The following is a 57,671-nucleotide window of genomic DNA, read 5'->3' as shown; positions in this document are numbered from 1 at the left end:
TAAAATTACTTACTGCAACGGCAATAACTGTTTCATTGTTGACCGCCGCGAGTGCAACGGCACAACAGCTTATGGAAACAGGCGGCCAGCAAATGCCTGATGAATGGATCGATAAGGACACGCATCATAAAGTAGTTAAACTCACGCGGACGGAAGGTTCCAACAGCAGTTTCTATTTTCACAACAATCCCTTTATTGGAAATAGAATGGTGTACTACAATAGTGGCCGCAATGGTCGCCAGGCATATACGGTTGATCTAAAAACATTGCAAACAGAAAAGATTACCAGCCAGGGCGGCAAGATCAATGGAGAAATAGCGGGTGCAAAGACCGGCAACATTTATTATCAAACCGGAGATAGTGTATATGCGACCAACACCATTACAAAACAAACGAAATTGCTCTTTGTTTTTCCGGCCGATTTCAAAGCAAGCATCACTACCCTGAACGCAGATGAAACATTGCTGGGTGGCGCATGGGCGACCGACGAAGAAAAAGAGATTAGTAAAAAATATCCGGAGAAGCACGATTACTTCAACCGCATCTATGAATCCAAATTGAAAAGAACTTTGTTTGTGATCGACATTAAGAAGGGAGAATTGAAAAAGGTTTTTTCAGATACGGCTTGGTTGAACCACGTGCAATTCTCTTCGAAGGACCCGTCATTGCTGATGTTTTGCCATGAAGGCCCATGGCACAAAGTGGACAGGATATGGACGATAGATGTAAACACAAAAGAAGTAAAGCTAATGCACAAACGTACCATGAACATGGAAATTGCCGGCCATGAATGGTTTCAACCAGACGGGAAAATCATTTGGTACGATCTGCAAATGCCTCGTAGTGAAAACTTTTTTGTAGGTGGTACAAATGTAAAAACAGGCGAAGAGCAAAAGTATAGACTTACCCGTGATGAATGGAGCATTCACTTTACCATTTCACATGACCAGCAATTGTTTGCGGGAGATGGAGGCAATGAAAGCCAGGTGGCCAAAGCAAAAGATGGGATGTGGATTTATTTGTTTACACCTGAGGGCGATCATTTCAAATCCACCCGTTTGGTTAACATGAAAAACCACAATTACAAACTGGAACCCAACGTGCATTTTTCACCGGACAATAAATGGATTATTTTCCGTGCAAATTTTGAAGGCAAACAAAATGTGTACGCTGTAGAAATTGCGGAGACAAAGTAGTTTTGGGAATTCAGACCCATAAAAACCATAACAACAACCAGACAGCCAAAACGATGAACAATATATTCAAGTCCCTTTGTGTAGCGGGAATGCTTTGTGCAACAGGCGTTGCAGATGCGCAGGTAAAGTGGCCGGCTATTACGCAAACCAATAAACCATGGACGAGATGGTGGTGGGAAGGTAGTGCGGTAAACAAGAGCGACCTTACAACTGTAATGCAGCAATACGCAAAAGCAGGCTTGGGTGGACTTGAAATAGTGCCCATCTATGGAGTGAAAGGAACGGAGAAGCAATGGTTGAATTTCCTGAGTCCCGAATGGATGCAGATGCTGGATCATACACTGGGCGAAGGGAAAAAGTTAAACCTTGGAATAGATATGGCGAATGGCACCGGCTGGCCATTTGGAGGTCCGTGGATCCATGAAGATAATGCAGCGAAAACAATCAATTATAAAACCTATACACTTACAGAAGGACAAACACTTCATGAGAAGATATTCTTTCAACAAGAACCATTGCTGCGTTTTGCCGGACAGGATAAAGTGAAAATGGAAGATGTGAAAAATCCGGTGTACAGCAACACAAACCTGCAGGCACTTGCACTGGACCAAATAAAATTCCCCGGCAGTTTTCCTGCAACGCTGGTAATGGCTTACAGCAACGACGGACAACAAATCAATCTTACCGATAAACTAAACACAGCAGGCGATTTGAATTGGACTGCACCAAAAGGTTCATGGACCATTTATGCATTGTTTCAATCGCTACATGGCAAAATGGTAGAACGTGCCGCACCAGGTGGTGAAGGATACGCGATGGATCACTTTTCGCTTAAGGCCATCGATCATTATCTTGGTAAATTTGATGAGTCATTTAAAGGACACGATCTGTCATCGTTGCGTGCCTTCTTCAACGACTCCTATGAAGTAGATGACGCAACCGGGCAGGCAAGCTGGACACCTGATTTTCTCAGCGAGTTTCAAAAGAGAAGAGGGTATGATTTGAGAAATTATCTGCCCGCATTATTCGGCAAAGACAAAGAAGAGCTAAACAGCAGGGTCATCTATGATTACAGGCTAACGGTCAATGACCTGATCTATGAGAATTACACCAAAGCATGGCACACGTGGAGTGCACAGAAAGGCAAGCTGGTGCGCAACCAGGCACATGGTTCGCCTGCAAACATATTGGACCTCTATAGTGCAATCGACATTCCAGAAACAGAAGGAACAGAATTGTTGCGATTCAAAGTTGCGTCCTCAGCGGGCAACGTAACAGGAAAACCCCTGATCTCTTCAGAGTCGGCCACATGGCTCGATGAACATTTCGTATCAACATTAGGCGATGTAAAACAAGCGATAGACAATTATTTTGTCGGCGGCATAAACCATGTGTTTTATCACGGACTAAACTATTCTCCCGCAAAGGCTCCATTTCCGGGATGGTTGTTTTATGCCTCTGTGCATTTTCAACCCGCTAATCCCTTCTGGAATGATTTTTCGACGCTCAACAATTACATTGCGCACTGCCAGTCATTTTTACAAAACAGTACGCCTGATAATGACGTGCTGTTGTATTATCCGTTCACAGACATTATATCAAAAACAGGAGGTGCACTGTTAAAACATTTTGATGCAATAGACAAAGAATTCAAAGGCACAGGGTTTAAAGAGAATGCAGAAACCATGATTGACCATGGGTATGCGTTTGATTATATTTCCGACAAGCAATTACTGAACCTAAGGAATGAAGGAAATGAATTGCTGACAGGCAAGTCGAAATACAAAACGATCATTCTGCCAAACGCTAAATTGATTCCGTTAGAAACATGGCAGCAATTAATGAAACTTGCTTCACAAGGCGCTACGATACTTGTGTACAAAGGTCTTCCGGAAGATGTGCCTGGTATGGAAAAACTAGCAGAACGACAAGCGGATTACAAACAGTCCATTGCTTCACTGCATTTTATCAACGATGGCAATGTGCAAAAAGCAAGCATAGGAAATGGTCAATTTATAATAGGCAATGATGTATTGCAACTACTCGACTATGCTCGTATTCGCAAGGAAACATTGGCAAACGACAGTCTTTCTTATATCAGGAAAAAGAATGAGACAGGCAGTCTATATTTCATTGCCAACAAAGCAACAAAAGCTTATGAGGGTTGGATAAACCTGGCAACAAATGCAAGCAACGCTGTTCTTTACAACGCCATGACCGAAAAAGCAGGAATAGCAAGAACAAGGCAAAATTCCGATGGGACGCTCAGTGCGTACGTACAAATGCAAAAAGGTGAAAGCCTGTTGCTGCAAACAGCATCGCAGACATTAACTGGCAATCAATATGAATATTTTAAAGCAGCGGGAGATGCTGTAGTGATCAATGGTTCGTGGAAATTGCATTTTGTAGAAGGCGGTCCGGTATTGCCAAAGGATGTGATAATACAACAATTACAATCGTGGACAAACCTTCCCGGAGAAGAGGTGAAGAAGTTTTCCGGCACTGCATCATACACTACTAATTTCGCAAAACCAAAAGGAACAGCAAAGAAATGGTCGCTTGATTTGGGTGCTGTGCGCGACAACGCCGAAGTATTTTTGAATGGTAAAAAAATCGCGACGCTGATTGGTCCTGTATTTAGTGTTGTGATCGACGCAAATGCACTGCAGCAAAAAAATACACTGCAAATAAAAGTAGCCAACACGATGGCGAACAGGATTATTGATATGGAGAAGAATCACGAGAATTATAAGGTGTTTTACAATATCAATTTTCCTGCGAGAAAGGCGACCAATAAAGGCGCTGACGGATTGTTTACAGCAGAAAACTGGAGTCCGCTTCCATCAGGATTGTTGAGCAATGTAACATTAATACCGATGGCGGTTCTTAGGTAGAGACAAGGCACCGCCTTGTCTTGATTTTATTTCATACGGCCCAACGCAGACAACGCAATGCCTTGTCTCTACAAACACAACGCGATTTCATGAAACATTTAGTATACGGCATTTTATTTCTGGTGACGCAAGCTACAGTTGCGCAGCAAAGCTGGCACAATAAGGTGCGTACCGTTCATTACCAACCTCAGGGGAATGATTTTGTAACCGAGAATGGTACTTACAGATTTAACCGTGCGTTGTACGGAACCAATACCGCGTTTCGCGTAGAAGCAGGTGATCTTCCAGAATTTGCCATGTACATGCCCGGCATGGGGGGTAACCTCAAGTTGGGATTGATAAAAGGTGATAGCAGCATGTGGCTGATAGCGGCAAAAAATATTAAAGCCATCTACAGACCCGGATCTATGTTGTACGAAGTGAAAGATGATTTGCTGAGTGATGCAGTGCTGTATATTACGGTATTGCCACTGGCAGATAAAGAAGGGATGGTCGTGAAAGTCAACAGCAGCAAAGCGTTGAAAGATTGCAAACTTGTTGGCGTATATGGAGGTGCTACCGGCAAAAAGTTTTCACGCGATGGTGACATCGGTGCCGATCCTGAATCGTCATTTTATTTACAACCCGCATATTGCAAAGACAATTCATTTAATATCCAAAAAAATGCCTTCAGCTTATTGTATGGTTCCGGGAAAGTGTTGACAGAAGAAGAGCGTTATGAAGTGCAACACCTTTCCAATACAAAAAAGGAAAGCGACAATAAAAAGAATCCGGTAAAAAGTATCGCTGGTATTTTTCCTGAGGAAATGACATTGATCAAAGGTGATGCGTTGCAGCAGCAATCCCCGTTACAATTGATAAAAAAAGAATCGGCAGAAGCTCCGTTGATCTATGGTACAATGAATATTTCCAATAATGCTGCTTACTTCTTGTTGCAAAACAATGATGCAGGCGCGTTACCTGTTTACAATACGTTGCCAAAAGTATTTGCGGATGCGGAAGTAAAAAGAAAATCAATTGCAGATCGTATTGTGGTCAATACGCCTGATCCTTATATCAATGCTGTAGGCGGAGCATTAAGTATTGCAGCAGATGGTATTTGGGAGAATCCTTCCTATATGCACGGAGCCGTTGCATGGCGCATGAGATTGAATGCATGGCGCGGGCCGTATGCCGCCGATCCGCTTGGTTGGCACGACAGGGCAAGAACGCATTTTAGCAGTTATGCTTTATCGCAGGTTACTGAACCGTTGCAGGCGCAGGTTGTTGCAGACACCGCACTGAACATTGCAAGGCAATTGGAAAAAATGGGGACGTCCATGTTCAGCAGTGGCTATATCAGTCGCAATCCCGGTGGCGATAAACGGCCACATCACTACGACATGAATTTGGTCTTCATTGATGAGCTCCTGAATCATTTCAACTACACCGGTGACACCAATTATGTAAGAGAAATGTGGCCATTGCTTGAGCGTCACCTCGCATGGGAAAAGAGAAATTTTGATGCAGATGGAGATGGGCTGTATGACGCATACGCATGCATATGGGCAAGCGATGCCCTGCAATATAGCGGTGGCGGCGTTACGCATTCTTCCGCGTATAACTACAGGGCAAACAAAACTGCAGCAATGCTTTCGGGAATGATAGGAAAAGATGCAACGCCCTACAAGAACGAAGCAGACAAAATATGGAAGGCAATGCAAGCGCATCTTTGGCTGAATGACAAAGGTTGGTTCGCTGAATACAAAGACAAAATGGGGCAGCAGTTGGTGCATCCATCCGCGGGCCTTTGGACAGTATATCACGCAATAGACGAAGGCGTTCCTGATGCTTTTCAGTCGTATCAATTGTTGCGTTATGTTGACAATGAAATACCGCACATTCCCGTTGTTGCCAAAGGTATGGAAACTAGCTGTGAGCTACTGGCAACCACAAACTGGCAACCATACGACTGGTCGCTAAACAACGTAGTGCTGGCGGAAAACCTGCATACATCGCTTGCATACTGGCAAGGCGGGAGAAATGAAGCTGCATTTCGTTTATGGAAAAGCGCCTTGATTGAAAGCATGTATCTTGGCATATCGCCTGCAAATTTTCAGCAGTTGTCTTTCTATGATGCCATGCGCGGCGAACTGTACAGGGATTTTGCCGATCCAATAGGCATGGCGGCACGATCCTTAATCGAGGGCTTGTTTGGTATTACACCAGATGCACTGAACGGTCAAACCATTATCAGGCCCGGCTTTCCGAAGGTATGGAACAATGCTTCTATCAAAACACCTGACATTAATATCAGTTTTGCAAGAAGGGGAGATGTAGTTTCTTATTCAATTCAACATACAAAGGCGACAAGCATTCTATTGCAGTTGCAGAGTTTAAAAGATGATGTTGCTTATGTAAAAGTAAATGGCAAAAAAGCTGCATGGAAAGTAGTTGGCGACGCAGTGGGCAATGCTTTCATTGAAATTGCAGGGGGCAGGAACGACAAACATAGTATTGAAATAAAATGGAAGGGGAGTGAATTGTATCAAACATCTGGCAACACATCCGGGCAACAAGGGGAGTCATTTGCAGTAAATTTTAGGACGGCAAACGCAATTGCCATCCATGATCCTCAGCAAGTTTTGAAAGATGCCAAAATAAATGGAAACACATTGAATGCTGTTGTTAGGACCTCCAGCGGAAATAAAACTTTCTTTGTGCAATTGAAGCAAGGCATTATGCAATGGTGGGAACCAATTGATCTTACAATCAACGAACCCATTGTTCTGCTTGATTCAACAGCTGAGTATAAAAAAGAAATTTCGTTTGCAATACAAAATTTTACAAACGATCAGGTTGTGTCGGTAACAGTAAATAATGTGTTTTCCACACAAATTAATTTGCAAAGATTAGCAACGTCATCGGTGATAACCGTACCGGAAAAGTGTTTGGTATATGGCTCGAACAAAGTAAGAATAGCAGCAGGAAAATTTGTTATTGAAAAGAATATTCAGAACTGGAACGTGAGCCAGGATGCCAGCAAACGCTACGAAAAACTTGATCTGTCCGCTGTGTTCAATGATAAGGTGACGAACATTTTCAAAAACAAATACGAATCGCCACGCCCAAATACAACAACTTTGCAATTACCCTACCAGGGCATTGGCAACTGGTGTTATCCGATGATAAACCCAATTATTAATGACGCCGGATTACGCGGCAAGGCGGGTAGTCAGAATGAAATTACCATTGCTAACAATATTCCTTTGTCAACTCCGTCTTCGCCGGCGCTTAACAATATCGCGTTTACTTCACAGTGGGATAACTATCCCAAGAGCATAAAAGTTCCATTGAGTGGCAAGGCTTCGCAGGTTTATCTGCTTATGGCCGGTTCCACCAATCCAATGCAAACGAGATTGACGAATGGGAGCGTAGTCATTCGATATACAGATGGTTCTGCAGACTCCCTGCGTCTCGAAAATCCAACGAACTGGTTGCCGATAGAACAAGACTTTTACATTGATGGTCATGCGTTTTATGCAAGCCGGGTAAGGCCCGTTCGTGTCCACCTTGCAACAGGGTTGGTGACGAATGATTACGATAATTATAAAGGCATCAAAGGTTTCAGCAACATGGCCATTGAAGGCGGAGCCGCTACAGTGCTGGATTTACCGCTGAATGCTTCAAAGGAGTTGGCTTCACTTACGGTAACGGCTATTGCAAATGATGTAGTGATTGGATTGATGAGTGCAACGCTTGTGCGTTAATTTATGGCGGAGCATCAAAGCCAGAATGCATGTCGCTGAAATAATAACGAGGCTTCGACAAGCTCAGCCTGACACTTCATTTACGCTGTCAGGCTGAGCTTGCCGAAGCCTCGTCGCACAGAAGCAGGGTTGCACTGCTTTTCAACCGTCATCGGTAATAAGACAAATTGATACACCGAATTGCCGACTTTCTTTCAATAACATTGATGTCTACCCGCTATCGTTAATTTGTCGATCTTAAAAATAATCAGGTAGAATTCATATAAAATCAATGTAATTGCCGTTTTTGTAAGACAAATACCAAAATCTCAGGATGGGTCAGGATAGTTAAAGGAAATATCCGGTTAATTTTATAATTGAAAGGAATGCTGTAAGCCTTCGTTTCTCTCTATCACCCAAAACGACACTGCCATGTACGTTACCACTATTACAAATTCAAAAGTGCGTATGCCACATTCCCGGCAACGTAAGAAAATCCACATTTTTATTGCTCATAAAAGTCATCAGGACAGTTGATAATTGCTCGATGCGCCCCGGCGTGTAAGTAATTTGTTTCCTGACTTTATAGTTGTTTGCTATCCGCTGTTGCAGGTGGTATAGTCACTTCCTTGTCTTTGCTATTCACAACCACATTAAAGGTCATATGAATAAAACGCTACAAAGAGTTTGCATTTTTGTTGCCGCTACATTGCTGTTTGCCAATTGCCGCAAAAAAGAATGGGATGCCTATTATGGGCGTCCGGATAATTTACAACCGCCTATCTACCAGCAGTTGGAGAGCTTTGGCAGGTTTAAGAGCTTGCTGGCTTTGATCGATAAGTCAGGTTATAAACAAACACTTGGTGCAGCTGGTTACTGGACATTCTTCGCACCCAATGACGATGCATTTCAAAAGTTCTTTAAAGAAAAAGGCATTGCTGGTGTAGATGTGCTCGATTCTGTAACGGCTCGTGCAATGGTGCAATATTTACTAGTGTACAATGCATTTAAAAAGGACAGGCTGGATGATTACCAGGCAACAGCCAACAACGCAGGATGGACGCCGTCAGCGGCTTTCAGAAGACGTACCGCTTATTACACAGGCTTCTACAACGACATTGGTCTGAACAACAAATCCATTGTTGCAACAGCCAACAACAGAAATAGCAAAGGCGCTTTGGATGGTAATTATATCAGCGAGGATTTCAACAATAAGTACCTCACTTATTTCACTGATGATTACTTCAAGGCAAATAATCTTACTGCCGAAGACTACAGATATTTTTATCCTGAATCAGAATACAAAGGTTTTAATGTCGCTCAGGCAGCGGTTCTTACGCAAGACATCGTTGCAGAAAATGGCATCATACATGAAGTGGATAAAGTGATCACTCCATTGCAAAGCATCGATGAATACATCGCTGCAAAGCCCGAGTACAGCAGCTTCCGTGCCATACTGAATCGTTTGTATGTAAACAATATGGTGCAGTTTATTTACAATGCAGACGCGACACACCGTTACCAGGTACTGTCAGGTAAAGGAGATTCAGTGTTTGTAAAAGTCTACTCCAATCTTTTGTCCTACGCACCTAACAATGAAAATTTTACAAAAGAAGAAGACAACGACGGACAAAAAGATTGCTGGACAATGTTCATTCCCAAAAACGAAGCAGTTGATAAATATGTGAAAACGGTTTTGTGCGAATACTATCCATCATTGGATCAGATGCCTGTGGATATCATTGCAGACTTCCTGAATGCGCATTTGTTTGCTACTGCTGTTTGGCCAACAAAGTTCGCCGTAACACGTAACAAATTCAGCGAGCCCCCGCGCTTCGATCCATACACAGATATTTTTGACAGAAAAGTACTGAGCAACGGTATCCTGTATGGTACCAATAAAGTAGAAGAGCCAGATGTATTTAGTACCGTATTCAGCAAGGCATACCTGAATCCGAAATACACGATGATGACGCGTTTGCTGAATTTCACCGGCCTTAAATTATTAGTGGCAAAATCCAATGTGCCTGTAAACATGCTGATGATTCCGGATAATGTTTGGGCAGCTGCAGGTTATAGTTACAATGTTTCCAAGAGCCAGTTTGAATACACGCCTGCCGGCGGAAGTGCTACTACCAATGGCGTTGATGATAAATTGACACGTATCACAAAGACCTGCGTATTCTTCGATCCATTCAGAGAAATGATGGAAGATCTTTCGGGTGCAGACATTGTGAGATCGGGTGATGCGGGTACAGAAGGAGATTATATAAAATACAACAATAACAAAATTGTGACTGCTGGCTTGCAGGATGCCGGTTTAATGGCAAATGTGGATAGTGTGAAAACGGCGGTAAATGGTAAAGTATATTTCATCAACCAAATTCCAATCTATACCGATAAGCCTGTTGGCTATCATATTAAAAACCTTGGTACAAGTACTACTTCCGATTACAATTATTTTTGGCAATACCTCAGCAACAGCGTTGCGGTTTATAACAGCACAACTTCAGATATTAATGGATTGACAGGCTTTTCAACAGTGTTCATCCCAACCAATGCAGCAATAACACAAGCCGTGAATGATGGATTATTGCCAGGCACAGGTACGGCTCCTAATAAAGCTCCCAACTTTAACCCCACCGATGAACCAGGTAAGAACCTGGTGAGAAAATTCTTGCAGTATCATTTCCTTTTTGGTCACACAGTTGTGCCGGATGGCATTTCATCAGGTGTGTTTGATTCGTTTTACCAAAACGCATTGGGTAATAATCTTAAGATGACTGTTGTAAATAGCCCGGATGCATTATCGGTGATTGATAACTACAATCGTGCCGCCAACGTGATTGTATCAAAAAGCAACAACCTTTCCAGCCGCTGCGTGATACACCTCATTGATAACTACTTAAAGTATAACGACAACTAATCCCCATAATTATTTGTATGAAAATTCTTTTAACCAAAAAACTGTACTGCTTGGCCTTGCTGCTATTGGTAACGGTGGGATTGTATGCTCAGAACGCAACAACATCTGTTACAGTAACGGGAAAGGTGGTAGATAAAAAGGGTCGCCCGATTCACGGTGTGTCCGTTACGGAAGTAGATGCTGACAAGCGTATCATACGTGGTGTGAGCACGGATGTGGAAGGGAACTTCGCGATACATATTTCCAATACAAAAAATAAGATCAGCTTTTCCATCATCGGTTATAAAACTGTTGAAGAACTGTCAATCAATGGAAGAAAGGTCTTTAATATCTCAATGGAATCAAGTTCCAAAGAAATTGAAGAAGTTGTGGTAGTGGGGCAGAAGAGAATAGACAATGGTATGTTGCCCATTGCGGAAAAAAACCTAACGATAGCTGCATCCAAGATCAATGCAAAAGAGATGGAAGAGATGCAGGCTTCATCTATTGATCAGGCATTGCAGGGCCGTATGCCAGGTGTGGACATCTCTGCGAACTCAGGTGATCCGGGCGCGGGCATGCAGATACGCATCAGGGGTACATCATCTATCAACGCCTCGAACGATCCATTGATAGTGGTAGATGGAATGCCCTATGAAACACAGGTTCCGTCTGACTTTAACTTCGGTACGGCAGATGACCAGGGCTACGCATCCTTGTTAAACATTGCACCTTCAGACATTAAAGACATCACCATTTTGAAGGATGCCGCTGCTACTGCAGTATGGGGCTCACGTGCAGCAAACGGCGTTTTGGTGATCACTACAAAAAGAGGTGCTAAAGGCAAACCTTCTTTAACCTACACATTTAAAGGATCACTTTCTGCAAAAGCAAAACCGCTTCCAATGTTGACTGGTGATCAGTATTCTACCCTGATTCCGGAAGAGTACATGAACAGAAACGGTATTCCTTTGAATACACAAACAGTGAATGAATTTAAGTTTGATCCAAACGATCCTTACTGGTATTATAACTACAGCAACAATACAGATTGGATCGGCGCGATATCACGTAACGGAACTATTCAGGATCACAACATTTCTCTGACAGGAGGTGGCGACAAAGCGCGGTATTATGCGTCATTGGGTTACTTCGATCAGAAAGGTGTTACACTTGGTACAGATCTTAACAGGATCAGTACAAGGATCAACCTTGACTACAACGTTTCTGAAAGAATAAAGATCAGAACTGACCTTTCTTATGCGCATACTGAAAACAACAAGAACTACTCGGATGTGTTGCGCAACATCAGTTATATCAAAATGCCTAACCAAAGCATTTATGAATATGATGAATACGGAAACCTGACTCCAAACTATTTTTCACCGGCTGCAAATATTCAAGGACAATATCCGGGAACGTACAACATTTTGGCAATGGCAAGCAAAGCCACCAACAATGTGATCACGGAAAGAGTTATTCCTAAATTCAACATCCAGTATAATTTGGTGCCTAACATCTGGATGCTTACTGCAGATGTGCAATTCGATATAAGCAACACAAAAAATAAAAGTTTCCTTCCACAGGTTGCAACGGGAAGACCATGGACAGAGGCGGTTGTAAACAGAGCATATGATGGCGATAACGATGCCTTCGGTGTGCAAACGAAAACAAGTTTGGTGTATACACCACAGTTTAAAAGCCCAAGACATTCGCTGGTAGGGTTGTTCAATGTCATGACCTCTGATAACAAGGTTGTGGTGTACCAGGCACAAACAAGCAACACTGCATCTTCTGATTTGCAAGATCCATCAGTGCCTTCTCGCGCGACAAGCACAGGTTCTAACTTGTCGTCCTCAACAAAACAGTCAAGGAGTGTGGGCGCTTTGCTCAATGCTCAATACGGCTACCTTGATCGCTATATCATCAACGTAGGTGTTCGCGGTGACGGTAATTCAAGGCTTTCTGCCAATAGTCGCTATGGTTTGTTTCCTTCTATTTCAGGAAGATGGCGCGTGTCAGGCGAATCGTTTATGCAGCGTTTCAGAAACAAACTGGATGATTTAAGTTTCCGCTTAAGCTACGGTCGCAGCGGTAACGCACCTAAGAATGATTACTCATTCTATAACACCTATAACAACTTTGCATGGAACTATCTTAACCAGGCGGGTGTATATTCCTCTAACATGCAGCTGAATCAATTAAGATGGGAAACTGTAGTTGGACAAAACGCCGGGATTAACCTTGTCATGTTTAAAAACAGGGTGAATATCGATGTTGAGTTTTACAGAAACCGCACAAAAGATTTGTTGTTCTATGGTTTGCAGATCGCGTCCATCAATGGTTTCAACAATGTGGACATGAACGTGGGCACGATGGATAACCAGGGCTGGGAGTTGGGTGTAATCACCACTCCTTTAAAAACAAAAAACTGGACAGTAGATGTAAATTTCAATATAGCACGTAACGAAAACGTTATCCGTGAAATATCAGAATTCTATCCGTTGGAAAAAGGAAACATTACACAAAACGGACAGTACAAAACATACATGCAGGTGAACAATCCGTTTGGTTCTTTCTACGGATTTAAATACGAAGGCGTTTATAAAGATTTGGATGCAACGGTTGCAAGAAATGAAAAAGGCGAACAGATCGTTTCTCCAAAGGGCGAGAATGTATATATGCGCTTCAACTATCCTACAACAGACTATACCTTTCAGCCTGGTGATGCGAAATATAAAGACGTGAATCACGATGGTAACATTGACTACCGTGATATCGTGTACCTCGGCAATAGTAATCCAATGTTTACAGGTGGTTTCGGATTTAACATCGGGTATAAAAACACCCTTAGACTTTCTACATTCTTCAACTTCCGTTACAAATATGATATCATCAACGGTACGGAAATGGCGAGCACAAATATGTACTACTACGACAACCAAAGTACAGCAGTGTTGAGAAGATGGAGACAACCAGGTGATGTAACAGATATTCCGCGTGCATTGTACCAGACAGGCTACAACTGGTTGGGTTCTGACAGGTACGTGCAGGATGGTTCTTTCCTTCGTTTCAGAACCGCAACATTGCGTTACACTTTTACCAAGAAAATAACTGACAAGTTGAAGATTAAAAACCTGAGTACTTACCTGACAGCGGAAAACATGTTTACATGGACAACTTATAGAGGACAGGACCCTGAAGTGAACATGCGTGGTGCGGATCCGTTCCGTGTGGCAACTGATAAGGCGATGACGCCGCCGGTGAAAACATTCACACTCGGGTTGACTGCTTCTTTCTAATTAAAATACTTCAAAACGCATAATGATGTTTAAAGGAAAATATTGGTTGAAAACATGCTGTCTTTTGTTGGTGCTGATCAGTGCGGCTTCCTGTAACAAGTGGCTGGATCTGAAACCATCAGACGGTATTATCAGACAAGATTATTGGAAAACCAAGGAACAGGTAAAAGCCGCAGTAATAGGTACTTATGCTTCGCTGCTTGACGATCCTACTAATAAGGATAAATCATTACCCGAGCTGTTCTTCCTATGGGGCGAGCTGCGCGCAGATATGCTCGCTCCTTCAACGGGAACACTGAGCGAAGAGTTTGAGGTAATGAATGTGAACACAGTACCGAGCAATACGATCACGAACTGGAGACCGGTTTACAGAACCATTAACTATTGCAACACCGTTATTGATTTTGCTCCGGACGTGTTGAACACAGACAAAACGTTCACACAGGAAGCACTGGATTCATATGTTGCCGAAGCAAAGGCCATGCGAGCACTCATGTATTTTTATCTTGTCAGAAGTTTTGGCGATGTGCCGCTGAAATTAAAATCTACTTCAAGCGATGAAGAGATTGTAACAATTGCAAAAAGCTCGCAACAGGAAGTGCTCGCACAAATCCTCAAAGACCTGAACGAAGCAGAACCAAAAATATCGTTGACCTACGGCGACAATGCATCTGACAAAGGACGCATTACACGATACACGGTGAATGCAATACAAGCCGATGTGTACTTGTGGATGGATAAATATGATGAAGCAGTTGCCGCCTGCAACAAAGTGATCAACTCTTACCGTTTTGGTTTACTGGCACCATCAACCGCCTGGTACAACACCGTATATCGTACAGGAAATTCAACAGAGAGTTTGTTTGAAGTGCAATACAACGCACAAAAACTAAATGATTTCTTTACGATGTTCGGCATAAGCAGCAGACGTTTTCTTGCGGCCAACAAAGTGATGGACCAGGTATACACAAGTGATCCGATCTACGGACAAAAAGACATTCGTAGCGACGGTGTATCTGTTCGCGCGGAAGATGGAGTGATCTGGAAATATGTTGGCAAGAACGATAAAGATCTTATCGCACCCGGCGACTCGTATTCACACTGGTTTGTATATCGCTTCGCAGATGTGTTGTTGATGAAGGCAGAAGCGCTTGCACAAAAAGGACAGGGTGCAGATGCATTAGACATTGTAAAAGCATTGCGTGACAACAGAAATGCATTGGCAGGCACAGACAACAATCCCGATCCTGCAAATGTGGATGAAGTTTCGTTGTTCATTCTTGAAGAGAGAGCCCGTGAATTTATGTTTGAAGGAAAGCGCTGGTACGATGTGCTGCGTTATGTGAAAAGAAACAACTACGAGCATATTGATTATCTGCAGGACATGATCTCGAGTATTGTGCCTGCAAACATGGTACGCACGGCGCAGGCGAAAATGCTGGATCACAACAGTCATTATTTCCCGATATACGAATACGAATTGCAAACTAACAAAGCATTGGTTCAAAACCCATTTTACAAATAATAACATCGCTTGTTTATGAGAAAGATTTTATTTCTTTTAATGATCATCACCATTGCCGTTGTGGCGGGTGTTACATTAAAGAGCTGTAAAAAAGTTGATATAAAAGAAACTACAACAACAGATGTGAACATGCTCGACTATCTGAAACAGGATAGCATGCAACGCTTCACGTTGCTGATTGATATTGTAAACAAAACAGGTTACGATGCGTTCCTGAATGCATACGGCACCTACACTTTGTTTGCGCCAACTGATGACGCAATAAAGAGTTACCTCAAATCAAACGGCAAATCATCCCTTGATCAACTAACAGTTGATCAGATGAAAGATATCCTTCGTTTCCACATGCTGGAAGAAATGGTGAACACGGCCGAATTTAATGACGGCAAACTTCCATCAGTAACTATGTATGGACAGTTTCTTGTAACAGGCGTGAGTAACACTGAAGGCATTTCTTCTTATGTGGTGAATCGACAGGCTTTGGTTAAGCAGGCGAACGTGATTGTTGGAAACGGCATCATACAAGTGATTGACAATGTACTGACTCCTACAACCTATACACTGGCACAACTCGCTGAGCAGAACGCAGACTATTCTGTATTTACACAAGCATTAAAAGCAACCGGCTATTATGATACATTGAACTCCATGAAAAATGCTGACGGTTCTCAAAGATGGCTCACGCTCATTGCTGAGACCAACAAGGCATTGGCTGACTCTGGCTTTCATAGTTATGACGAATTGAAAGCGAAATATTGCAACACAGGAGACCCTAAAAATCCCAAAGATAGTCTGCATTTATATGTAGCCTATCATATCCTCAGCAATGTGAAATACCTGGCAGACATTGTGATGTCAGGTTCACATGAAACACTCGCACCACTTGAAGTGGTTACAGATAAAATGATCAATAAAAAAGTGTTGCTCAATGATGACGAGTACAGCACTATCAATGGCACGGTACATGAACCTGGTGTAGAGCTTGAGCAAGCAGGCAGCGATGTATCTGCCACCAATGGTGTATTGCACAAAGCTTTGAGCCACCTGAGAATCAAAGTGAGAAGTCCGTTCCCTGTGTATTGGGACCTGTGCGCTGAAGTGCCAGAGTTGACAAGACTTAGCGCGGTTTACAAAAAGAAAACTTACCTGTTTGATTATGCAGACGGAAACGCTTTGAAAGATGTGAAATGGGAAAAAAGTTGTTTGAAATACAGGGCAGGTGTTACCGGTTACCTTGGAGATTACTGGCAGATGGGTTTGGGCACCAAAGGAAGCAACACCGATAATCTTGGAGAGTGTGCCGGCAACACGTGGATTGAATTTACAACTCCATTGCTGGTAAAAGGAAAATACAAAGTGTGGTTCTGTTACTTCACACAAAACACCAGCAAGATCAGTGCAGTGCAGGCTTCGTTTGATTCTATTCCTCTAAATAGTGCATTGATACAGTTCCACTCAAAAATATCTACAGTTGATCCGCTGAAAGAGGCAGAACAAGAGGCATTGGGTTGGAAATGGTGGGCAGGCGCCTCCAAAAAATCCGGTTCTACCGCAGCTCGCATGCTTGGAATTGTAGACGTAAAAGTAACAGGCAGACACAAGATCAGGTTTGACCTTGTATCAGGAAGTAACTCAGATTGCAATTTCGACATGGTGCATTTCATTCCCGTGGGCATGAACCAAACCGTTCCGAGATTCAATCCTGATGGATCGATTGAATATTAATAGAAGCAAAGAATTGTAGTTAAAAATTTTTTTGAAAAATGCGGTCAACAACAAAATATATATTGCTGGTAGCTTTGATAGCTGTGACAGGAATGTGGTCCTGTAAAAAATGGGACGAGCACAATGCAGTGAAGCAACAGTCTCTTAATGAAACCCTGCTCGATCAGATCAATAAAAATGCAAGCCTTAGCAAGTTCAGCGAGTATCTCACAAAAACAGGTTTAGATAAAGTGCTTAGTTCTTCAAAGAACTACACGGTGTTTGCTCCTGTAAATGAAGCACTGGCGGCACTTCCGGCAGCGGTGACAAATGATACAGCGAAACTGAAAGCCGTGTTGCAAAACATGATAGCGAGCCAGCAATTTTTTACGAGCAATGCAACGGACTCTATACGCGTTGCGATGTTAAACGGCAAGCGCGTATTTTTTTACAACAAAAAATTCGACGACGCTAACATAACGCAGGCAGATATTTTTGTACGCAATGGTGTGCTGCATATCATAGATAAGGCGATCAGTCCTTTGCCAAATGTTTGGGATTATGTAGTAAGCTCAAAAGATGTTTATGCGCAAAATGCTTACATCGCTTCACTGAACTTTTTGCTACAGGATCCTTCAAAAGCTGAGTTGGACAGTATTAATCCTATAACGGGCGATTCTGTTTACAAGCCAAATACAGGAATGGTGGTCGTGAACACGTTTAAAACGAAAGTCTCCGATATTGCCAATGAAGACAGTTTATTTACCTATATCATTCTGGCAAATAGCGGCTTCAATTCTGAGGTAGATAGAACCAAGCCATTCTTCAAAAGCAGTGTTGCAAGCGTTGCGACTAATAATGCTTCCTTTTTTGTGGTGAAGGATCTTGCTATTTCGGGATTGTACACGCCCTCTAATTTACCTGCGGCCTTGTTGTCAAAATTCAATGTGCATGTGCCGATAAGTCCTTCAAAGATTATTGAGTCGCACAAGGTGAGCAATGGCATTGTATATGTACTCAGTGATGCCGCTTGTGACTTGTCAGAAAAAATCCCCGCCTTAAAAGTGGAAGGGGAGAATCCCGGTTCAATTGCAAACGCAGACAACAAGTACACCACAAAAATATTTTTTCGAGATAGAATGAATACCTTGACAGGCGTGCCTTTTAAAGATATTTATCTGAACCTTGGATCGAGTGGCGCGAACTACTACGTTGATTATTTTACTAATGGTTTGTTCACTGCAAAGTATAAAGTGTACTGGGTTGCGTTCAATGACAAGACCATTTCAGGACAAGGTGATGATCCGTACGGTACTGATTCTACTTTGCAGCAAATATTACAGGTGGGCGATTACGCAAGACCTTTTGCACCTTCTTTAGATGTTCAGGTAGCGGTTAAACCAAGGAATTACAATGAAGTGTACCTGGGTGAATATACCAACACGAGCTATGATTTTGTGATATCAAAGCCGGTAGCTACCGTTTCTGATACGCTGGCAATAAAACGAATAAGGTTAAAAGCTCCGGCTACTGCAGCGACCGGCGTGCCATTGAATCTCACACTCGATTATCTAAAATTCGTTCCATCGTTTTAATAAAGAAAACCCTGGTTAATTACTAAGAAAAAATGCTACGAATGGTTAACATAAAAAGATCTTGGATGATAGCAGCTTTGCTCTCTTCCGGTGTATATGGTTTTGCTCAGGATGGAAAAAAAGCATCGAAGGTTAGCGTGGCGACAGGCTCCATAAGAGATGCAGCAACAGGCAAAGTGTTGAATGGTGCAAAAATCAGTTACCTCAATGCCGCAGCAACGATCACAGACAGCGCCGGAAATTTTTCTATCAATGTTCCCGATTATAAAGTGACTTTGCACGTAGAAGCAGATGGCTACCAGGCAAAGGAGATCGCGTTGAAAGGCGCACACAACGTAACGGCATCGTTGTATGAGAACGGCTTTACTTCTTATTACGATGAAATAAACCTTCCGTTCAATGTTGCATCAAAGTCTGCGCTTACAAATGCTGCAACCGCTGTGCAGGTTACAAACAATAGCTCTTTGGTAGGTGAAACGCCTGACTCTTATTTGCAGGGAAAAGTTCCGGGACTCAATGCCATTCGTCGTTCGGGAACACCCAACATCGGTGCGAATCTTTTCCTGAGAGGATACTCATCTTTGTATGCAACCAATCAACCTTTGATCGTGGTAGATGGTATTGTGTTCGACATCGCTTCTAATGGCGGGTCATTGATTGCCAATCACTACAACAATCCGTTAGAGTACATTGACGTAAAAGACATTGACAATATTACCGTGCTGAAAGATGGTTCTTCCACTTACGGGACAAAAGGTGCAAATGGTGTGATCCTTATCACTACTGCACGCGCAAGGCAAGAAGCAACAAAAATAGATGTGGCGTTGTATGGAGGAGCCAACATTGCACCTGATCCGTTACCGGTGATGAATGCCGGTGACTATCGCATAATGCTTGATGAGCTATTGCAATCAAAAGGCTTGTCAGCAAAGGATATCCAGGCGCTGCCTTATATGAACGACGATCCGTCGAAAGCCGGCTACTACATGTATCACAACAGTACCGATTGGCAGAAGCAAGTACTCAAAAATAGTTCAGTAGCCAACGGTTATCTCAAGATCACCGGTGGTGACAACGTTGCGAAGTATGCATTGTCTATGGGTTTTTTAAAGAACAATGGCGTCATCGCATCTACAGGTTTATCAAGATATAATACTCGTTTCAATGCAGACTTTAATTTGAGCAAAAGACTGACAGCGGCCACCAATTTAAGTTTTACCTACACAGAGCAGCAATTAAAAGATCAGGGAACAAACTATAAAACGAACCCGATCTATGCAGCGTTGATAAAATCACCATTCCTGTCGATTCACGAAGTTGCCGACAATGGCATTGAATCACCATCACTCGCGGATGCTGATATTTTCCAGAAAAGCAACCCGGTTGCCATCATTCAGAACATGCAGGCGTTGAATAAAAACTATCGCTTCATCGGTTCGGTGAATTTCAATTACAAACTCACTAATGACCTTTCTTTGGCATCAACACTTGCCGTAACAATGGACAAAGTGAGAGAATCTTTCTTTGTGCCACAGGCCGGTGTGGTAGGCGATACGTTGGATAATGCCATCGCGTCCAACCAGTCGGGTGCGCAGGTTTTGAGAATGTTCTCCGTTTCAAACGATACTCGTTTGTCTTACACAAAAACCATCAACAACATCCATTCATTTGCGGCAAGAGTTGGGTTCCGTTATATCAAAAGCACAAGTGAGCAGGACAATGGTTTCGGTTATAATTCAGCAACAGACGATATGAAAGGTGTTGGTTATGGATTGAATTCATTGCGCCGCATTGGTGGAAGCATGGGAGAGTGGAGATGGTTCAACACTTACTTCAATGCAGACTACAATTTGCGTAGCAAATATTTTCTGTCATTCAATATGGCAATAGATGGATCATCAAGATTCGGCACAGATGTAACAGACGCGACAGTGGTGCATTTTGGAAACAATAATTATCCGCTGATGCCTTCGCTTTCCGGCGCATGGCTGATATCCTCTGAGAATTTCATGTCGAATGTAAAATGGATCAACATGTTGAAGCTGCGTGCATCCGTTGGTATGACCGGCAATGATGATATAGGCAATTTTACTTCACGTAAATATTATACCTCACAAAACCTGTTAGGTATAGAAGGCCTTGTGCGCGGCAATTCTGGTAATCCATCCTTACAATGGGAAGCGGTGACAAAACTGAATGGTGGTCTTGATGTTTCATTGTTCAATGAGCGACTCAGCATCAGCGCTGATGTTTATCAAAACAAAACCGACAAGATGATCGTATATGAGCCGGCAGTAACAGCTACAGGCATGGATTATATGGTGACGAATACCGGTGGCATGAAAACCAATGGCTTTGAAGTGAATGTAAATGCACGTTTGATCAACAATAAAAACTTCAAATGGGATCTTGGTTTCAATATTGCGCAATACAAATCGACTATCACGAAATTGCCAGTGGACCAGATCATTACAGACTTTGCAGATGCAACCATTATCACGCAGGTTGGCGGTGCTCCAAATCTTTTCTACGGTTATAAAACAAAAGGCGTTTACAGTACTTCTACCCAGGCAGGTGCAGACGGTTACAGCACAAAGAATGCGTCCGGTGGCTATACTGCATTTCAGGGCGGAGATGTGCAATTCGTAAACACCAACAACGATAAAGTGATTGATGAAAATGACAAACAGGTTATTGGCAATCCCAATCCCGATTTCTTTGGAGCGATCACCAGTCATTTGTCATACAAAAACTTTGCACTTGACCTCCTGTTCACTTACAGCAAAGGAAATGATGTTTACAACTATACACGTCGCCAGCTTGAATCTATGAGTGGTTATTCCAACCAGACATTGGCTGTGGTAAACAGGTGGAGAACGGAAGGCCAGGTAACAGACGTGCCTAGAGCAACATGGGGTGACCCCGCAGGCAACAGCCGCTTCTCTGACAGATGGATCGAAGATGGTTCATATCTGCGTCTTAGAACAGCTTCTCTGTCATACGATGTGCCTATGAAGCCGCGCTTTGTAAAGTATGCCAGCATTTACGCCACCGCAAATAATTTGCTCACGTTCACAAAATACCTTGGCTACGATCCTGAGTTCAGTGCTACATCCAGCGTGTTTGGACAAGGCGTTGACGCAGTGCTTGAACCACAGTATAAATCTTTTCAGTTAGGCCTGCGCCTTGGTTTGTAATCTTTTAATAAAAACAATTGCTTAAAAGTTATGAGAGTTTTTAAAGCATATAAATATATCGTTCCGGCACTGGCTTTATCTGCATTGGTCGCATCCTCGTGCAATAAAATGTTGGATGTGGCGCCAAAGGATGTGCTGGACCAGCAGAACATGTACCGTGATGTATTCGATGCAGACGCGGCGGTGATTGGTGTTTACGGAAAGTTCATGGACCTTGCAACGCCATATGTAGTGCTCAATGAAGTAAGGGCCGACCTTATGAGTACCACTGCCACTGCCGATGAATACCTGAAGCAGTTGAACGAACATGATGTGAAGGAAGGCAACCCATATGCCAATCCGAAACCATTCTACTCCGTTATCCTGAATTGCAATGATGTGATGGCCAACTTCGACATCATGCTACGCGATAAAAAATTAAAACAGGAAGAATACAACATGCGCTACTCAGATGTTGCGGCATTGCGTTCATGGGTGTATTTGCAGTTAGGCATACAGTTTGGCAACGTGCCATATGTTACCAACCCCTTGTCTACAACAACGGATATGCAAAACGTTGCATTAATGCCGCGCATACCATTCAACCAGTTGTTAGACGAGTTGATCAAAACCATGGAGGGGCTTCCATACATGAAGCCTTATGCCACCACATCAAGTCTTGTAGCAGCCGTAGATGGGTATTCCACCTATAGATTTTATGTAAACAAAGAAGCGTTACTCGGTGAACTTTACCTGTGGAGAAATGACTATCACAAAGCAGCTTCCGTTTTAAAGAGTTTGATGGAAACAGGTGGAACAGGCGATTTGTACAATTATAGACTTACCGGTGCTTCCAAAGCTGATAACAACGATTTAGCGGTTGGTTATGTGCGTTACAGAGAAGAGGATGAAGGCATGTTGATCGATAACAATTCGCAAGGCTGGCGCTCCATGTTTGCCCGCGACGAAGATGCGATGTTTGATCGCGAGTGGATTTGGTATCTGCCATTTAATAAAAGTTTTGAACCAGTAGATCCTTTCATCAACCTGTTTTCTAACCGCGGCGGTAACTACATGTTGAAGCCTTCACAGTATGCGCTGGATGTTTGGAACGCACAGGTGCAGAAAAATGATTTTGGCTATGATGCAAGAGGAAAGGTTTTTACTGCGCGATCAATAGACGGGCAGCCGGTTGCGATGAAATATTTGTACAACTATCTGAACGGCGACGGCTTTAATCCGTTGAATGTTTTTGAGAAAAACGGTAAATGGTTCCTGTATCGTGCTGCATCCTTGCATCTTGATTTTGCAGAAGCTGCAAATCGTGACAATCACCAGGGATTGGCATATGCTATCGTGAACCAGGGATTAACAACCATTCCCAATAAGATCACAGGTGAAGGTTTTCCTTATGACTTTGATGCACGTAAAAGCGACAATCCAAAAATTACGGGCGACTGGTGTCTGAACGTAGGTGTGCGCGGACGTGCAAATCTTTACTCACAAACAGTTACAGGTGACAGTACTTTATCTATCGAAGAAGGTATTGTAAGTGAGGCTGGACTTGAGTTGGCATCAGAAGGAAGAAGATGGTCTGACCTCGTGAGAGTTGCGTTAAGAAGAAATGATCCATCGTTCCTTGCCAATAAAATTTATGAGAAACTGGTAAGAGAAAAGAATCCACGTGCAACTGAAGTACGTGATAAACTGATGAACAAAGACAATTGGTATTTGCCTTTTAAATGGAAATAGGTGGGAAAGGAAAAAGTAATAAGGAAAAATAAAAAGAGAATCATGATTGCTCGCTATAACAAAATAGTGTTTTTGATAGGCGCATTACTTTGTACGAATGCCTATGCAAACGCTCAAACGCAACAGACGCTTGCTTTTCAGGGCGCAGAAGGATATGGCGCATATGCACAGGGAGGAAAAGCAGGAGACATTTATCACGTGACCAACCTTGCAGATTCAGGCAAAGGAACTTTTCGCGAAGCAGTAAGTGTGCCGGGAAGAACAGTGGTATTTGATGTGAGTGGGGTGATAAAAATCAAAGACAAAATTGCAGTGTCTCCAAACACTACCATCTCGGGGCAAACCGCACCTGGTGAGGGAATTGTAGTGTATGGAAACGGTGTTTCTTTCGCCAGCAACACTATTGTAAGATACATGCGTTTTCGCGGCAGCATCAATATGTCAAAAGGTGCATGCACGGTAGTGCTGGACAATCTGAACGATCTCATCATGGATCATTGTTCCATACAGTGGGGGCGCTGGGACAACCTACACATCAAAGGCAGCTCGAACATTACACTTCAACATTGCATTATTGGCGAAGGCATCGATCCGCAACGGTTCGGTGCATTGTTTGAGGATCCCAAGAATATCACCATTCATCATTGTCTCTGGATAGATAACCAGAGCCGCAATCCAAAAGCAAAAGCAGGTATTGAGTACATCAACAATGTTGTGTACAACTATGGCGTGAATGGCTTTGTTGGCGGACATTCCGCAGCAGATCATTACCAGGATATCATCAACAACTATTTTATTGCTGGCCCAAATTCATCGACAAAATTCATTGGCATGTTTACCGCAACAGATCATGTGTATCACAGCGGAAACTTTGCAGATCTCGATAAAGACGGTGTATTGAATGGCCGCCCCGTAGTAGATTCTGATTTTGTGAGTGCTACTGCTACATTGCTTTCCAAACGTAGCAACGAATCTCCTGCCGGAGTGAAAATTGAAGATGCCGCAAGCGCTTACAAAAGTGTATTAGCAAATGCAGGCGCTTCATTGAACAGAGATGCAGTTGACCTGAGACTTATTGGTTACCTGAAATCTTTAGGAACGAGCGGTGAGATATTTAAAACAGAAGAAGCTGCCGGCGGGCAAGCTGAATTGAATGTCAGCAAGAAGAAAAGTAAAAAGTCAAAAATGAAAAATCAAAATACCGAGGCCGAAGCCCGCTAAATAGAGATAGTTGTTAGTTGATAGTTGAGAGTTGTCAGGCTTTCTTTGGAGCATTGCTTTCTACCGCCAGACAACTAACAGCGTCGACAGTTCAGTTGATAGCTTTTGCAAGACCAATCTGTACATAAACTCTAACAACTAACAACTATCAACTAACAACAATTGCTAAAAAACTCTACTCAACCAAAACATGCCATGAAAAAAAAGATTGCTGTTTTTAAACTCACCAGTATGTTTGGCATCTGCTGTCTTCTGTTGCTGACGGCAGGTTCCTTGCAAGCACAAACACTTGCGTTCCCCGGGGCTGAAGGCTTTGGCCGTTTTGCAACGGGAGCAAGAGGCGTCGCTAATCCGGAAGTATATATTGTTACAAACCTCAACGACAAGGGAACGGGTTCTTTCCGCGATGCGGTGAGTAAACCGGGCCGCATTGTGGTATTCGCCGTAGGTGGTATTGTAACACTTGCTTCAGATGTTGTTGTGTCGCCAAACGTAACCATAGCTGGGCAAACCGCTACAGGTAACGGTATCGTTTTCTTCAATAAACGAGTAACTTTTTCCGGAGCAAGCAATACGATCTCTCGTTTTATACGCGTTCGCCTCGGCGCAACCAATAACGCCGGTAATGATGCGTCAGGGCTTGCAAACGGTGCCAATATGATATTTGACCACATGTCCATTTCATGGGGCATGGATGAAAACTTTTCCATCAACTGGGATAGTAAAGGATCTGCGCCAGACAATATCACCATTCAGAATTGTATCATCGGGCAAGGGTTGTTTCGTGAAAACCACTCTGCAGGTGGTTTGATACAAACCCCTGATGGAGGCAGAGTTAGCTTGTTGAAAAATTTATACATCAGCAACAAAACACGTAATCCTAAAGTAAAAGGCGTAAATGAGTTTGTGAACAACGTCGTATACAACTATGGTAATGGTGGAAGACTCGCCGATGATTTTACCTATCCATGGGCGGCAGATGCTTATATCATGGGCGGTTCATCCGGTACGTCAGAAGTGAATATAATCAACAACTATTTTGTAGGCGGCCCACTTACTCCAATCAGCAAAACAACGCCGTTCTCAAGAGGTACAGGTACTTTTAATGTATTTGGTTCCGGCAATTTTTTCGACAACAACCAGAACGGTGTACTCGATGGGGCATTGGTTCCATTCGATGAAACGGGCTATCCTGGCATAACAGGTGATGCATTTAAGGCACAAGCGTTTCCATATCCTCAGGCAAACCCCACAATGAATGCGGCGGATGCATATCAACATGTCATTGATAGTGTAGGTTCCTGCTATCCGCGTCGTGACCAGGTGGATGAGTTGATGATCGATGAAGTGAAATCAAAAGGTACAAAGGGTATGTACGTATATCGTGAAACAGATCTGCCGCTTGCAAACGGTGGTCTTGGTAACGTGTACAGTGGACCAGCGCCATTGGATACAGATGCCGATGGCATGCCCGATGCATGGGAAGATGCGAATGGCCTGAATAAAAATAACAAAGCTGATGCGGTTACTTACAGCACAACTTATCCGCAGTATCTTAATATTGAAGTATACATCAACTCACTGTTGAACACAGTGCCTCCTGCATTGATCAAGGCTCCGTCAAGTGTAACGTTGACTGCTACTTCGGCTGAATTGCCTGCACCTAACAGTGCTGTTGTAGTAAAATGGACAGACAATGAAGGCAGTGAAGATTATTTTATTTTGGAGCGCTCAACAGACGGTGTTAACTACACAGATGTAAATCATCCCGCTGCAAATAGCACTACGTACACAGACAACTCTGGGTTGGTGCCTAACACAACTTATTACTATCGGATTAAAGCAGTAGTAGGAGCAGATGCATCAGGGTACAGCGTGCCTGTGTCTGTAACAACGCCTCCCATTCCAAGTGCGCCAACACTTGCAGCGACACCTACACCGGCCAATGGTTTTCAATATGCGGAAATCAGTGGTGGTAAATTAACGTTGAAATGGACAGGTAGTTCCAACACTGTAACTTACCAGGTTTATTTTGGAACAGATCCCGCTGCGTTGGTAAAAAAAGCTGACGTAGCCTACGTTGCAGCTCCTTCTTACGATATTACAGGACTCACAGAAAACACAACTTATTACTGGCGCATAGATGCCATCAATGCGAAAGGTTCAGCAGTTGGCAATGTGTGGTCATTCAGAACAACAAAAGCTATTCCTGCTGGTCTTGTTGGATTCTGGAGTTTTGATGAAACAGGAGACGATCTTAAAGTAATAGATTCTTCACAATACAAGAACGACGGTATTCTAGGCCTGGATGCAGACGATGCAAGCATTCGTATACCGGGCAAGAAAAACAAAGCCCTCGATTTTTCTACGGCCAACACAAACATGTATGTAGTAAGCGTTCCTCACCAGGATCAATTGTTCCTTGACAAAGGTTCGTTCTCCATGTCGTTTTGGATGAAAGCAGATCCAAGCAATTTGCCACAGGACAACAATACGAGTGCTTATCTTTTCTGTAAAGGTTCTATTACAAAGAACACTACAACAGGCGCTACAGGTAAGCGTTTCGATATTGAATTCAAGAACAAGCAACTTCGTTTTGCCATCGATGATGACAATGATGCAAACGGTGGTGGTAAAGATGAGTTACAAGCAGATGGTACCGGTTTGTTTACCAACGAATGGGTGCATGTGGTAGTGATAAGAGATACAGCTGCGAAAAAGTTACGTGCTTATCAGAATGGAGCATTGATAAAAGAAGTGGCCATTGCAAAAGCACTTTCAGGTATTGGGGAAACAAGTTCTTTGATCATCGGTAATATTGGTGAACTCGAATTCCTTGCTACTACCAATAAGCCCGCACCATATAAAGGCAAGCTCGATGAATTGAAAATTTACAACTACGCATTAAGCTATGCCGAAATTGTAACGCTGTATTATGGAAGCGCGTTGGCGCAAAAACCTTTCGATCCGTCTGCCAATAACACAACGGTAGAAGGCTTCACGGACACGTTGAAGCTGACATGGTCTGGCGGTGTAAATACAAATAAATACCAATTCTATTTCGGGACCGATGCAAGCAAACTGACTAAAGTTTCCGATAGCATTAATATCAACAGTGCGTTGTACAACGTAACAAAAATGCAGGCGCAAACAAAGTATTACTGGCGCGTAGATGCAGTTGGGCCTTTGGGTGTAACCACAGGTGATGTTTGGAATTTCACTACAGGGTTTGAACAGGGCCTGGTAGCGCATTATGCGTTGGATGCCACAAGCGGCGTGATTGCATTCGACAGCACCAAAGCTGCCAATCATGGTACGGTCTCCGATGTGGCCAATCCAACATGGACGAACGGAAAATTCAAAGGCGGCCTTGGATTATCAACTCCTTCGGCTACCGGCGCGATCGTAGTTCCCGATGCACCGCAAATCAGGTTTGACGAAAATGCCTTTACCGTTTCCATGTGGGTAAATATTCCGTCGAACACTTACACAAGTTCAAATAGCAAGGATTGTTATCTTTTACAAAAGGGAACCTTTGAGGCCAACACCGGTAAATGGTATGGCCTGCAATTAAAGGACGGTAAGCTTACATGGGCTATTGATGATGGTATAACAAAAACAAATATCGACATCACCGTAACATCAGGTGCTACTAATCTTTTCACCGGCAAATGGGTGCATATCGTTGCCATACGCGACATAAAAAACAAGTTGCTGAAAGTGTACATCAATGGTGCACTGGCTGGTTCAAAAGCTTACACTACGCTTTCAATCGGTAAATCAGATAACCTGCTTATCGGTAACTCTACGGAGATGAAACCTTTCCGTGACAGCCTGGATGATATCAGAATGTACAACTACGCTTTGTCTGACATTGCCATCCAGAAATTGTACAATGGACAGGAATTGCTGAAAAAAGTTTCTAATCCAACACCTGCTAACGGCAGCGCCGGTGCGGGTCCTGAGAAAGTAAACTTTACATGGACCGACGTAACTGGAAGCGCTACCGGTTTCAATATGTATGTTGGCACATCACCAGATTCATTAAAAGCGAAATCAACAAATAAAACAGCGACAACTTTATCTATTGATTCATTGAAACCAAACACCACTTATTATTGGAAGGTAGACGCAATGGATCAGGATGGTACAGTGAAAGGCGATGTGTGGTCGTTCACTACAGGAAAAGATACGACAGCTCCGACAGTTGTAACGAAAAATGATACCATACGATTGAGTGCTACAGGTGCTGCAACCATTGTAGTGGCAGACATCAACAACGGAACAAGCGATGTGTATGGAATCGATTCATTGATCTTGAATAAAACAAGTTTCAGCTGCGCCAACATAGGCAACAACACAGTAAGATTAACAGCAGTAGATAAAAACGGCAACAGGGCAAGCAAGACAGCAGTTGTTGTTGTGATTGGTAACAAACCTGCGAAACCTGTTATTACTCCGGCTAATGTAACCATTTGTCTTGGCGACAAAACTACCTTAACAGCCGCTGCAGTAGATTCAGCTGTGAGTTATCAGTGGTTGTACAATGGTGCTGCGATCAATGGTGCGAAAGCATTGGCCTACACCACAGCAATGCAAGGTCAGTACAATATCCTTGCTATTTCCGGCCAGTCTTGTCTTTCAGATACATCCGCGGCAGCAGTAGTAAAGATCAATGGTGATACCGCTTTGACAGTGAGCGCGGATACAACAATTAGCAGAGGTGCAAAAGCAATACTACATGCATTTGGCTCAGGAGATATCAAGTGGTCGCCATCAATGAGTGTAAGCAACATTTCAGGCAACAACACTGATGCGGCACCGACCTCTACAACTACCTATGTAGCGACACTTACCAACAGCCAGGGCTGTAAAGCAAGCAAGTCAATTATCGTGAAAGTTGAAGAGTCTGCACTCACGGAATACAACAAATTGCTGTCTCCAGATGGCGACGGTGTAAATGATAAACTCGTTATCAAAAATCTTAGCGGTTATCCAAACAATCGCATACAGATATTTGATCGCTCAGGCAAACTTGTGTACGAAAAAGTTGGCTACAACAATGATTGGGACGGAAGATACAACGGGCGCATACTTACGAACGGTACTTACTTCTTCGTATTAACTGTAAACAACGAAGTGAAAATCAAAGGTTCTGTAACAATAATTCATTAATAACAAAAAGCGATGATTGACGCAACAATCATCGCTTCACCAAAATAGTAGCATATGAAAAAGATCAACAAAAAAGGTTTGCGGTTGCTGTTGCTATCTGTGGCATCTTGTTGCATAGGTGCATCAGCAAGTGCACAACATTTTTTCAATAATCCTATTTCTCAATATTATCGCGATGGCTATTTGTGGAACCCGGCACTGGCAGGGCAGAATGGCACCCGGTTGTATGGTTTGCTGAACACATCATGGTCTGGTTTTGAAGGGGCTCCTAAACTCATCACCTTTGCAGGCGACGCAAAGCTGGGTGATAAATCCGGCGTCGGCATCATTATTACTTCAGACAAAAGCGGCATCTTTCAAAGATACCAGGGTGCAGCGTCCTATGCATTTGTCGCGAAGCTGAGTGACAAAAACAGTTTGCGCATTGGAGGTAGTCTAAATTTTTACAAAGAACGTCTGGATAATTCTGCACTTACATCCAATGGGCAGATAGATAATACAGCCAAAACCTTCAACGACAAAGGCATGCAGTTCAACGGCGATCTGGGATTGTCATTTGAAGGCGAACGTTTTTCTATCGGAGCCACAGGTTACAACATTGGTTCTTACATGCAGGATTCTGCGGGCCGCAGCAGTGACCTTGCGATGGGGCAGGTTTTGGCTTCTTATAAATTCAACTGTGAAGATGAGCGCATCAGCGTAAAGCCAATGGCCGCGTATAAAATGTTTTACGATCAGAAAAATATTTTCACAGGAGGTCTTCAACTGGAAATGCAGGATGCCTTTCATGCAAGCGTGTACTGGCAAAGCACCGGTAACGTAATGGGCGGCCTCGGTATCATGGCGAAAAACCTGGGTGAAATAAACTTTTTCTACAGTTCAAAAAACAAATACAATTACAATCAGCAATACGAAGTAGCGCTGAAAGTAAATATCAAATAGCGATCGTTTACATTGTAGGTGTGACAAGCAGTCTTCATTGAAGGCTGCTTTTTTTGTTGCACCAAGTTGTCTGACATGTCGCCCCTACGGGGCTGGCTTTGGGTTTCCGGATTTGTTGCGTACGCTACTAACATGTTGCCCTCTGGGGCATAGCCGAAATGTAACGCGCCCCAGAGGGGCGATATGTTCGTAGAAAAAAGAAATGGCGGCCATGAAATGCCAGCTCCGTAGGGGCGACATGTTAGATGTTACGAAGCAAAAATCACAAACGAGTTTTGTTGACGCAACAGAAAGATACGAACTGTAGCTGTGGTTTGTGTCCCCACGAACCACCACTATCAGAGTGTACATTTCGGTTCGTGAAGACACGAACCGAGGCGGCGGCTTTTTTCTACTTTGATGCAGCACCAAACCTGACAGGGTTTTAAAAACCGGTAAGGTTTGGTAACCTCTCCGCGACCCCAATTCTTAATTTTTAATTCTTAATTCCTAATTATTTTTTCAGGATGCAACAGGACAGCTACAATCCTATAATATGCTATTTTGTACGCTCAAGATTGTAAGCCATGTCAAATAAAACCCTGTTGTCAAGATTATTACTATGCTCCGTTTTGTTTACTGCCATTTGCGGAACGCTTAATGCGCAAAGTCCCGATCTGAGCTGGACAAAAAAAGTTGGCACCCGCAGTGTACCTTCCTCCAAAAAAATATTCTCCGTAAACAAATATGGCGCGAAGGCAAATGACACCACCAACATTTCTACCAAAGCAATACAAGCCGCCATTGATGACTGTGCCAAAAAAGGTGGAGGTGTTGTTACCTTTCAACCCGGAATGTATGTAATGGGAAGTGTGTTTGTAAAATCAGGTGTTAATTTTCGTGTCGATAAAGGCGTTACAATTTTGGGGAGCCAGGATTTTGCCGATTATCCTGAAATCGATACCCGCATTGCAGGTATTGAAATGAAATGGCCGGCAGCGCTCATCAATGTAATTGGCCAGAAAAAGGCAGCGGTAACAGGCGATGGTGTTGTAAATGCAAGGGGGAAATTTTGTTGGGACAAATACTGGAACATGCGCAAAAATGACTATGACCCCAAGGGCTTGCGCTGGATTGTGGACTATGATGCCAAACGCGTAAGAACCTTGCTCGTGCAGAATTCCAGCGATGTGACTTTGAAAGGAATTACTTTCAAAAATGCAGGTTTCTGGACAGTGCAGATATTGTACTCAAGTTATGTTTCTGTAGATGGATTAGTGATCAGAAACAATGAGGATGGCAAAGGCCCAAGTACCGACGGCGTAGATGTAGACTCATCAACGTGGGTGTTAATTGAGAACTGCGATATTGATTGCAACGATGATGATTTCTGTTTGAAAGCCGGTCGCGATGGTGACGGGCTTCGCGTAAACAAACCAACAGAATATGTAGTGATCCGCAAATGCGTTGCGCGCAAAGGTGGCGGCCTGCTTACCATTGGCAGTGAAACTTCCGGTGGCATCAGGCACGTGTTGGCTACAGATCTTATCGGTAAAGGAACCGGCAATGGCTTTCACATTAAATCTGCTTTCACAAGAGGCGGTACGGTAGAAGATATCCATTTTCAAAATATACAATTGGATAGTGTAGCTACTGCGTTTCATTTCACCATGAACTGGAACCCATCTTATAGCTATTCTAAATTACCTCCTGCATACAACTATGATTCCATTCCTGAGCATTGGAAAAAATTATTGCAGAAAGTAGAGCCGGCACAGGGTACGCCCACTTTCAGAAATATTTACGTATCTAACATCACTGCTAAAGGAGTTAAAAAGATCATCAATGCAGAAGGCATGCAGCAATCGGCGTTGAAAGATTTTCATTTTACCAATGTGCACATTAGCGGAACAGATGCGGGCGAAGTAAGCTTTGCCGATGGATGGATGTTTAGCGATGTAACGCTTACTCCCGCCAATAATGTGCCGTTGAAGGTGAGCAATAGTGGGAATATGAAACTGTGAGCAATGACTGAATAACTGAGTAACTGAATAACTGATGGGTTGAATTATTGAATAATTGAATTATTGATGGAAAGTCGATCTTCAAGTTCAGTTATTCGCAAATCACTCTGCTATGAAAAAAATAAGAATATTATTCCTCCTCGGCATCATCGGCCTCTTTGCTTTCAAGATGATGCAAAAAGAAAAGCCCGTACTTTACATCATTGGTGATTCTACGGTGAAGAATGGCAACGATACAGGAAAAGATTCTCTCTGGGGCTGGGGGAGCTTTATGTACCAGTACTTTGATACATCGAAAATAAGTGTGCGCAACCATGCCATAGGAGGCAGGAGCAGCCGTACTTTCATCAACGAAGGTAGATGGGCAAATATCCTGGCAGTGTTGAAGCCGGGCGATTACGTGCTGATGCAATTTGGTCACAATGACAGTAGTCCGCTGGATGACACAGCACGAGCCCGCGGTACAATCAAAGGCATTGGTGATGAGAGCAAAGAGATATACAATCCTATTACAAAAAAGCAGGAAGTTGTTTATACTTACGGTTGGTATATGCGCAAGTTCATTAGCGAAGCGAAAGCCAAAGGTGCCGTACCGATTGTATGCTCACCGGTGCCGCGTGACAACTGGAAAAATGGAAGCCTTGCCCGCAATAACGAAGAATATCCCACATGGGCAAAGCAAACTGCTAAGTCACAGCAGGCTTTTTACATTGACATACATAATGCAATAGCAGACAAATATGATCAACTTGGTGAACAAAAAGTGAATACATTTTTCCCGAAAGATCATACGCACACCAATCGTGAAGGAGCGCTCTTAAATACAGAGACAGTAGTGCAGCAATTGAAAGATTTGAAGAAGTGCAGCCTGAAGAAATTTATTTCGAAGTAAAAGAAGATTTGCAATGATCAGAACAAAAAAAAGTTTGTATAAAAAAGTATTTCTACTGGCGGGCGTTTGCCTTATGATGCATACCGGAATGCAGGCACAGGAGAAGATTGACAGGGAGGCTTTGGTAAAACGCCACAATGTGATCAATGCCAAATATGATTCGCTAAGTTCGCTCACAGTAGGCAATGGACGCTTCGCATTTACGGTAGATATTACCGGGTTGCAATCTTTTCCGGAAGCATATGCAAATGGCGTAAACCTTGGCACAGAAAGCGAATGGGGCTGGCACAGCTTCCCCAATGCGAACGATTATAAAAGAGAGGATGCGTTAAAAACATACCAGTTCAACGGACGCGATGTAAGCTATGCCGTGCAATGGAACGAAGACGGTATTCATAAAAAATCTGCTGACTATTACAGGATCAACGAACATCGTTTACAACTTGGCAACCTTGGTTTTGAAATTGTAAAGAAAGACAATACACTGGCTACGCTTCAGGACATCCAGAAAGTGTTTCAGCAGTTGAATGTATGGACCGGAGAAATTGTTTCTACCTTTTTAATAGAAGGGGAGAAGGTAATGGTAAGTACCATTGCCAACCAGGAAGATGATGTTATCTCCGTTGCCGTCACTTCATCGTTGGTGAAAGCGGGTCGTCTCAAAGTGTTTCTTCGATATCCATATCCCACAGGTGCATTTTTAGATGGCGGAACAAATTACGCAGCAGAGGATAAACATACTTCTGCGATTGTAATGCAGGGAAATGATTTTGCACGGGTAAAACATTCATTGGATACAACCACTTATTTCACAGAATTTTCCTGGAAAGGGAAAGCCTCATTGACAAAGAAGGCAAATCATTATTTCCTTTTAGCTCCTCAAAATAGCACAGGACAATTTTCTTTCAGTTGCAGATTTGGCAAAGCTGAAAAGGAAACCATTCCAAATTATCTGCAGAGTTTGCAAAGTAGTTATGCTGCATGGACAAGCTACTGGAAAACAGGCGCTGCTGTTGACTTTAAAGGCAGTACCGACAGTCGTGCATTTGAATTGGAGAGAAGAATTATTTTGTCGCAATATCTTTTACGCGTGCAGGAGTCCGGTAATTACCCGCCCCAGGAAACCGGTTTAACTTTCAATAGCTGGTACGGAAAACCGCACCTGGAAATGCATTGGTGGCATTCCGCACAATATGCTTTTTGGAACAGACCGGAGTTGTTGCAAAAGTCCATGGATTGGTACAGCGATCCTGTAGTGTATAAAAACGCAAAGGCCATTGCAACAAGGCAAGGTTATGATGGTGTACGCTGGCAAAAAATGACCGACAATCCCGGAACAGAAAGTCCGTCATCTGTAGGTGCATTTTTGATTTGGCAACAACCTCATTATATCTATTTTGCCGAGTTGTGCTACAGGAAATTTCATAACAAGGCGACGCTTGAAAAATACAAGGAAAATGTTTTTGCAACCGCGGATTTCATGGCTTCCTACGCGCATTGGGACAGTGCCACCAACCGCTACATTCTTGGCAAAGGGTTAATACCCGCGCAGGAAACTTTTAAAGCAACGGAGACATTTAATCCAATATTTGAACTGACCTACTGGCAATGGGCATTGGCTACAGCGCAGGAATGGCGCGTTCGTTGCGGCTTGCCACGAAACAAAAAGTATGATGATGTAATGCAACATCTTTCCACGATACCGCAAACCAACGGTTTGTACTATCCTGCAGAAAGTGCAGCTGATGCTTACACAAATCCAAAATACAAGACAGATCATCCCATAGTAGTGGGCGCGATGGGAATGTTGCCGCCTGTAAAAGAAATGGACACCGCGGTGATGCGTAAAACATTTGACTGGGTTTGGAACAACTGGTCATGGCCAGAAACCTGGGGATGGGATTTCCCTTTGGTGGCAATGTCTGCAACACGTCTTGGTATGCCAGATAAAGCGATAGATGCTTTGTTTATGCCAATCACCACAAACACATACCTGAGTAATGGTCACAATTACCAGGATGGAAGATTGCGCATTTACCTGCCTGGAAATGGTGCGTTGCTATCTGCCGTTGCAATGATGTGTGCGGGATACGATGGCTGTAACGTAGAAGAGCCGGGCATTCCGAAAAATGGTAAGTGGAAAGTGCGTTGGGAAGGATTGCAAAAAATGCCTTAACATTTGAAAACAACACAAGAATACTAACATACATGAACGCTTGTAAAAATATTTTAGTAACAACATTATTGGCTGCAACCGCGATAGGCGGCTTCGCACAAAAGTTGCCAAAGAAAAAGAATGTGCTGAAGTCAATCACACTTGCCAACAGCTACTTTATGCAAAAGTGGCCGGATGCAGGAAAGCCCATCATGACGAACATTGAGCGCCCAAGCAATATCTGGACACGCGCAGTGTATTACGAAGGATTAATGGCTTTGTATAGCGTTGACAAAAAACAGGCGTACTACGATTACGCTGTGCAATGGGGCGAGAAGCACAACTGGGGTCTGCGCGGTGGCATTGCAACACGCAATGCAGACAACCAATGCTGCGGCCAAACATACATTGATCTTTATTTGATTGATAAAAAAGAAGAAAGGATAAAAGACATCAAGGCGAGCATCGATTCAATGAAGGCTACGTCAAAAATTGATGACTGGAACTGGATAGATGCGTTGCAAATGGCGATGCCTGTTTACCTGAAGCTCGGTCATTTGTACAATGATACAAGCTACTACAACCGGATGTATGACATGTATGCTTATACAAAATTCAAGCATGGCGTTAATGGTTTGTACAACCCCGCAGATCATCTTTGGTGGAGGGATAAAGATTTTGTTCCCCCATATAAAGAACCAAACGGCGAAGATTGTTACTGGAGCAGAGGAAATGGTTGGGTAGTAGCAGCGCTGGTGAAAACATTGCAAACTTTGCCAACAACGGATCCGCATTATAATGAGTATTTACAGGATTATAAGGATATGCTGAAAGCCCTGCTGCCGCTGCAACGCGAGGACGGTTTCTGGAACGTGAGCCTGCATGACTCCACACATTTTGGTGGTAAGGAACTTAGTGGTACAGCGTTGTTTGTATATGGAATGAGCTGGGGAATAAACAACAATATGATTGACAGAAATACTTATTTGCCCGCTGTAGTAAAAGCATGGAATGCAATGGCAAAAGATTGTGTACATACAGATGGTAAATTAGGATCTTTGCAAGGCACCGGAAAAGAACCTAAGGATGGACAGCCGGTAGGTTATGATAAGACGCCTGACTTTGAAGATTATGGCCTGGGCTGTTTCCTGCTTTGCGGCACGGAGGTGTATAAATTGAAATAGCGTGAAAAAAATGGTGGAGGGAAAATGAAATTAGGAATTAAAAATTAGGAATTGAGCATTTCGTACAGACGTGGCAATTCTCAATAGTTTGCGCCAGAAACTAAATTCTAATTTTTAATTCAATGTCGTTTAGTTAGCGAGAAGGCTTCGACAAGCTCGGCCTGACAGCTCGTTCGCGCTGTCAGGCTGAGCTTGTCGAAGCCCCGTTAAACAGGAATGGTGATTGCGAAATATTTCTTAACTAAACGACATTGAATTTTTAATTCCTAATTGTCATTATATTCGTGTTGAATTGACACTTAAAACGGTTATCAAAATTTTCCCAACATTTTGCCATGAAAAAAACAATTCTTCTTACCGGAATAATTTTTTATTCATTTTTTAGCACAAAGACTTTTTCACAAACGGACTTTAAGCAATGGGCCCAAACACCGCCGATGGGATGGAACAGCTGGGATTGCTATGGACCAACCGTTACAGAGCCAGAAGTGAAAGCCAACGCGGATTACATGGCGCAGCATCTGAAAAAATCCGGCTGGGAATATATTGTGGTCGACATCAGGTGGTTTGTGGAAAATGACAAGGCCGGCGGCTATAACCAAACGGACCCGCGCTATGTGATGGATGAATATGGCAGATACCTGCCAGCTGTAAACAGGTTCCCCAGTGCGGCGAATGGGAAGGGTTTTAAGGCGCTTGCAGATTACATCCATTCAAAAGGATTGAAATTCGGCATTCACATAATGCGTGGTGTTCCCAAACAGGCGGTGGAAAAGAAATTGCCCGTTAAAGGAACAACCGTTACGGCTGACCAGATATACTCAACTGCCATGCAATGTGAATGGCTAAAAGATAATTATACAGTTGACGCTTCCAAAACGGGAGCGCAGGAATATTACAATTCCATCTTCGAGTTGTATGCTTCATGGGGAGTGGATTTTGTAAAGGTGGACGATCTTTCACGTCCGTATCATCAGGATGAAATTGAATTGATAAGGAAAGCCATTGATCGTACCGGACGGCCGATCGTCCTGAGTACTTCACCGGGAGAAACGCCAATTGGCAAAGCAGATCACGTGCGCACCCACGCCAACATGTGGCGCATGGTGGATGACGTGTGGGACACGTGGCCACACATTACGCACCTGATGAAAGTTGCCGAACAATGGTATCCGTACATTCAGCCGGGCACCTGGCCGGATTGCGATATGATTCCGCTTGGAAGACTATCCATTCGCGGCGAGCGCGGTGGCGACCGCCCGACAAGGCTTACAAAGGATGAACAATTTTCGCTGATGACCTTCTTCACTATTTTCCGCTCTCCGCTGATGTTTGGCGGCGATATGCCAAGCCTTGACGCATTTACAAATTCTTTGTTGACCAACAAAGCTGTTTTGAAAATGCATCGCGATGGCAAAGACGTAAAACAATTGTTTCAAAAAGATGGTAAGCTCGCGGTTACATCGGTGAACGCTAAAACGGGCGAAAGATACCTTGCGCTGTTTAATATTTCCGACGATGAAAAGCCGCTTGAGATATCAGTTCCGTTGTCTGATTTGGGAATAACCAAAACAGTGTCCGTAACTGATATGTGGACCGGAAAAGCAGCGGGCAAAGCAACGGGCAGCGTATCAGCAACATTGGCGCGGCACAGCTGTAAATTATTTAGGTTGAAATAAAGCAGAAGTCGAATTCGAAAGTCAAAAGTCAAAAGTAAAATTCAAAAGTCTCCAACGATTTTGAATAGCTTTTGACTTTTGACTTTTTAATTTCACCTTTTTCAATTGTCGAAGGCAAAATTCAGAAGGCAAAATTCAAATGATTCTCAAATGATCTTGAATCCCTTTTGACTTTTGACTTTTTAATTTCACCTTTTTTCAATTGTCGAAGTCAAAATTCAGAAGGCAAAATTCAAAAGATTCTCAAATGATCTTGAACCCCTTTTGATTTTTGACTTTTTAATTTTTACTTTCCCCTGCTTCTTACTTTCATTTTTTTAAGCACAAACTTTCCTTCAAAATGATGTTTTTTTAAAAACTTATATAAAAAAATTATAAAGTCTGATTTTTTAACATTAGTTTTAATGAAAGGGTTGTTAAGCTTTTTGGTTTTAATGAACTCCTTTCTGCCTTAGCAACTCCCGCTCAAACCATTGCATTTAATAAACAACTGCCTACAATGAACCAAATCAAAAACTCCATCAGCTTTTGTTTGCTGCTTTGTCTTTGGTGCACTTTTGCCCTGGCTCAGCAAACCCAAACAGTTTCCGGAACTGTTAAAGATGACAAGGGACAGCCTGTCCCCGGTGTAAGTGTTGCCCTTAAAAATGGCAAAGTCGCCGCAATTACAGATGGCAACGGTAGATTTACCATGAAATCTGTACCGGCCGGCGCCACTTTAGTTTTCACCTCAGTTGGTTATGCTGCTTCAGAAGTTAAAGCCAGCAGCACAGACATGACCGTCGGATTAACTCCTGGCGCTTCTTCCAACCTTACCGATGTTGTGGTAACAGGTTTGGGCATTAAAAGAGAAGCAAAGTCTATTGGTTACTCTGCCCAAAAAGTGGTGGGCTCTGAAATTACCAGAGCCAGTCCTCCGGATCTTGCAACTGGCCTTATGGGTAAGTCCGCGGGCTTGAACATCACAAATCCAAATGGTGTTCAGGGTAACTCTCAGAGGATAGTTATCCGTGGTAACAACAGTATACAAGGCAGTAACCAGCCGCTGATCGTTATGGATGGTATTCAGGTAACGAATGACCCTATCGGTGGTCAGCAAGGCAACCTTGGTACTGTAACTTCTGGTACTACTTCGCCTACAACCGACCTCATCAGCCCTAAAGACTGGGGTTCTTTTTTAAATACTATCAATAGTGATGATATCCAGGACGTTACTGTGTTGAAAGGTGCCACAGCTGCGGCATTGTATGGTGCCCGCGGTGCAAACGGCGTTATCCTTATCACCACAAAGAAAGGTGGAAAACGTGCAGGTGTTGGGCTGGACTATAATCTATCTTCTTTGTGGACAGATCCATATCGTTTTCAAACCGTTCAAAATTCTTACGGCTACGGAGGAGCGAATTCTCTTTGGTCAGCCAATCTTGATTTTCCAAAAGATGCGAATGGTAATGCCCGTTATCCAGGCAACTACCCATGGGATGGCACACCTGCGGGTGATGCATACCAGGTGGCAGGAGCTATTCCGGGCGGTTATTCCACATGGGATATCTTTAGCTGGTACGGTCCGGCTACTTCATGGGGGCATAAACTGGATGGCTCAGAAATCATTTGGTGGGATGGCGTAAAACGCAAATGGGATCCGCAACCGGACAACAGAAAAGCATTTTTCCGCACCGGTAACACCACTACCAATAACGTGGCTGTCAGCAGTGGAGGTGATTGGGGCACCATGCGTATGGCTTATACCCGCATTGACAATACTGCGATTATTCAAAACAGCAATTACAATCAGAACACCATTAATCTTGGTGCAAATCTGAATGTCTCAAAAATACTGAAAGCAGAAGTTACCGCTACCTATACAAACTACAACAGACTGAACGTTCCTGATATTGCGAACGACTTTGGATGGAGCAACTTCATGATCTATTCCATGCCGAGAGATTATAAACCGCTTGAGTTTAGCAACTATAAAAATCCGGATGGCAGCAGAAAGAATTACGTGCAGGATTCTCCGTTTGGTTACTATCCTTACCAGAATAACTACAACGACAAATTATTCTGGCACCTCTTTGAGCAAAATCAACGGTTAACAAGGAACCAGTTATTGGGTTCTGTGAAACTCTCTGCGGACTTTACGCCATGGCTCAACATTAGCGGCCGGGCTTCCATAAACAGTGCCAATACTTCCGTTGAAAGCAAGTATAGCCCTATTGATGCACAAGGTGTACAGGGCCAGTATGGTATTGAAGGAATAAAGAACTCAGATGTGAACCTTGAGCTGTTCACCACGGTTCATAAAAACAACATCTTTGGTTCCAAATTCAATACCAGCCTGATGATTGGTAACAGTGCACTGAAATCAAGAATGTATGACAACAATGCATGGAACAGCGGTGAACCCAATGCCGTTTATGGCAAGGCTAGTGTTTATCCATGGTCAACGCCTTATAAATACAACCTTTCCAATACAACCGCCGGAACAATAACACCACCAGTAGAAGTTTGGAACGATCTTAACCTGAATTCTATCTTCGGTTTGTTGGATGTGTCCTACAACGATTTCTTGTTCTTACAGGTTACTGGACGCAATGACTGGTCCTCAACACTGCCAGAGCAAACAGCTTCTTATTTCTTCCCTTCAGCCAGCTTGAGCTGGGTGTTCACGGAATCCATCAAGCCATTGCAAAATCTTACGTGGTTAAATCATGGTAAATTAAAAGCATCATACGCGGAAAGCGCCAACGGAGCACCGCCTTACCTGTCTGTGTATACTTATAACCGCAATGTGATCGGCAATTATATGAATGGCAATGCACCTACCGCATTTGGGGGATTACCCGTGCGTGGTTATCAGCAATCACTTCCTCCGGGAGGATTCCTGGTGCCTCAACGTAATAAATCATTCGAATTTGGCCTGGAAGCCGGTATGTTCAACAACAGATTGAATTTTGAATTGACCTACTACCAAACCAAAGCGACATCGCAGATTATGCAGAATTCCGTAGCGACATCCTCTGGCGCAACTCAGGTGGTGTTCAATTCAGGCGAACTTTCCAACAAAGGATTTGAATTTATTGTCAGAGCCACAGCTATTCAAAGCAAAGACTTTAGCTGGAACATAGCAGTGAACGGAGCGCATAACCAAAACAAAGTCGTATCCCTGGCGCCAGGCATGGATGTATATGACCTGCAGAATTTGTGGGGAACCAATGGCGTAATGGTGAGAGTGAAAGCCGGTGAAAACTATGGTACCATTTATGGCTATGATTACACTTATAAAGATGGTAAAAAAGTAGTGGCTCCTGTGCTTGATAAAACGAATCCAAGCAAAGTAGTAGGTACTCAGTACGTAACAACACAGGATCCTGTTCCTATTGGTAACTCTACTCCAAAACTTACCGGTGGTATCGCCAACACTTTCCGTTATAAAAATTTCAGTCTGTACATAATGACCGATTTCAAACTGGGTGGCCAGATATTCTCTGCAGACTACGGTGCGGCCATGAGCGAAGGTCTGGCTCCGGAAACGTTGAAAGAAAGAGATGGCGGCGGCCTTGCATACACCTATCCTGATGGTACAACTGCTAATCATGGTGTGATACTGGATGGCGTGTATCAAGATGGCAAACCAAACAAAGATGTGGTTCAGTACATGTATAAATATTCAGGGCAATATGCGGCATGGTCCAATGTGAAAATGCCTCGTAGTAATTCCGTTTTCACCAACTCGTGGGGTAAATTAAGAGAGTTGACCCTCACTTACAGCGTGCCATCGAAAATTGTGAAACGCACAAAAGTGCTTCAGGGTATGGACATCGCATTTGTTGGTCGCAACCTGTTCTACCTCTTCACAACACTACCGGACAACCTGAATCCTGAAGCGATTAACGGTATCGGTAACGGACAAGGTATTCAGTGGGCAGAGTTCCCTGGCACAAGAGACCTTGGATTTCAACTAAAACTAAAACTGTAAACATCGTGAATGGAGAATGGTGAAACGTGAATGGGCCGTTTAGTTGCCGGGTTCACCCTGTTTAGCAAAAGCCCTATCGCAATCACCAATTCACGATTATCGATTGACCATTCACGATAAAAAAAACACAGATGACACACATAATAAACAAAACCGGGTACATGATCTTATTGTCCGCAGTACTGTTAGGGTCCTGCACAAAAGATTTTGAAACGATCAATACGCCACCTGTGGATCCTACGACTGCGCCGACCCCGCAGGTTTATAACGCAATCGTTAGTTCCCTGCCTATGGTGAGCGGCGAGTATTCAGTCATGAATTCATGGCTTTATCCCATCACGCAACAGGCAATAGTTACCTCCGGCGCTTATCCATACGATAATGCCAAGGCAAGCGTTTGGCAAAACTACTACCAGGCCATGGGTGATTACAGGCTGTTGCAGGATCGCATTCACCAGGAGAAAGACACGACTATTTATAACAATGTGTCTGCGATGCTAAGAACCATTTTGGCTTACAGCACATTTAAGGTAACAAACTACTATGGCGACATCCCTTACACCCAGGCCGGCTATGCACCATTGAAAGGTTCAGTTGGTTACAAGCCCGTTTACGATAAACAAGCCGATGTGTACGCTGCTATGTTGAGTGACCTGAAATGGGCCGTTGACAATTTCAGTACCAACTCCAATCAATACTCAGTAGGAGCCTACGAAACGTTCCTGCAAAATGACATCACCAAATGGATACAGTTTGCCAATAGCTTGCGACTGTATGTTGCTGTTACTCTGGCTGATAAAAACAGCACACTCGCGGCAACCCACATTGCAGAAGCGCTAACCAAACCGTTGCTGGCTGATGGTAACGATATTGGTTTGTGGCCAACCAAAATTTCCGGCCTCGAATTCCAATGGCGCCAATGGTCATTTTCAGCAAACTGCTACCTGCGCATGGGATCCACTATGTGGGGCCTTATGTCAAGCAATAACAATAAAGACGGCAGTGGTATTTTTGATATCAGGTCAAAACTTTTCTACGAGCCAAATGGTGCAGGAGAGTGGGTGCCATATCCGCAAAACCCTACCACATCTACTCCTTCAGAGGGGGGCGCTCCTTATTCAACCGACCGTTTTACAACATGGAACAAGAAAGCAGGTACTCTTTATTCACCGGTTAACCTGTATTTCGAACAGGACACAAAGTCTATTCCTGAGTTGATGTTAACTGCTGCACAGGTGCATTTCATAAAAGCCGAAGTATACAACAGGGGCCTTGGCGTTGCCGCAAATCAGACGACCGCGGCGGCAGAATACAATGCCGGCATCGCAGCGTCTTTGAATATGTGGAAGAGCATTGCGTTTAACTCGCCGGTTTGGGTAGTGGGTAAACCCGCGTCTGCTACTGCCACAAGCGCTGAAATAAGTGCAGTGGTCAACAATCCAATCACAAAGTATGATGCGGCTAATGCAGCCAATGCATTGAAGCAGATATATGCGCAATTGTGGATTGATCAGTTCAGGCAACCATTTGATGCGTGGACATTGCAAAGAAGAACCGGTAACATGACTCCGATGTCAACAACAAATCCTGCTTATTATACCGCCAATTTCGGAACCTACCAACGTTTTGTTTATCCTGATCCGGAATTGAACTATAATTTTGATAACTGGAAAGCTGCCACCGGAGGGACTGACCTTAATAGTACGAAGATTTGGATAGCAAAATAGAGAACAATTAATAATTAATAATTAGTAATTAATAGAGTTGCAGTCGCTATAAAATGCGGCTGGGAGAGCGGTCAGGGGGGAGAGAGGCCATATTAATTACTAATTATTAATTATTAATTGATTTTGCCAACATCGTGGAGTTTTAGGATAAAATATTTGTCCGCAATCATTGTAACCTTAATAACTTCGCGACGTCTTACTATATTCACATTTTTTTACCCAAGAGCCTATCGGTTCTTTATGACCTAAGCATTATCCTTGCTAAAATCCTTATAGATATGGCAGAAAAAAAAGATATCTACCGAAAAAAAATCCTTACTGAATTATATTTTGCCAAAACACTATCCTGTTCGGACCTCAGTGACCTTATTCACAAAAGCCTGCCCCTTACTACCAAAATGCTCAATGAATTAATAGAGGAAGGAAAAGTGGAAGAAACGGGCCTGGCTGCATCTACCGGCGGCAGGCGTGCGGTAACTTACAGGATCAGGCCAGATGAAATGTACGTTGTGGCCGTAGCGATGGACCAGCTTGTTACACGGATCGCTGTGATGGACATGCAAAACCATTACGTAATACCGGTTGACAGATTTGAATTACCGCTGGGCAAATCAAAAGAAGATCTGGCAGTACTCACCAATAGAATAAATGAAGCGATAAAAGCTTCTAAAGTTGACAAACAAAAAATTGTAGGAATCGGCATCGGAATGCCCGGATTTGTGGACGCAGCAAAAGGGCTCAATTATTCTTTTCTTGATTCGGATGGTCAAAGCATCTCTGATTATATTTCCGGCAAAACGGGTATCCCCGTTTTCATCGACAATGATTCCAGTCTTGTAGCACTAGCTGAGCTGCGCTTCGGCGCAGCAAAACATGTTGCCGATGCGATGGTCGTTAATATTAGCTGGGGCGTTGGTTTAGGTATGATATTAAATGGCCAGCTTTTTCGCGGCCATAATGGATTTGCCGGAGAGTTTAGCCACATACCACTTTTTGTGAACAATAAGCTTTGCACATGTGGCAAAAGAGGATGTCTGCAAACCGAAGCATCCCTTAGCCTTGTGGTAGAAAACGCCATTGAAGGATTAAAAACAAAAGGCGTTTCGCTGTTGAAGAAATTACCTGAAAATCACTACGAGCAAGCATACGAAGCCATCATAGAAGCGGTGATAAAAGGAGATAAATTCAGCATAGAACTATTTTCGGAGGCCGGCTATAATATTGGCCGCGGCCTGGCGATCCTTATACATTTATTGAACCCCTCACTGGTCGTTCTTAGCGGCAGGGGGTCTTCTGCAGGAAAAATATGGTTGCCTACCATTCAACAGGCACTCAATGAACATTGCATTCCACGCTTACAAATGAATACAGAAATCAAAGTATCTGAACTTGGATATGAATCGGAAATCATTGGAGCCGCAGCGCTGGTGATAGAAAATTATGGTGGCAAAAAACTTTCAATACCTCCCATGACACATGCCAAAACATACAGCTCAGCCATTAAAAGAAAAATAAGTCTCCAATAGAATTAATATGAAATGAGCTCCGCCTGCCGATGGCGCGGGGCGAATTCCCCGCCCGACAAGGTCGTTCAGGCGGGCATCCGACAAAAATAAAAAATGAAAAATCTACAGATGAAAAAAATCATCGCTCTCTTTTTGTTGTTTTCAGGACTATTTGCAAACGCGCAGCAACACAATACATCCAAAGATTATGTTGTGCCATCTGACACCCTGGTGCGTGCAAAACTTTCGCATTGGCAGGATATTAAGTTTGGACTGCTTATGCATTGGGGCACTTACAGCCAATGGGGCATAGTAGAAAGCTGGAGCATATGCCCTGAAGATGAGGGCTGGTGCGAGCGTCGCGGGCCTTACTCGGCCGATTATAATACCTACAAAAAAGCATACGAAAATTTACAGACAACATTCAATCCCACACAATTCGATCCTTCCAAATGGGCAGCGGCCGCAAAAGATGCCGGCATGAAATACGTGGTGTTTACCACAAAACACCATGATGGCTTTTGCATGTTTGATACCAAAGAAACAGACTACAAGATCACTTCTCCCAAGACACCATTTTCCTCTAGCCCAAAAAGCAATGTGGCAAAAGAGGTTTTTGATGCATTCAGAAAAGATGGTTTCCTGATCGGGGCATATTTTTCAAAACCTGACTGGCACACTGAAAACTACTGGTGGTCATACTTTCCGCCGAAAAACAGGAATGTAAACTACGATCCTAAAAAATATCCGGATCATTGGAATGCCTTTAAACAATTTACCTACAACCAGATCCAGGAATTGATGACCGGATACGGTTCAATGGATATACTTTGGCTCGACGGTGGCTGGGTAAGACCTCACAAAACGATCGATCAAAACGTTGACTGGCAGAAGAGTATTCCTTTCGACCAGGACATCGACATGCCAAAAATTGCAGCAATGGCAAGGAGCCACCAGCCGGGCTTGCTCGTGGTGGATCGCACTGTTACCGGCGAATACGAAAACTATGTAACGCCCGAACAACAAGTTCCTGCAAAACCATTGGGTCATCCCTGGGAGTCTTGTATGACCATGGGCGATTCATGGAGCTATGTTCCAAACGATCATTATAAAAGCACAAAGACATTGGTGCAGCTGTTGATTAAAATCGTGTCAAGAGGCGGTAACCTTTTATTGAATATCGGACCTTCGCCCCAGGGTGATTTTGCCGACACAGCTTATCTGAGATTAAAAGAAATCGGCAACTGGATGAAGATAAACCAGGAAGGTATTTATGATACAAAGCCAATGGAACCGTACTCTTCAGGCAATATATTCTTTACGCAATCAACAAAAAAGAATGCGGTATATGCTTTCTATTTACCGGAAAACGACGATATAACACTTTCTGATAAAGTAGTTGTTGAAGGATATGCTCCCCAGAAAAAAGCAACCGTTACATTATTGGGTTACAAAGACAAACTAAGCTGGAAACAGGACGGCGATAAACTCATCATTAATGTTCCTAAAAAGCTGCAAGGCAAAACGATTGGACAGCATGCCGTTTGTTTTAGAATCAACAACTAAGCATTAGTTGAAAATTGAAAGTTGAAAGTTGAAAATTGAAAACGAGTGACGCACCGAAAGCATTTTCAATTTTCAACTTTCAATTTTCAATTATTAAAATCATTTCATGAGAACTATCTTTTTGATAATATCCACATTCGTTTTGATGCATTGTGCTGTTGCTCAAAAAAAGAAGATCGCGGTTATCGCTTACTATGCGGGCAGGCCCACCATGGTGGATAGTTTTCCCATCGAAAAGATCACGCACCTGATTTTCAGTTTTGCCCATTTGCGAAATGATTCCATGGTCATTGCCAATGCAAGGGATAGTGCAACCATTCAGAATATGGTGAAATTGAAAAGCAGGAATCCTCAATTGAAAGTCATGCTGTCGATGGGCGGCTGGGGCGGCTGCCAGTATTGTTCACCTGTTTTTGCAGACAGCATCAAAAGAAAAACATTTGCACAAACAGCGAAAGAATTAACCGATTATTTTCATACAGATGGCATTGACATAGATTGGGAATATCCCGCGGTGGTTGGCTATCCGGGCCATCAGTACATGACCGAAGACAGGGCTAATTTCACAAAACTTATGCGCGACCTGCGCAATGCGTTGGGCTCCTCTGCTGAAATCAGTTTTGCAGCAGGCGGTTTAAAACACCACATCGATTCAAGTTTTGAATGGAAACAAGTGATGAAATATGCCGACCGCGTGAACCTGATGAGTTACGACCTTGTAAGTGGATTTGATACGGTAAGCGGCCACCATACGCCGCTGTATTCAACACCTGAGCAATATTCATCCGTTGATGCTGGCGTAAAGCGCTTGCTGAAATGGGGTGTCCCTGCAAATAAAATTGCCATTGGCGCGGCATTTTACGCACGTATTTTTGCAAACACAACGAACGCCAATAACGGCTTATATCAACCGACACATTTTTTCAGAGGCGTATCCTGGAGGAAATTTGACAGTACATTTTCTGCCGTCAATGGTTATAAAAAGTATTGGGACAAAGTAGCCGAAGCTCCTTACTTGTACAACGATTCGCTGAAATATTTTGTGACTTACGATGATTCCGTTTCCATTAGTTTGAAAACGAAATATGTGATGAGGAAAAAATTAAACGGCGTCATGTTCTGGCAATTGGCAGACGACTCCTTTCAGAACGGTTTGCTGGATGTGATAGATGAAACGAGGAGGAAATAATTTGAGAATTTGAAGATTTGAAGATTTGAAAATGAGAGGAACGCAGATTGTCATGGTTTTCATGATTTATATGATTTGAAATTTGGGATTTGAAAGTATGTGGATATAAAAAAATCAGTGTAAATCAGTCTAATCAGCGTCATCCCCGTCCGAATGGCTTCAGCCGGGCGGATGCGTGCCATATTCCATAATCACCAACAAAAATGAGAAGATTTTTAACGACCCGCGCTATTTTTTGTTTGCAGTTTATTTGCTGCTTTGTTCTGTTTACCAATGGACAGGAAAAGAGTTTGTATCGAGACAACAAGGCATCCGTTGATACAAGAGTAGCAGACCTGCTGAATCGTCTTACGCTCGAAGAAAAAATTTCCTTGCTGGGCTATAACAGCAAGTCCGTTCCGCGCCTGGACATTCCCGCTTACAACTGGTGGAACGAAAGTTTACACGGAGTAGCCAGGGCAGGAAAAGCAACCGTGTTCCCCCAGGCAATAGGCATGGCGGCTACTTTCAATGATAGTTTGCTCAACGAAGTTGCCAATGCTATTTCAACAGAAGCAAGAGCAAAATATAACCTGTCAACACAACAGCAAAGGCATTTACAATACATGGGCCTGAGTTTTTGGTCGCCCAACATCAACATCTTCCGCGATCCACGATGGGGAAGAGGACAGGAGACATATGGCGAAGATCCATTTCTCACAGCCAGCATGGGAACCGCCTATATAAAGGGTTTGCAGGGAAGTGATCCCGGTCTTTTAAAAACATCGGCCACTGCAAAACACTTCGCGGTCCACAGCGGTCCCGAAGCAACACGTCACACCGCCATTGTAATCGTTGATGAGAAAGATCTTCGTGAAACGTATTTGTATGCATTTAAAAAATTGGTTGACGCAAATGTTGAGTCAGTGATGTGCGCTTACAACCGCGTAAACGACCAGCCTTGTTGCACAGGCAATGCCTTACTCAAAGATATTCTTCGCAACGAATGGAAATTTAAAGGCCATGTGGTAACTGATTGCTGGGCGCTGTCAGATGTTTATTCAATGCACAAAGCGCTTCCAAGCGCTATTGAAACAGCTGCAGCCGCCATCAAAGCGGGCGTAAACCTTGACTGCAGCAATCTTTTGCAAGACGATGTAATGAAAGCGATCAAGCAAAATCTGCTGACAGCAAAAGAGATTGACAGTGCATTGGCTCCCGTGCTTCGCACGCAAATGAAACTCGGCTTCTACAATGATCCTGCATCATCACGCTATGCTGGTTTTGGAGAAGATAGTGTAGCCAATGAATACCACAAAATGCTCGCGAGAAAAGCAGCGCAGCAAAGCATGGTATTGTTGAAAAATGATAAAAACATTCTTCCTCTTGATAAAAGTAAATATGGCGCAATAGCCGTTGTGGGGCCCAATGCGGCTTCATTGGATGCGTTGGTTGCCAACTATCACGGCGTGAGCGACAAAGCAGTGAATTTTGTAGAAGGCATTACAGCAGCTGTTGGCGCAGGCACAAGAGTGGAATACGACCTGGGTTGTGATTTTTCAGACACCGCACATTTTGGTGGTGTATGGATGGCAGGCAATGCGGATGTTACCATCGCTGTTGTCGGTTTATCACCTGTGTACGAAGGAGAAGAAGGCGATGCTTTCCTTTCACAATCCGGCGGCGACAGAAATTCATTGAATCTGCCGGCTTCGCAAATTGCCTACATCAAAGCATTACGTAAAGCAAACAAGCAACCTCTCATTGCAGTGGTTTGCGCAGGAAGCGATGTTGATATTTCTTCAATCGAGCCTTATGTAGATGCGATCGTGTACGCATGGTATCCCGGAGAGCAGGGTGGCAATGCATTCGCGGATATTCTTTTTGGAAAGGTTTCTCCTTCAGGCAGATTGCCTTTGACGTTCTATCAGTCCCTGAATGATCTGCCGCAATACAGCGACTACAACATGAAAGGAAGAACCTATAGATATTTCGATGGACAAATTCAGTACGCATTTGGCTTTGGATTGTCCTACACATCATTTGCCTATACATGGGATCGCAGACCTGCAACAGTAACTTCGTTAAAAGATAGTATCACATTTTCTGTAGTGGTGAAAAATGAAGGTAAGATGGATGGAGACGAAGTAGTGCAGGCATACATCAAATACCCAAATATGGAACGCATGCCTTTAAAAGAACTGAAAGGTTTTAAAAGAGTATTTGTTACAAGTGGCGGTCAGAAAACTGTTGAGTTCAAAATTCCTGCGAGTGAATTACAGAAATGGGATTTGAAAGAACATCGCTGGAAATTGTATGCCGGGCAATATACAATAATAGTGGGCGGTAGTTCGACAGATGTGAAATTGAAATCGCAGGTAGAAGTAAAAAGTAAAAAGTAAAAAAATGGCATTCAGTAGAGACAAGGCATTGCCTTGTCTGTACAGGGTCGCAAATCAATAGCAAGCATTCAAAAATACCAAGGTCGATGAGTACGAAATATTTTTCATTGTTCAAATTCACGATACTACTGTTTCTCACAGGAAGCGCCATTCCTTCCCGCGCACAAAGCATCACAATGTCGCTTAATTCGAATTGGCAATTCCATGAAAAAGACGAAGCCGGCTGGCACCCGGCAAAAGTTCCGGGCGAGGTGCATACCGATCTTCTTGCCAATAAAATAATACCCGATCCATTTTACCGAAACAATGAAAAGAAAGTGCAGTGGATCGAAAAAGTGGATTGGGAATACAAGACGAGTTTTAAACCCTCATCATTGCTGTTGAACCAGAAGAAAATTGACCTGGTATTTGATGGACTTGACACTTATGCAGATGTGTACCTCAATGGAAAACTAGTGCTGCAGGCAAACAACATGTTTCGCCAGTGGCAGGTAGATGTAAAAAATAAATTGATCAATGGCGAGAATTCGCTTCGAATATATTTTCATTCTGCACAAAACAAAGTGGATTCAATAGCGAAAGCTGATCTGCCATACGTTATCCCCGATAATCCGAGGGCCTATGTAAGAAAGGCCCAGTTTCATTTTGGTTGGGATTGGGGTCCGAAGCTTACCGGTTGCGGCATATGGAAGCAGGTGAGACTGGTAGGCTATAATGCTGCTCCCGAAGAAAAAAAATACGTTCCTCCCGTTAATGTACAGCTGGTGCAAAAGCCCGACGAAAAAGGCACTTCATTCTATTTCACCATAGATGGAAAACCTGTGTACATGAAAGGCGCCAACTATATTCCATCCGATGCATTTGTGACAAGAATGACAAAAGAGGAATACAGGAAAGTGTTGACGATGGCCAAAGATGCGAACATGAATATGCTTCGTGTGTGGGGTGGCGGCATTTATGAAGATGATGCTTTCTACGATCTCTGCGATGAGTTAGGCATTTACATCTGGCAGGATTTTATGTTTGCCGGCACCATGGTGCCCGGGGATGATGATTTTTTTGCCAACGTAAAAGAAGAAATACAATACCAGGTGAAGCGCCTGAGACATCATAAATGCATTGTGCTTTGGTGCGGAAACAACGAGGATGATGAAGCATGGCACAGATGGGGATGGCAGACTCAATTCAGGCTCTCCGGAAAAGATTCTGTGAAACTGTGGAATGATTACGTAAGGCTCTTTCATGACAGTATTCCGACCTGGTTGAAAGAAGTGGATGATAGCAGACCATACATCACTACTTCGCCAAAGTATGGCTGGGGCGATAAGAGGAGTTTCACTGAAGGCGACAGTCACTACTGGGGAACATGGTGGGGCGGCGACGATTTCGAAGCGTTTGAAAACAAAACGGGCCGCTTTATCAGTGAATACGGAATGGAAGCAATGCCTGGCTACGCAAGCGTTTTAAGATTCACACAACCACAGGACCGTTATCTGTTTTCCGATGTGCTCCAGGATCATCAAAAAGCAGGCAACGGATATAAAAAGCTTGAAGGTTATTTGAAAAAATACATGATCGATTCGGCAAAGATCAACAAACTTTCCGTTGAAGATTATGTGTACGTCACACAGTGCGTGCAGTACTACGGTTTTAAAAACATGATCCTGATACAAAGAAGCCATGAACCTTACAACATGGGAACGCTTCTATGGCAATTGAATGATTGCTGGCCGGTGGCAAGCTGGAGCATTACTGACTATTACAATCGTGCGCCCAAAGCCGCATGGTACGCCGTGAAAGAGGCCTATCGCGATGATGTAAGACCAGCAAGAGACAGCATAAGACCAATCAATCTGAAATTGTCAGGCCCGCATATCAAATGGAGAATAGAAGGTGATAATATTATTCTTTCAGCCGACGCGTTTGCGAAGTATGTGTTTGTTGACATCGAGGGATACACAGGCAAGCTCAGCGATAATTATTTCGATCTTGCGCCAGGTGCGGAGAAAAAAATAAAATTTGAAAAATCAAAGATTACGGGTAGTGTGAAAATTAAAGTGAAATCATACTACGATATAAAGAAAATTTGAAAATGCATGTACAGACAAGGCAATGCCTTGTCTTGTCTGTACAGCGTAGTGATTGAGCAAGAGAGACAAGGCAATGCCTTGTCTGTACCGAGTGCGCGAATGCCAGCTATTAATTATTAATTTTTTCCCAAATAATGATCAATAAATTTTCATCCACTATTGTATTTGCGTTGGCTGCAACAGTAGCAGTTGCACAAAGCCAAAACATTCCTCTTGCAAACACTATCCGCGTGGACAGCAACGATAGCAAAGAACTTATAATAGAAAAGGCAACGCATGTAGTGCCAACAAATAATCAGCTAAGCGCATTGAAGAATGAGTTTATTGCCTTCGTTCACTTCGGCCCCAATTCATTTACACGAAGAGAATGGGGTACTGGCCAGGAAGATCCAAAAGTTTTTGACCTTAAAGAATTACATACCGACCAGTGGTGCGAGACCATGAAGGCCGCGGGTATGAAGATGGTAATTTTTACTGCCAAGCACCATGATGGTTTTGTGTTATGGCAAAGCCGCTACACAACGCATGGCATCATGTCCTCCAATTTTGAAAGTGGAAAAGGAGACGTACTGAAAGCCCTTGCTGCTTCCTGCAAAAAATATGGATTGAAACTGGGTATTTATCTTTCTCCCGCAGATCTGTTCCAGATTGAAAGTCCTGATGGCTTGTATGGCAACCTCAGCAAATACACTACACGGACCATACCAAGAGAAGTGGCTGGCAGACCGTTTCAAAACAAAACAAAATTTCAGTTCGCAGTTGATGACTACAATGAGTATTTCCTGAATCAGCTGTTTGAATTGCTTACTGAATATGGCCCTATAAGTGAAGTGTGGTTTGACGGAGCCACCCCAAAAACAAAAGGCGGCCAGCAATACAATTACATCGCGTGGAAAAAACTCATTCATACACTGGCACCCCAGGCAGTAATATTCGGCAAAGAAGATGTACGCTGGTGCGGCAACGAAGCAGGAGGAACACGTGATACGGAATGGAACGTAGTCGCTTATTCCCAGAATCCTGATACTGCCAATTACTTTCATGATATGACTGACGTGGACCTTGGCAGTCGGGAAAAATTATACGGTGCAAAGTATTTGCATTATGAACAAGCCGAAACAAACACCTCTATCCGCGAAGGATGGTTTTACCGTGATGACACTTCACAGAAAGTGCGCAGCGCCGATGATGTGTTTGATATGTATGAACGCTCAGTTGGCGGCAATTCAACATTTCTGTTAAACATCCCGCCGAATCGTGACGGTAAATTTTCTGCAGAGGATGTAGGCGTATTGAAGGAAACGGGCAAACGCATAAGTGAGACTTACGGAAATAATTTGTTTGCGGGCGCGTCCGGGCCAAGGGCCGTGTTAGACAAAGATCTGAGCACTTATATGATATTGGATCATCCGGCAAAAGAAGTAGTAATCACCACCGCTTCGCCCATTACCATTAACAGGTTTCTGATACAGGAAGCAATCGACACACATAGCGAACGTGTAGAGAAACATGCAGTTGATGCGTGGATAAACGGCCAATGGCAGGAAATTGTTTCCGCTACCAATATTGGTTATCAACGCATTCTGCGTTTTCCTGAAGTAACTTCATCCAAATTCAGATTGCGCATTCTAGAAAGCAGGTTTGATCCGGCAATAGCAACCATTGCTGCTTACAAATACAAAACGCGACCGCCACAGTTGCAGATAAGCCGTGATGCAAAAGGTATAGTAACAATCGCGCCGGCAAAGGATAATTTTGGTTGGAAACCTCATCGTGAAAACGCAATGAAAAACCTGAATGGCGACATCAAAATTTATTATACACTCGACGGTTCAGAACCATCAACGTCTTCCAAATTGTATACACAGCCGTTCAAGGTTGAAAGAGGAGAAGTGAAGGCTGTTGTGATTGGGGCACAAGAGCGTGGGGCCATTGCCAGCCATAAGTTTGGCATCAGTAAAGAGTCGTGGATCATGTTGAATGTAAGCAGCGAAGACGCGAAGCATCAGGCTGTGAACGCATTTGATGCAGACAATAACACCTGGTGGCAGTCAAATGAAAATGGATTGCCGCAGTTCATAGCTATCGATCTTGGCAAGAGCTATACATTGAAAAGTTTTGCCTACACGCCTCAAAGTAAAATACGCGGTGGCATGATGGCAAAGGGAATTATTAAAGTAAGTGACGATGGTAAGTCATGGAAAGAAGCAGGCAGTTTTGCATTCGGCAACCTGGTGAACGACCCGTCTGCGAGAACCTTCAATCTTCCCAAAGCTGTAACGGCGCGGTATGTGCAAGTAGAAGCAACTGCGTTGGAAGGAGATGGAAAGTTTTTAACGATTGCAGAATTGGATTTTTTTAACTAAAAATTGTGCACCCCGTACAGACAAGGCACTGCCTTGTCTCTACACCACCCCGGAAAAATAAAAATATCAATTAATGAATCGCGTCATTACCAAAGGTTTCAAATCATTATTGTTTATACTGGTGCTTACAGTACCATACAGCATTATACACGCACAGACAAAGCAAACACCGTACGCCATCATTCCTCAGCCTGCGCAACTTAAAGCACAGCCGGGAAATTTTCTGATCAGCAATAAAACAGTTTTGGTAGTTCCTACGACTACTAATACATTCTATAACGAAACAGGATTTTTAAGGAATCTTATTCAAAATTACATAGGAGCAAATGCGCTGAAATTCCAACAAAGCGCTTCAGCCAATGCAATTGTTTTAAAATACGATGAGACTTTAAAAGAGGCAGAAGCCTACACGCTAAACATCACGCCGAAAACGATTACACTTGCTGCGAAAGACGGCGCCGGAATGTTTTATGCAATGGAAACTTTGCGCCAGTTGCTGCCTGCAGGCGTTGAAAGCGGAAAAGGAAATACATTGACAGTGCCTTGCGTGCAAATAGCCGACCAGCCTGCATTTGGCTGGAGAGGCATGATGCTCGATGTGTCCCGCCATTTTTTTTCAATACAATACCTGAAAAAGTATGCAGACATGATGGCGTTGTACAAGTTAAACAAACTGCACCTGCATTTAACGGACGACCAGGGTTGGCGAATTGAGATAAAAAAATATCCGCGATTGACTAGTGAAGGAGCGTGGCGAACATTTGACAACCATGATTCAGCATGCATTGCAAAGGCAGATGCCACAGGTAATGATGACCTAAGGCCCGAAGCAAAACATACAGTTAAAAAAAACGGACAGACTTTATACGGTGGTTTTTACACACAGGATGAAATGCGTGAGTTCATACGTTATGCTGCCAGCCGCCACATCGAAGTGATCCCAGAAATAGACATGCCCGGCCACATGATGGCCGCTGCAAGAATTTATCCTGAACTAACGTGCGACACACTGATAGTGAACAATACATATGACTTCTCCAATCCCATATGTCCATGTAACCCGCATGTGCTGGAATTCGCAAAAGATATTTTCGCTGAAATAGCTGATCTCTTTCCGTCAAAGTACATTCATATAGGAGGCGATGAAGTGAACAAAAAATATTGGGAAAGATCATCAGTTGTAAAAGCATTCATGAAGGAAAAGGGCTTTACAGATATAAACCAGGTCCAAAGCTATTTCAATGACTATATGCTGGCTTTCTTCAAATCAAAAGGTAAAACGCTGATTGGCTGGGATGAGGTGATAGAAGGAAAAATTGACTCTTCTGCCGTGGTGATGTTCTGGCGCACATGGGTGCCCAAAGCGCCTGCAAATGCTGTAAAGAATGGGAATAAGTTAGTGATGACACCAGACGGGCCATATTATTTCGATGCCATTGAAGATGCCCAAACATTATCGGCAGTCTATAACTATGATCCATTTGAGGCAGGAAGATACCACATGAGCGATGATGCGAAAAAAAGCATTCTGGGTGTGCAGGCTAATTTATGGACGGAAAACATAGCTTCGGAAAAAAGAGCTGATTATATGATCATGCCGCGATTGACCGCACTTTCTGAAGTCGGATGGACACATCGTTACAACTACAAGGAATATTTGCAAAGACTAAATGTACAATATCAAAGGCTGGATCAATTGAACGTTAATTACCGTTTACCCGACATAAGTAACCTCGTAGATAATTACGCAGTCATGGGTAAAACGCCTTTCTTTGCCGCGTCTCCGGTGCCACGATTCAAAGTGCATTATACATTGGATGGCTCGACGCCGGTGGCTACGTCT

27 protein-coding genes (2 of these 27 only partly in view) are annotated in these 57,671 nt (G+C 43.3%); all 27 read left to right on the top strand.

Annotated features, from left to right (window positions below; all coding sequences use genetic code 11):
* Positions 1 to 1,196 carry the 3' portion of an oligogalacturonate lyase family protein gene (locus tag KTO63_RS02445; RefSeq protein ID WP_217789534.1) on the top strand. 10 nt of this gene lie to the left of the window's left edge, so 1,196 of the gene's 1,206 nt are visible here — the last part of the coding sequence; its start codon lies off the left edge, out of view; its stop codon occupies positions 1,194 to 1,196.
* 53 nt (positions 1,197 to 1,249) lie between these two features.
* The gene (locus KTO63_RS02440; protein ID WP_232372992.1) at positions 1,250 to 4,090 is read left to right on the top strand and encodes a glycosyl hydrolase; all 2,841 of its coding nucleotides are present in this window, start codon (positions 1,250 to 1,252) and stop codon (positions 4,088 to 4,090) included.
* 89 nt (positions 4,091 to 4,179) lie between these two features.
* Positions 4,180 to 7,839 (top strand): DUF4450 domain-containing protein, encoded by a 3,660-nt coding sequence (locus KTO63_RS02435; RefSeq protein ID WP_217789533.1) that lies wholly within the window; start codon positions 4,180 to 4,182, stop codon positions 7,837 to 7,839.
* Positions 7,840 to 8,482: 643 nt separating this feature from the next.
* Positions 8,483 to 10,744 (top strand): fasciclin domain-containing protein, encoded by a 2,262-nt coding sequence (locus KTO63_RS02430; RefSeq protein ID WP_217789532.1) that lies wholly within the window; start codon positions 8,483 to 8,485, stop codon positions 10,742 to 10,744.
* 17 nt (positions 10,745 to 10,761) lie between these two features.
* Positions 10,762 to 14,025 carry a SusC/RagA family TonB-linked outer membrane protein gene (locus tag KTO63_RS02425; RefSeq protein WP_217789531.1) on the top strand — a complete coding sequence of 1,088 codons (3,264 nt, stop codon included), beginning with the start codon at positions 10,762 to 10,764 and terminating at the stop codon, positions 14,023 to 14,025.
* 22 nt (positions 14,026 to 14,047) lie between these two features.
* Positions 14,048 to 15,550, top strand: a complete 1,503-nt coding sequence (locus tag KTO63_RS02420) for a RagB/SusD family nutrient uptake outer membrane protein (protein ID WP_217789530.1) — start codon at positions 14,048 to 14,050, stop codon at positions 15,548 to 15,550.
* Positions 15,551 to 15,565: 15 nt separating this feature from the next.
* Positions 15,566 to 17,275, top strand: coding sequence for a fasciclin domain-containing protein (locus KTO63_RS02415; RefSeq protein ID WP_217789529.1), 1,710 nt, complete (start codon positions 15,566 to 15,568; stop codon positions 17,273 to 17,275).
* Between the two features lie 38 nt (positions 17,276 to 17,313).
* Positions 17,314 to 18,849, top strand: a complete 1,536-nt coding sequence (locus tag KTO63_RS02410; RefSeq protein WP_217789528.1) for a fasciclin domain-containing protein — start codon at positions 17,314 to 17,316, stop codon at positions 18,847 to 18,849.
* 65 nt (positions 18,850 to 18,914) lie between these two features.
* A complete protein-coding gene (locus KTO63_RS02405) occupies positions 18,915 to 22,046 on the top strand; it encodes a SusC/RagA family TonB-linked outer membrane protein (RefSeq protein WP_232372991.1) in 3,132 nt (1,043 codons plus the stop codon).
* Between the two features lie 30 nt (positions 22,047 to 22,076).
* Positions 22,077 to 23,777 (top strand): RagB/SusD family nutrient uptake outer membrane protein, encoded by a 1,701-nt coding sequence (locus KTO63_RS02400; RefSeq protein WP_217789526.1) that lies wholly within the window; start codon positions 22,077 to 22,079, stop codon positions 23,775 to 23,777.
* A 42-nt stretch (positions 23,778 to 23,819) separates the two neighbouring features.
* Positions 23,820 to 24,998 carry a pectate lyase family protein gene (locus tag KTO63_RS02395; protein ID WP_217789525.1) on the top strand — a complete coding sequence of 393 codons (1,179 nt, stop codon included), beginning with the start codon at positions 23,820 to 23,822 and terminating at the stop codon, positions 24,996 to 24,998.
* Positions 24,999 to 25,193: 195 nt separating this feature from the next.
* Positions 25,194 to 30,173, top strand: a complete 4,980-nt coding sequence (locus tag KTO63_RS02390) for a LamG-like jellyroll fold domain-containing protein (RefSeq protein ID WP_217789524.1) — start codon at positions 25,194 to 25,196, stop codon at positions 30,171 to 30,173.
* Between the two features lie 54 nt (positions 30,174 to 30,227).
* Positions 30,228 to 31,115, top strand: coding sequence for a PorP/SprF family type IX secretion system membrane protein (locus tag KTO63_RS02385; RefSeq protein ID WP_217789523.1), 888 nt, complete (start codon positions 30,228 to 30,230; stop codon positions 31,113 to 31,115).
* 566 nt (positions 31,116 to 31,681) lie between these two features.
* Entirely contained in the window at positions 31,682 to 33,118 is a 1,437-nt protein-coding gene (locus KTO63_RS02380; protein WP_217789522.1) for a glycoside hydrolase family 28 protein, read from the top strand.
* A gap of 112 nt (positions 33,119 to 33,230) precedes the next feature.
* Positions 33,231 to 34,010 carry a rhamnogalacturonan acetylesterase gene (locus KTO63_RS02375; RefSeq protein WP_217789521.1) on the top strand — a complete coding sequence of 260 codons (780 nt, stop codon included), beginning with the start codon at positions 33,231 to 33,233 and terminating at the stop codon, positions 34,008 to 34,010.
* Positions 34,011 to 34,023: 13 nt separating this feature from the next.
* Entirely contained in the window at positions 34,024 to 36,186 is a 2,163-nt protein-coding gene (locus KTO63_RS02370) for a hypothetical protein (RefSeq protein ID WP_217789520.1), read from the top strand.
* Between the two features lie 32 nt (positions 36,187 to 36,218).
* Positions 36,219 to 37,349: a glycoside hydrolase family 88/105 protein gene (locus KTO63_RS02365; protein WP_217789519.1), complete on the top strand. Its 1,131-nt coding sequence runs from the start codon at positions 36,219 to 36,221 to the stop codon at positions 37,347 to 37,349.
* 335 nt (positions 37,350 to 37,684) lie between these two features.
* Positions 37,685 to 39,028, top strand: coding sequence for a glycoside hydrolase family 27 protein (locus KTO63_RS02360; RefSeq protein WP_217789518.1), 1,344 nt, complete (start codon positions 37,685 to 37,687; stop codon positions 39,026 to 39,028).
* A 499-nt stretch (positions 39,029 to 39,527) separates the two neighbouring features.
* Positions 39,528 to 43,004 (top strand): SusC/RagA family TonB-linked outer membrane protein, encoded by a 3,477-nt coding sequence (locus KTO63_RS02355; RefSeq protein ID WP_217789517.1) that lies wholly within the window; start codon positions 39,528 to 39,530, stop codon positions 43,002 to 43,004.
* Positions 43,005 to 43,135: 131 nt separating this feature from the next.
* Positions 43,136 to 44,731 (top strand): SusD/RagB family nutrient-binding outer membrane lipoprotein, encoded by a 1,596-nt coding sequence (locus tag KTO63_RS02350; protein ID WP_217789516.1) that lies wholly within the window; start codon positions 43,136 to 43,138, stop codon positions 44,729 to 44,731.
* Positions 44,732 to 45,009: 278 nt separating this feature from the next.
* Positions 45,010 to 46,257, top strand: coding sequence for an ROK family protein (locus KTO63_RS02345; RefSeq protein WP_217789515.1), 1,248 nt, complete (start codon positions 45,010 to 45,012; stop codon positions 46,255 to 46,257).
* A 108-nt stretch (positions 46,258 to 46,365) separates the two neighbouring features.
* Positions 46,366 to 47,802: an alpha-L-fucosidase gene (locus KTO63_RS02340; protein ID WP_217789514.1), complete on the top strand. Its 1,437-nt coding sequence runs from the start codon at positions 46,366 to 46,368 to the stop codon at positions 47,800 to 47,802.
* Between the two features lie 106 nt (positions 47,803 to 47,908).
* Positions 47,909 to 48,991: a glycoside hydrolase family 18 protein gene (locus KTO63_RS02335; protein WP_217789513.1), complete on the top strand. Its 1,083-nt coding sequence runs from the start codon at positions 47,909 to 47,911 to the stop codon at positions 48,989 to 48,991.
* 203 nt (positions 48,992 to 49,194) lie between these two features.
* Positions 49,195 to 51,372, top strand: a complete 2,178-nt coding sequence (locus KTO63_RS02330) for a glycoside hydrolase family 3 C-terminal domain-containing protein (protein WP_217789512.1) — start codon at positions 49,195 to 49,197, stop codon at positions 51,370 to 51,372.
* 86 nt (positions 51,373 to 51,458) lie between these two features.
* The gene (locus KTO63_RS02325) at positions 51,459 to 53,462 is read left to right on the top strand and encodes a glycoside hydrolase family 2 protein (RefSeq protein ID WP_217789511.1); all 2,004 of its coding nucleotides are present in this window, start codon (positions 51,459 to 51,461) and stop codon (positions 53,460 to 53,462) included.
* A 134-nt stretch (positions 53,463 to 53,596) separates the two neighbouring features.
* Positions 53,597 to 55,828 carry an alpha-L-fucosidase gene (locus KTO63_RS02320; RefSeq protein WP_217789510.1) on the top strand — a complete coding sequence of 744 codons (2,232 nt, stop codon included), beginning with the start codon at positions 53,597 to 53,599 and terminating at the stop codon, positions 55,826 to 55,828.
* A gap of 73 nt (positions 55,829 to 55,901) precedes the next feature.
* Positions 55,902 to 57,671, top strand: the 5' portion of a protein-coding gene (locus KTO63_RS02315; RefSeq protein ID WP_217789509.1) for a family 20 glycosylhydrolase. Its footprint extends 567 nt past the window's final position; 1,770 of the gene's 2,337 nt are visible here — the first part of the coding sequence; its start codon is at positions 55,902 to 55,904; its stop codon lies off the right edge, out of view.

This window comes from Pinibacter aurantiacus (assembly GCF_019130065.1).
GTDB classification, from domain to species: domain Bacteria; phylum Bacteroidota; class Bacteroidia; order Chitinophagales; family Chitinophagaceae; genus Pinibacter; species Pinibacter aurantiacus.
The sequence above is the reverse complement of the archived record's forward strand: the minus strand, read 5'-3'. Positions and strand labels throughout refer to the sequence as shown.

Excerpts from the sequence above, each read along its gene's own strand:
- KTO63_RS02355 (WP_217789517.1), top strand. The coding sequence starts at position 39,528 with ATGAACCAAATCAAAAACTCCATCAGCTTTTGTTTGCTGCTTTGTCTT.
- KTO63_RS02400 (WP_217789526.1), top strand. The coding sequence starts at position 22,077 with ATGAGAGTTTTTAAAGCATATAAATATATCGTTCCGGCACTGGCTTTA.
- KTO63_RS02320 (WP_217789510.1), top strand. The coding sequence starts at position 53,597 with ATGATCAATAAATTTTCATCCACTATTGTATTTGCGTTGGCTGCAACA.
- KTO63_RS02345 (WP_217789515.1), top strand. The coding sequence starts at position 45,010 with ATGGCAGAAAAAAAAGATATCTACCGAAAAAAAATCCTTACTGAATTA.
- KTO63_RS02395 (WP_217789525.1), top strand. The coding sequence starts at position 23,820 with ATGATTGCTCGCTATAACAAAATAGTGTTTTTGATAGGCGCATTACTT.
- KTO63_RS02335 (WP_217789513.1), top strand. The coding sequence starts at position 47,909 with ATGAGAACTATCTTTTTGATAATATCCACATTCGTTTTGATGCATTGT.
- KTO63_RS02350 (WP_217789516.1), top strand. The coding sequence starts at position 43,136 with ATGACACACATAATAAACAAAACCGGGTACATGATCTTATTGTCCGCA.
- KTO63_RS02415 (WP_217789529.1), top strand. The coding sequence starts at position 15,566 with ATGAGAAAGATTTTATTTCTTTTAATGATCATCACCATTGCCGTTGTG.
- KTO63_RS02430 (WP_217789532.1), top strand. The coding sequence starts at position 8,483 with ATGAATAAAACGCTACAAAGAGTTTGCATTTTTGTTGCCGCTACATTG.
- KTO63_RS02435 (WP_217789533.1), top strand. The coding sequence starts at position 4,180 with ATGAAACATTTAGTATACGGCATTTTATTTCTGGTGACGCAAGCTACA.
- KTO63_RS02375 (WP_217789521.1), top strand. The coding sequence starts at position 33,231 with ATGAAAAAAATAAGAATATTATTCCTCCTCGGCATCATCGGCCTCTTT.
- KTO63_RS02365 (WP_217789519.1), top strand. The coding sequence starts at position 36,219 with ATGAACGCTTGTAAAAATATTTTAGTAACAACATTATTGGCTGCAACC.
- KTO63_RS02420 (WP_217789530.1), top strand. The coding sequence starts at position 14,048 with ATGATGTTTAAAGGAAAATATTGGTTGAAAACATGCTGTCTTTTGTTG.
- KTO63_RS02360 (WP_217789518.1), top strand. The coding sequence starts at position 37,685 with ATGAAAAAAACAATTCTTCTTACCGGAATAATTTTTTATTCATTTTTT.
- KTO63_RS02390 (WP_217789524.1), top strand. The coding sequence starts at position 25,194 with ATGAAAAAAAAGATTGCTGTTTTTAAACTCACCAGTATGTTTGGCATC.
- KTO63_RS02325 (WP_217789511.1), top strand. The coding sequence starts at position 51,459 with ATGAGTACGAAATATTTTTCATTGTTCAAATTCACGATACTACTGTTT.
- KTO63_RS02405 (WP_232372991.1), top strand. The coding sequence starts at position 18,915 with ATGATAGCAGCTTTGCTCTCTTCCGGTGTATATGGTTTTGCTCAGGAT.
- KTO63_RS02425 (WP_217789531.1), top strand. The coding sequence starts at position 10,762 with ATGAAAATTCTTTTAACCAAAAAACTGTACTGCTTGGCCTTGCTGCTA.
- KTO63_RS02340 (WP_217789514.1), top strand. The coding sequence starts at position 46,366 with ATGAAAAAAATCATCGCTCTCTTTTTGTTGTTTTCAGGACTATTTGCA.
- KTO63_RS02410 (WP_217789528.1), top strand. The coding sequence starts at position 17,314 with ATGCGGTCAACAACAAAATATATATTGCTGGTAGCTTTGATAGCTGTG.
- KTO63_RS02330 (WP_217789512.1), top strand. The coding sequence starts at position 49,195 with ATGAGAAGATTTTTAACGACCCGCGCTATTTTTTGTTTGCAGTTTATT.
- KTO63_RS02440 (WP_232372992.1), top strand. The coding sequence starts at position 1,250 with ATGAACAATATATTCAAGTCCCTTTGTGTAGCGGGAATGCTTTGTGCA.
- KTO63_RS02380 (WP_217789522.1), top strand. The coding sequence starts at position 31,682 with ATGTCAAATAAAACCCTGTTGTCAAGATTATTACTATGCTCCGTTTTG.
- KTO63_RS02370 (WP_217789520.1), top strand. The coding sequence starts at position 34,024 with ATGATCAGAACAAAAAAAAGTTTGTATAAAAAAGTATTTCTACTGGCG.
- KTO63_RS02385 (WP_217789523.1), top strand. The coding sequence starts at position 30,228 with ATGAAAAAGATCAACAAAAAAGGTTTGCGGTTGCTGTTGCTATCTGTG.